This window comes from Pseudomonas sp. AU11447, from assembly GCF_001672555.2.
Classification (GTDB): Bacteria; Pseudomonadota; Gammaproteobacteria; order Pseudomonadales; family Pseudomonadaceae; genus Pseudomonas; species Pseudomonas nitroreducens.
This window is the reverse complement of record NZ_LZDG02000052.1, coordinates 1-57,671: the sequence shown is the minus strand read 5'-3', so window position 1 is coordinate 57,671 and position 57,671 is coordinate 1. Positions and strand designations below refer to the sequence as shown.

43 protein-coding genes and 2 tRNA genes (1 of these 45 running past the window's edge) are annotated in these 57,671 nt (G+C 64.6%); 19 read left to right on the top strand and 26 right to left on the bottom strand.

All coding sequences use genetic code 11. The annotated features are described in order from the left end of the window. Positions 1-1,300, top strand: partial view of a deoxyguanosinetriphosphate triphosphohydrolase gene (locus tag A6723_RS20450; protein ID WP_054910463.1) — the 3' portion only. It extends 32 nt beyond the left edge of the window; 1,300 of the gene's 1,332 nt are visible here — the last part of the coding sequence; its start codon lies beyond the left edge, outside the window; the stop codon is at positions 1,298-1,300. Positions 1,301-1,314: 14 nt separating this feature from the next. Here the strand turns inward: A6723_RS20450 and A6723_RS20445 are convergent, their stop codons facing one another. Together A6723_RS20445 and A6723_RS20440 are read right to left on the bottom strand one after the other, a co-directional pair. Continuing rightward, on the bottom strand, positions 1,315-4,875 hold the full coding sequence (locus A6723_RS20445) for a transporter substrate-binding domain-containing protein (RefSeq protein WP_256235254.1): 3,561 nt from the start codon (positions 4,873-4,875) through the stop codon (positions 1,315-1,317). Between the two features lie 92 nt (positions 4,876-4,967). After that, complete coding sequence (locus tag A6723_RS20440) at positions 4,968-5,594, bottom strand: response regulator transcription factor (protein ID WP_054910465.1); 627 nt, start codon at positions 5,592-5,594, stop codon at positions 4,968-4,970. An 827-nt stretch (positions 5,595-6,421) separates the two neighbouring features. On the opposite strand from A6723_RS20440, the gene A6723_RS20435 reads away from it, so the two are divergent. Next, on the top strand, positions 6,422-6,838 hold the full coding sequence (locus A6723_RS20435; protein ID WP_054909212.1) for a response regulator: 417 nt from the start codon (positions 6,422-6,424) through the stop codon (positions 6,836-6,838). Here the strand turns inward: A6723_RS20435 and A6723_RS20430 are convergent. Continuing rightward, complete coding sequence (locus A6723_RS20430; RefSeq protein ID WP_054909211.1) at positions 6,819-7,166, bottom strand: YggL family protein; 348 nt, start codon at positions 7,164-7,166, stop codon at positions 6,819-6,821. The two genes, A6723_RS20435 and A6723_RS20430, sit on opposite strands and share 20 nt — an antisense overlap. A gap of 254 nt (positions 7,167-7,420) precedes the next feature. On the opposite strand from A6723_RS20430, the gene dacB reads away from it, so the two are divergent. Continuing rightward, positions 7,421-8,857: a D-alanyl-D-alanine carboxypeptidase/D-alanyl-D-alanine-endopeptidase gene (gene dacB / locus A6723_RS20425; RefSeq protein ID WP_024765085.1), complete on the top strand. Its 1,437-nt coding sequence runs from the start codon at positions 7,421-7,423 to the stop codon at positions 8,855-8,857. Positions 8,858-8,896: 39 nt separating this feature from the next. Here the strand turns inward: dacB and A6723_RS20420 are convergent, their stop codons facing one another. Both A6723_RS20420 and rlmKL read right to left on the bottom strand, forming a co-directional pair. Further along, complete coding sequence (locus A6723_RS20420; RefSeq protein ID WP_054909208.1) at positions 8,897-11,308, bottom strand: diguanylate cyclase; 2,412 nt, start codon at positions 11,306-11,308, stop codon at positions 8,897-8,899. 101 nt (positions 11,309-11,409) lie between these two features. After that, positions 11,410-13,593 (bottom strand): bifunctional 23S rRNA (guanine(2069)-N(7))-methyltransferase RlmK/23S rRNA (guanine(2445)-N(2))-methyltransferase RlmL, encoded by a 2,184-nt coding sequence (rlmKL, locus tag A6723_RS20415; RefSeq protein WP_054909207.1) that lies wholly within the window; start codon positions 13,591-13,593, stop codon positions 11,410-11,412. Between the two features lie 474 nt (positions 13,594-14,067). Between rlmKL and rmf the strand changes: the two genes are divergently transcribed. Beyond that, positions 14,068-14,286, top strand: a complete 219-nt coding sequence (rmf, locus tag A6723_RS31415) for a ribosome modulation factor (RefSeq protein WP_081519407.1) — start codon at positions 14,068-14,070, stop codon at positions 14,284-14,286. 103 nt (positions 14,287-14,389) lie between these two features. On the opposite strand, the gene A6723_RS20410 is transcribed toward rmf, so the two are convergent. Next, positions 14,390-15,415, bottom strand: coding sequence for a quinone-dependent dihydroorotate dehydrogenase (locus A6723_RS20410; protein ID WP_054909206.1), 1,026 nt, complete (start codon positions 15,413-15,415; stop codon positions 14,390-14,392). Between the two features lie 53 nt (positions 15,416-15,468). Further along, on the bottom strand, positions 15,469-15,690 hold the full coding sequence (locus tag A6723_RS20405) for a DUF2835 domain-containing protein (RefSeq protein ID WP_024765089.1): 222 nt from the start codon (positions 15,688-15,690) through the stop codon (positions 15,469-15,471). 149 nt (positions 15,691-15,839) lie between these two features. Here A6723_RS20405 and A6723_RS20400 point away from each other — a divergent pair, with 149 nt between their 5' ends. Then, positions 15,840-16,721 carry a DUF6685 family protein gene (locus A6723_RS20400; RefSeq protein ID WP_054909205.1) on the top strand — a complete coding sequence of 294 codons (882 nt, stop codon included), beginning with the start codon at positions 15,840-15,842 and terminating at the stop codon, positions 16,719-16,721. Positions 16,722-16,730: 9 nt separating this feature from the next. Here A6723_RS20400 and A6723_RS20395 read toward each other — a convergent pair whose 3' ends face one another. Further along, complete coding sequence (locus tag A6723_RS20395; RefSeq protein WP_233299474.1) at positions 16,731-17,144, bottom strand: helix-turn-helix transcriptional regulator; 414 nt, start codon at positions 17,142-17,144, stop codon at positions 16,731-16,733. A 121-nt stretch (positions 17,145-17,265) separates the two neighbouring features. Here A6723_RS20395 and A6723_RS20390 point away from each other — a divergent pair, with 121 nt between their 5' ends. Beyond that, positions 17,266-17,478 (top strand): helix-turn-helix domain-containing protein, encoded by a 213-nt coding sequence (locus tag A6723_RS20390; protein ID WP_054909203.1) that lies wholly within the window; start codon positions 17,266-17,268, stop codon positions 17,476-17,478. Here the strand turns inward: A6723_RS20390 and A6723_RS20385 are convergent. After that, positions 17,469-17,999 (bottom strand): hypothetical protein, encoded by a 531-nt coding sequence (locus A6723_RS20385; protein ID WP_054909202.1) that lies wholly within the window; start codon positions 17,997-17,999, stop codon positions 17,469-17,471. The two genes, A6723_RS20390 and A6723_RS20385, sit on opposite strands and share 10 nt — an antisense overlap. Before the next feature lie 199 nt (positions 18,000-18,198). Here A6723_RS20385 and A6723_RS20380 point away from each other — a divergent pair, with 199 nt between their 5' ends. Continuing rightward, a complete protein-coding gene (locus tag A6723_RS20380) occupies positions 18,199-18,414 on the top strand; it encodes a hypothetical protein (protein ID WP_054909201.1) in 216 nt (71 codons plus the stop codon). Positions 18,415-18,780: 366 nt separating this feature from the next. On the opposite strand, the gene A6723_RS20375 is transcribed toward A6723_RS20380, so the two are convergent. Further along, complete coding sequence (locus A6723_RS20375) at positions 18,781-23,643, bottom strand: NAD-glutamate dehydrogenase (RefSeq protein ID WP_054909200.1); 4,863 nt, start codon at positions 23,641-23,643, stop codon at positions 18,781-18,783. A gap of 304 nt (positions 23,644-23,947) precedes the next feature. Between A6723_RS20375 and A6723_RS20370 the strand changes: the two genes are divergently transcribed. The 8 genes from A6723_RS20370 (at position 23,948) to A6723_RS20335 (ending at position 32,846) form a co-directional block, all read left to right on the top strand. Next, positions 23,948-24,820, top strand: a complete 873-nt coding sequence (locus A6723_RS20370) for a DUF1353 domain-containing protein (RefSeq protein ID WP_054909199.1) — start codon at positions 23,948-23,950, stop codon at positions 24,818-24,820. Positions 24,821-24,881: 61 nt separating this feature from the next. After that, the gene (locus A6723_RS20365; protein ID WP_038803712.1) at positions 24,882-25,841 is read left to right on the top strand and encodes a MoxR family ATPase; all 960 of its coding nucleotides are present in this window, start codon (positions 24,882-24,884) and stop codon (positions 25,839-25,841) included. Position 25,842: 1 nt separating this feature from the next. After that, a complete protein-coding gene (locus A6723_RS20360; RefSeq protein WP_054909198.1) occupies positions 25,843-26,787 on the top strand; it encodes a DUF58 domain-containing protein in 945 nt (314 codons plus the stop codon). Next, positions 26,784-27,281 carry a DUF4381 domain-containing protein gene (locus A6723_RS20355; RefSeq protein WP_054909197.1) on the top strand — a complete coding sequence of 166 codons (498 nt, stop codon included), beginning with the start codon at positions 26,784-26,786 and terminating at the stop codon, positions 27,279-27,281. The genes A6723_RS20360 and A6723_RS20355 overlap by 4 nt, the downstream gene beginning before the upstream one ends. Further along, positions 27,274-28,308 carry a VWA domain-containing protein gene (locus tag A6723_RS20350; protein ID WP_054909196.1) on the top strand — a complete coding sequence of 345 codons (1,035 nt, stop codon included), beginning with the start codon at positions 27,274-27,276 and terminating at the stop codon, positions 28,306-28,308. The genes A6723_RS20355 and A6723_RS20350 overlap by 8 nt, the downstream gene beginning before the upstream one ends. After that, a complete protein-coding gene (locus A6723_RS20345; RefSeq protein WP_054909195.1) occupies positions 28,305-30,065 on the top strand; it encodes a VWA domain-containing protein in 1,761 nt (586 codons plus the stop codon). Before A6723_RS20350 ends, A6723_RS20345 begins: the two co-directional genes overlap by 4 nt. Continuing rightward, on the top strand, positions 30,062-31,708 hold the full coding sequence (locus tag A6723_RS20340; RefSeq protein ID WP_054909194.1) for a BatD family protein: 1,647 nt from the start codon (positions 30,062-30,064) through the stop codon (positions 31,706-31,708). The genes A6723_RS20345 and A6723_RS20340 overlap by 4 nt, the downstream gene beginning before the upstream one ends. Positions 31,709-31,745: 37 nt before the next feature. Further along, positions 31,746-32,846: an alpha/beta hydrolase fold domain-containing protein gene (locus tag A6723_RS20335; RefSeq protein ID WP_054909193.1), complete on the top strand. Its 1,101-nt coding sequence runs from the start codon at positions 31,746-31,748 to the stop codon at positions 32,844-32,846. Positions 32,847-32,937: 91 nt separating this feature from the next. Here the strand turns inward: A6723_RS20335 and A6723_RS20330 are convergent, their stop codons facing one another. Beyond that, entirely contained in the window at positions 32,938-33,354 is a 417-nt protein-coding gene (locus A6723_RS20330) for a carboxymuconolactone decarboxylase family protein (RefSeq protein ID WP_054909192.1), read from the bottom strand. A 114-nt stretch (positions 33,355-33,468) separates the two neighbouring features. On the opposite strand from A6723_RS20330, the gene A6723_RS20325 reads away from it, so the two are divergent. Further along, positions 33,469-34,275, top strand: coding sequence for a cyclase family protein (locus A6723_RS20325; protein WP_054909191.1), 807 nt, complete (start codon positions 33,469-33,471; stop codon positions 34,273-34,275). A 135-nt stretch (positions 34,276-34,410) separates the two neighbouring features. Here A6723_RS20325 and A6723_RS20320 read toward each other — a convergent pair whose 3' ends face one another. From A6723_RS20320 to A6723_RS20275, 10 genes are all read right to left on the bottom strand, one after another. Then, on the bottom strand, positions 34,411-36,792 hold the full coding sequence (locus A6723_RS20320) for an RND family transporter (RefSeq protein ID WP_054909190.1): 2,382 nt from the start codon (positions 36,790-36,792) through the stop codon (positions 34,411-34,413). Between the two features lie 14 nt (positions 36,793-36,806). After that, the gene (locus tag A6723_RS20315; protein ID WP_054909189.1) at positions 36,807-37,889 is read right to left on the bottom strand and encodes a YCF48-related protein; all 1,083 of its coding nucleotides are present in this window, start codon (positions 37,887-37,889) and stop codon (positions 36,807-36,809) included. Positions 37,890-38,311: 422 nt separating this feature from the next. Further along, on the bottom strand, positions 38,312-39,679 hold the full coding sequence (locus A6723_RS20310; RefSeq protein ID WP_054909188.1) for a DUF1329 domain-containing protein: 1,368 nt from the start codon (positions 39,677-39,679) through the stop codon (positions 38,312-38,314). A gap of 56 nt (positions 39,680-39,735) precedes the next feature. Further along, positions 39,736-41,703 (bottom strand): DUF1302 domain-containing protein, encoded by a 1,968-nt coding sequence (locus tag A6723_RS20305; RefSeq protein ID WP_054909187.1) that lies wholly within the window; start codon positions 41,701-41,703, stop codon positions 39,736-39,738. Between the two features lie 485 nt (positions 41,704-42,188). Next, positions 42,189-44,861: an aminopeptidase N gene (gene pepN / locus A6723_RS20300; protein WP_054909186.1), complete on the bottom strand. Its 2,673-nt coding sequence runs from the start codon at positions 44,859-44,861 to the stop codon at positions 42,189-42,191. Between the two features lie 149 nt (positions 44,862-45,010). Beyond that, positions 45,011-45,838: a DUF2797 domain-containing protein gene (locus A6723_RS20295; RefSeq protein ID WP_054909185.1), complete on the bottom strand. Its 828-nt coding sequence runs from the start codon at positions 45,836-45,838 to the stop codon at positions 45,011-45,013. Beyond that, a complete protein-coding gene (locus A6723_RS20290) occupies positions 45,838-46,098 on the bottom strand; it encodes a YeaC family protein (protein ID WP_024765109.1) in 261 nt (86 codons plus the stop codon). The genes A6723_RS20295 and A6723_RS20290 overlap by 1 nt, the downstream gene beginning before the upstream one ends. A 184-nt stretch (positions 46,099-46,282) precedes the next feature. Next, positions 46,283-47,149, bottom strand: coding sequence for a rhomboid family intramembrane serine protease (locus A6723_RS20285; protein ID WP_054909184.1), 867 nt, complete (start codon positions 47,147-47,149; stop codon positions 46,283-46,285). After that, positions 47,146-48,126, bottom strand: a complete 981-nt coding sequence (locus A6723_RS20280; RefSeq protein WP_054909183.1) for a metallophosphoesterase — start codon at positions 48,124-48,126, stop codon at positions 47,146-47,148. The genes A6723_RS20285 and A6723_RS20280 overlap by 4 nt, the downstream gene beginning before the upstream one ends. Beyond that, complete coding sequence (locus A6723_RS20275) at positions 48,126-49,013, bottom strand: NAD(+) kinase (RefSeq protein ID WP_017519352.1); 888 nt, start codon at positions 49,011-49,013, stop codon at positions 48,126-48,128. Before A6723_RS20275 ends, A6723_RS20280 begins: the two co-directional genes overlap by 1 nt. Before the next feature lie 102 nt (positions 49,014-49,115). Here A6723_RS20275 and A6723_RS20270 point away from each other — a divergent pair, with 102 nt between their 5' ends. After that, positions 49,116-50,054, top strand: coding sequence for a DUF1853 family protein (locus A6723_RS20270; protein ID WP_054909182.1), 939 nt, complete (start codon positions 49,116-49,118; stop codon positions 50,052-50,054). Here A6723_RS20270 and A6723_RS20265 read toward each other — a convergent pair. The 3 genes from A6723_RS20265 to A6723_RS20255 all read right to left on the bottom strand — a co-directional run bounded on the left by A6723_RS20265 (position 50,042) and on the right by A6723_RS20255 (position 54,778). Continuing rightward, positions 50,042-50,986 (bottom strand): 1-aminocyclopropane-1-carboxylate deaminase/D-cysteine desulfhydrase, encoded by a 945-nt coding sequence (locus A6723_RS20265; RefSeq protein ID WP_139093026.1) that lies wholly within the window; start codon positions 50,984-50,986, stop codon positions 50,042-50,044. The two genes, A6723_RS20270 and A6723_RS20265, sit on opposite strands and share 13 nt — an antisense overlap. 10 nt (positions 50,987-50,996) lie before the next feature. Then, the gene (locus A6723_RS20260; RefSeq protein WP_054909181.1) at positions 50,997-52,457 is read right to left on the bottom strand and encodes a hypothetical protein; all 1,461 of its coding nucleotides are present in this window, start codon (positions 52,455-52,457) and stop codon (positions 50,997-50,999) included. 287 nt (positions 52,458-52,744) lie between these two features. Continuing rightward, on the bottom strand, positions 52,745-54,778 hold the full coding sequence (locus A6723_RS20255) for an NADPH-dependent 2,4-dienoyl-CoA reductase (protein WP_054909180.1): 2,034 nt from the start codon (positions 54,776-54,778) through the stop codon (positions 52,745-52,747). A 210-nt stretch (positions 54,779-54,988) separates the two neighbouring features. Between A6723_RS20255 and A6723_RS20250 the strand changes: the two genes are divergently transcribed. Both A6723_RS20250 and A6723_RS20245 read left to right on the top strand, forming a co-directional pair. After that, positions 54,989-56,107 carry a carbon-nitrogen hydrolase family protein gene (locus A6723_RS20250; protein ID WP_054909179.1) on the top strand — a complete coding sequence of 373 codons (1,119 nt, stop codon included), beginning with the start codon at positions 54,989-54,991 and terminating at the stop codon, positions 56,105-56,107. After that, the gene (locus A6723_RS20245) at positions 56,104-57,141 is read left to right on the top strand and encodes an AraC family transcriptional regulator (RefSeq protein ID WP_054909178.1); all 1,038 of its coding nucleotides are present in this window, start codon (positions 56,104-56,106) and stop codon (positions 57,139-57,141) included. The genes A6723_RS20250 and A6723_RS20245 overlap by 4 nt, the downstream gene beginning before the upstream one ends. A 252-nt stretch (positions 57,142-57,393) precedes the next feature. Here A6723_RS20245 and A6723_RS20240 read toward each other — a convergent pair. Both A6723_RS20240 and A6723_RS20235 read right to left on the bottom strand, forming a co-directional pair. Then, positions 57,394-57,470, bottom strand: a tRNA-Asp gene (locus tag A6723_RS20240). Between the two features lie 97 nt (positions 57,471-57,567). Then, positions 57,568-57,644, bottom strand: a tRNA-Asp gene (locus A6723_RS20235). Positions 57,645-57,671: the final 27 nt, after the last annotated feature.

The window sequence follows — 57,671 nt, the reverse complement described above, 5'->3', positions numbered from 1 at the left end:
CCTCGGCAAACCGGTGCATAGCAGCGCCGAACTCGGCCGCAGTGCCTTCCACAAGGACCACGACCGCATCATCTTCTCCGGCGCCTTCCGCCGCCTGGGGCGCAAGACCCAGGTACACCCGGTATCGAGCAATGACCACATCCACACCCGTCTGACCCACTCCCTGGAAGTGGCCTGCGTCGGCCGCTCGCTGGGCATGCGCGTCGGTGAAATCCTCCGCGATCGCCTGCCGGAATGGTGCGACCCGGGTGACATGGGCGTCATCGTGCAGTCCGCATGCCTAGCCCACGACATCGGCAACCCGCCCTTCGGCCATTCCGGCGAGGATGCCATCCGCCACTGGTTCCAGCAGGCCGCCGGGCGCGGCTGGCTGGATGGCATGAGCGAAGAGGAAAGCTCCGACTTCCTGAACTTCGAAGGCAACGCCCAGGGTTTCCGCGTCCTCACGCAACTCGAATACCACCAGTTCGACGGTGGAACTCGCCTGACTTACGCCACCCTCGGCACCTACCTGAAATACCCCTGGACGGCACGCCATGCCGACTCCCTCGGCTACAAGAAGCACAAGTTCGGTTGCTACCGCAGCGAACTGCCGCTGCTGGAGCAGATCACCCAAAAGCTCGGCATGCCGCAATTGGAGGACGAACGCTGGGCGCGCCACCCGCTGGTCTACCTGATGGAGGCGGCCGACGACATCTGCTATGGCCTGATTGACCTGGAAGACGGCCTGGAAATGGAGTTGCTCGATTACGCGGAAGTCGAATCGCTGCTGCTCGACCTGGTGGGAGATGACCTGCCGGAAACCTACCGCCAGCTCGGTCCGAAGGACTCACGCCGGCGCAAGCTCGCCATCCTGCGCGGCAAGGCTATCGAGCACCTGACCAACGCCGCCGCACGAGCCTTCGTCGAACAGGAACCGGCTCTGCTCGCCGGCACCCTGCAAGGCGACCTGGTGGAGCACATGCATGGCCCCGCCAAGCGCTGCGTGCAGCGGGCCAAGGGCATGGCGCGGGAAAAGATCTTCCAGGACAAGCGCAAGACGCTGCACGAGATCGGCGCCTACACCACCCTCGAAATCCTGCTGAATTCCTTCTGCGGTGCAGCGCTTGAGCAGTACGGCCGGAGTACGCCGTCATTCAAGAACCAGCGCATCCTTGATCTGCTCGGCAACAACGCGCCGGACCCGGACTGGACACTCTATCGCGCATTCCTTCGGGTCATCGACTTCATCGCCGGGATGACCGACAGCTACGCCACAGAGATGGCTCGCGAGATGACCGGCCGCTCCAGCCCGAGCTGAAGCGGCCGCACAGACTAGGCGGCCAGCGTACGCAACTGCGCCAGCAAATCGTCCTGCAGGGCCGCCATCGCTTGTTCCACGGCCAATGCCCGGTTGCGCAACTCGTCGCTGCCCAGACCATCCTTGCAGCCGCCCTCGAGCTGGCCGCACAACTCCTGGAGCGCGTTCGCATTGACCAGCCGAGCCGCGCCCTTCATGCGGTGGGCAAGGTCCGCCAGTTGCTTCCAGTCACCCGCCTCCCAAAGTGGCCGGACCTGGTCGATATCCAGCCGGTTACTGCTGTGCAACTCCTCCAGCAGGCGGCGAATCAGGCCGGGGTCACCGCCGGTCATTTCCCGCAGGGACTTCAGGTCAATCCCATCGGCTCGCTTGTCCTGATAGCCCCTTGACCGGTCATCGGCAGCGGTGATCTTCGGTACCGCTTCCAACCGTACCCGCAAGTTGTCCAGACCAATGGGCTTGAACAGGCAATCGTCCATCCCGGCGCGTCGACAGTTCTCGACCTCGTCGGGCTGGGCATTGGCGGTGAAACCGAAGATCACGCACGGCTCGGCCTCCATCTCCGCTTCCAGTTCGCGGATCTTGCGCGCCAGACCATAGCCATTGAGAACCGGCATGTTGCAGTCGGTAATCACCAGATCGAAATCGCCCGGATGCCATGCCTGAAGCGCCAGCGAGCCTTCGGACGCCACTTCGACCCGATGCCCCAGATGCTCCAGTTGCTGGGACAACAACATCCGATTGGCAGCGTGGTCGTCGACCACCAACACCTTCAGCGAATGAACAGACCTCAGCATGTCCGGAGCCGGGCGTAGCTCACCTTCGGGAAGGCTCTCGAGCGTCTGTAGCAACAGCCGCACGATGACCGTCGTCCCTTCGCCGGGGCGGCTCTCCATACGCACCGTCCCGCCCATCATTTCCGCCAACTTGCGGCAGATGGTCAGGCCCAGCCCGGTACCGCCACGACTTGAATGGCTGCTGCGGGCCACCTGGCTGAAGGGCTCGAACAACTGCCGCTGATCCTCGTCGGAAATCCCAATACCGCTGTCCTTCACGCTGACCTCGAGGGACAGGCGTTCGCCAGCGACCCGCTCCCCGGAGACGCGGATTCGCACCTGGCCAACATCGGTGAACTTGATGGCATTGCTGACCAGGTTCGACAGGATCTGCTTGAACCGCAGCGGATCGATCAACACATCGCAGGCGGAGTCCGCCTCGATCTCCAGCCTAAGCTCCAGCGCCTTCTGCCGGGCCAGCCCGTCGAACACGCGGGCCACGGACTCCACCAGTTCACGCAGGTGTGCTCGCTCCGGCAGCAAGGTCAGGCGACCGGACTCGATCTTGGCTACGTCGAGAATGTCGCCGATCAGCGTCAGCAACGAATGCGCAGAGTCATAAGCCACTTCCACCGGCTCGCGCTCCCAGTGCCCCTGATCGGCTCGAGTCAACGCCAACTCGAGCATTCCGATCACCGCATTCATCGGAGTACGGATCTCATGGCTCATGGTCGCCAGGAAAGTACTCTTCGCCCGGTTGGCTTCCTCGGCCTGCTCCTTGGCCGCCTCCAACTGGTGGTGCAGGCGCTCTCGCTCGGTAACATCGATCCAGCCGGTCACTACACCGGAAAGCTCGCCGCCGGGCCCATGGTATGGCGTGGCCCAGTAATAGATTTCACGAACATCGCCGCAAATCTGCAGCATCAGGTCGGAGGCCACCTTGCCATCCTGTTCCATGGCCTGCTGATGCATCAGCTGGAGCGTGGCTGCGTCCCGCACATCCAGCCACGAGCAATCGGCAACTCGGGTGCCGCCGGCCGTCTCGTGGGTCATACCGGTCTCCGTCAGGAATCCGATATTGCAGGTGACCAGACGCCCTTCGCGGTCCCTCACGGCCACCGGCTGCGGAATACCATCGATCAGGGCACGCTTGAATGCGAGCCGGTAATTGAGCTCGCGCTCGGAGTCCTGTCGGTGCCGGACCTTCAACCACAAGCGCCAATTCCACAGCAACAGCAGGAGCAGCAACAGTGCTGCGGCCCACGCGAGCTGGATGAATTGCGTGCGGTAGCCTTGCCAGATGCTGTCCGGCCTTTCCATGCTGGCAGACCAGCGGGTAACGATGTTGCTCATGTCCTCGGGGGATATGGCGAGGACCGCCTTGTTCAGAATACCGAGGAGCTCCGGGTCAGTCTGGGAAACAGCCAGGGAGAACTGCCCCGGCTCCCGGTCGAGGGCAAGCGCTACACGCAACTCTGGGTAATAGCGAGAGATCAGGTAGTTGGCGGAAGACAGCAGATGAATTCCCGCATCGACCTTGCCTTCGCTGATCATCGACAGGTCATCGACGTTGTTCTCGACCTCGACCACTTTGGCCTGCGGATGATGCATACGCAGAAAATCGGCGATGACCGAGCCCTTTGGAACTGCGACTCGACGCCCATCCAGATCACCCAGCGAATGCAGCCAGTCGCCCTTTCCGGACACCACGACCACGAAGGAGGCGGTCATGTAGGGACGAGTGAAGCCGAGCCACTCTTCGCGCTGGTTGGTCGGTGTCAATGCTGCGATGATTTCTGCCTTGCCCGTTTTCACCTGCTCCAGCATCGCCGTGACGCTGGGCAGGGGGCGAACCTCGAAGTCGAGGCCCGTGCGGCTCTGGACGAGATCCAGCACGTCTGCGGCAATGCCGCGAAACTGCCCCTGGGCATCAAAGAATGAGACGGGAGCCAGAGCCTGATCCACGACCACCACCGGGCGAGGATGACGATCAAGCCAGCGCTGTTCCCGGGGGGTGAGGATGAGGCGCTGATTGACGATCGAGAATGCCCCGCCAGGACTCCAGCGCCGCTGGATCGAGATCTTGGTCTGGCGTGGAATAGCAGCCAGGGTCTGGTTGAGAATGTCCAGTAGCTCATCCGCGGAGGCGGTGACTGCAAAACTGAACCCCAGGCCATCGAAACCGGCGAAATTCAGTGGTTTGAGGTTCGCTAGGTATCCCTGGCTGATCAGATACTGGGCACTGAAGGCATCGCCGACGTAGAAGTCCGCCTGACCGAAGGCAACGGCCTCCAGGGCCCGACGCACTGACTGGTAGCTCTGGATAGTGGTCCCGGAAAGGTATTTGTCGCGCTCATCCGCGGAGAAATAGTCGCTGACCACGGCAATGCGCTTTCCCACCAACTGCGCGGCATTCTCCAGGCGCACGCCCTCTGGGCCGATAACCACAGGCTGATTGGAAAAATAGGGTTGCGTAAGGGCTACATCGGGACGCATGGCCTCGTAACGGGTGGAACGACTGAGCATGTCGATGTCCCCCCGCTCCAGAGCCAGCAGGGCCGTGGTGCGATCCGCATAACGGCGTACCTCGACGCGAACATTGAGCGCGTCGGCAATGACTCCGGCGAAATCTGCCGTGATGCCCTCGAGATCGGTGCCGCTGGCCATGATGTCGAAGGGGGCATAGTCCGGTGCAGTCACGCCGAGACGCAGCGTGCGCTTGTCCCTGAGCCATTGCCAGTCGGCATCGTTCAACTTCACCTTGACCGGCTCGTCCGTCGAACGAGCCAGCAGGTTCATTGCAGTCCAATCGTGCGGCTCCGCGACTACCCATCCACAACAGATGAATAACAACACACTGACGAGCAATCGGAAGCGGTACATCACACACCTCAGACCAGAGCATTCCGCTTGGCGAACTCGATCAGATCGACCAGGGAATGAGCATTGAGCTTCAGCAGCAGTCGAGTCTTGTAGGTGCTGACCGTCTTGTTGCTGATGAACATCTGCTCGGAGATTTCCTTGTTCGAATATCCGTTGGCCAGGTACTGGAGGACAGCCATCTCACGGTCGGAAAGGCGCTGGATGAGTTCCTGGTCATCCATCTGCCCGCTGTTGCGGCGGGTCTGGCGAACGGCGGTACTGGGGAAGTAGTTGTAGCCGGCGACCACGGCGTTGACCGCACTGATCAACTCAGCAAGGCCACCCTGCTTGCAGACGAAGCCAGAAGCTCCGGCCTGCATGCAACGCATGGCGAACAATGAAGCGCTCTGTCCAGTCAGCACCAGGACCTTGAGCGGAAGCTCGAAAGCGGAAATCCGACTGATGACCTCCAGGCCATCCAGTCGCGGAATGCCGATATCCAGAACGACGAGGTCCGGAATCAGATCCTTGACGAGCGAAAGCGCATCCACACCATTATCGGTTTCCCCAACGATGGTATGGCCTTCCTTTTCCAGCAGCACGCGCATTGCCATACGAATGACCGGGTGATCATCGACAATAAGAACTTTGCTCATCAAGCTTCCTCCCACAGACCCATCGAATTAGTATTTGCCCGTAAGATATATGCGAAGCTTGTTCTGTCGAGATTACCCACCCTCATTATTCATAATTAGAGGACTTTCCTACGCAACATCTAAATAATTCCTACAAAAATCTCTCTTCCCTCCACCATCCGCCCCTCTCTCGCGAGATTATTCTTACAGAACACACAAGAAAATTCGGCCTAGAGCGCTGACAAACCTCGACACCATCTCCGCATACTCCATCTGTCTGGCTGTTGATATGCACTCATCCTTAACTCACAGGCAACAATGGATAGCCATCTCCACTGTGTCGAACTGCAGGACGAAAAAAATGGACATAAGACCTATGCTTCGGCCTTTCCGGACGCAGAGAGCCAGTCGACTCCGAGACTTGGGCAGCAGCAGGCGCCAGACTTCAACCCTATCCATGAAGGGTGCCTGCACGGCAAAGCCTGATGGCATCGCTGTCGCCCGCCAAGCAGCGCGCGCGGAATAAAACCTGACACTTCCTACGAGAATTGAAACCTACCCAGCACCGTGCAACAGATAATATTCAAGGGTAATTTAAAATCGCCAAAACTGAGCAACAGGCGACGCCACCCAATACCGCAGATATACAAAGCCAGAAGAATAAATCCAACTTCCTGAACACAATAGTGACTAGAAACAAAATCAAGAAAAATCCTCAATTCTGAATATGTATACGCAATTGCATACTCAGAGTTCGGACAGCATGCCACTCCGGTCTTTATGCCTGCCCTTGGAGAACCTTCGGCGAACGTTCATCAACTGCATCCAGCATTTTCAAGGAGCGCATAGTGCAGGACAACAAACTCAGCATCCTGGTCGTCGAAGATCATCCCTTCCAGTTAATCGCCACCCAAATGCAATTGAACCGCTTGGGATTCTTCAGGCTGACTCCTGCACTGGACGCCACGGAAGCGCGCGAAGCGTGCGCACGTCGCAGAGAACCATTCGACTTGCTGCTCTGCGACATAAATCTGCCGGACGTCAATGGAATCGAATTGGCCTGCGAGCTGGCCGACGCAGGCAGGGTTCTCCACGCAGTCCTGTTCAGTGGCCGCGAAGAAGATGAGTTGCAGGCCGAGCTAAAAACGCTCAAAGCACGAGGGCTGCCCATCCTGGCCTGCCTGCCGAAACCTCTCGACCCATGGAAACTGATGCAGGTCCTGAGAGCGGAGGAGAGCCTCAAGCTCAACGAGCAGGCGGATTGACCGGCTGGTCCGGGTACCAGGCATCAATCAACGGGCTGACGGTGAACTCCGCCAGCTCGGGCTGCTGCCTCAACCAGCCCTCGACCAACTCGCGCTGCTCGTTGCTCACCGAGCCACGCCGGGCCAGGCAGATGAAGCCGTACTCATCGCACCCACTGTAGACAAGGTCATTGGGCTCGACAGCATCAGCGGCGAAGCGCTTCAAGAAGTCGCCGATGGAGTCTTCGTCCTTACCCTCGCGGTACTTGAAGCTCAACTCGAAACCGAGCTCCTGGAACTCATCGACACACAACTTCTTGCGTAAACGACGGGAACGATGGGTGGCCATCTGAATCTCTCCTCATGAGGGCTTCGCCACTCGACGAACAAGTGTGCCCGAGCCAAATACACAACTTGCGCCAGCACAGTCACGCAGTATCTCGTCGAGACGACCGGCGCTCGAAGGCCTGCGCATACTGGAACGGCTTGCGGCATAATGTGCCGCGTCTCCCAGTCCAACAGGGAGTACTTCAACTGTAGTGTTGCGCTTCATCTTTTCATTTTTTCAAGTCAATGCCCGACCACTGGGATGTCATCTTTTCTATGTTCAAGTCTCTGCGCGTCCTCGCTCTCGCCACATTACTGCCCTTTGCCTTACCGGCCGTTGCCCAGATCAACACCACCCTGCCCGAGCGCGTACAGAAGGCGCTGAGAGCCAGCAAGCTCACCGATGACGCTCTCTCGCTGGTGATGATTCCGCTCGAAGGCCCCGGTAACGCCACTTATTTCAACTCCGACGTCTCGGTGAACCCGGCGTCGACCATGAAGCTGTTCACCACCTATGCCGCCCTGGAGATGCTCGGCCCGACCTATCAGTGGCAGACCGAGTTCTACACCGACGGCCAGCTCAAGGACGGCGTCCTGAACGGCAACCTGTATCTGAAGGGCGGCGGCGACCCGAAGCTGAACCTGGAGAAACTCTGGTTGATGATGCGCGACCTGCGCGCCAACGGCGTGCTCAAGGTCACCGGCGACCTGGTGCTGGACCGCAGCTACTTCAATATTCCGCAGTTGCCGGTATTCAATGACGACGGCGGCGACGACAACAAGCCGTTCCTGGTCGGCCCCGACTCGCTGATGGTCAACCTGAAGAGCGTGCGTCTGGTAATCCGCACCGAGGGCAGCAAAGCCACTGTCCTGATGGACCCGCCGCTGGCGAACGTGCGCATCGACAACCAGATCCAAGTGAGCAAGGCCGCCGCCTGCCCGGCCTGGCCGAAGCTGCGTTTCAACCCCGTGACCCAGTTCGACGGTACCTCGCTGGTCGCCACCGGGCAGATTCCGCAAGGCTGTAGCGCACAGACCTACATGTCCCTTCTCGAACACCCCGCCTACACCGCCGGTGCCGTGCGCGGCATCTGGCAGGAACTGGGCGGCAGCATCCTCGGCAAGGACCGTGAAGGCGCCGTACCGAAGAACGCCACCCTGGTGGCCCGCGCCATGTCGCCGGACGTCGTGGAAATCATCCGCGACATCAACAAGTTCAGTAACAACACCATGGCCCGCCAGCTGTTCCTCTCGGTCGGCCGCCAGTACCGCAACGGCGCCGACGCAGACGACGCCCAGGCCGCGCAGCGGGTGATCCGCCAGTGGCTGGCGCGCAAGGGCATTACCGCCAGCCACCTGGTGATGGAGAACGGTTCCGGCCTGTCCCGCGACGAGCGCGTCAGCGCTCGCGAGATGGCTGCCATGCTGCAAGCCGCGTGGCACAGCCCCTATGCTGCCGAGTACATTTCCTCGCTGCCGATCGTGGCGAAGGACGGCACCATGCGCAAACGCCTGCGCGGCACGCCCATGGCCGGCGAAGCCCACGTGAAGACCGGCACCCTGAACACCGTACGCGCACTTGCCGGCTTCAGCCGTGATGCCAATGGCCGCACCTGGGTCGTGGTGGCAATCCTCAACAGCAACCGCCCCTGGGGCGCCTCGTCGATCCTCGACCAGGTACTGCTGGATCTCTACAGCAGCACCAAGCACTGACCCAACGCGAGCCCCGGCCAACAGGCCGGGGTTTTCGAATCAGGCTTCGACCTTTTCCAGACGGTCGCGCCCCAGGCGCTTGGCGCGATAGACCGCTCGGTCCACCTTGCGCATCAGATCATCGGCGCTTTCCCCAGGGGACCAGGAGGCGACTCCGAAGCTCGCCGTGACCACGCCCACTCCCTCCATCGGCTGACCACGCAGTGCCTGCCACAACGCCTCGGCCAACTGCCAGGCCTGCTCCGTGGTACTGCCCGGGCAGAGCACCACCAGCTCCTCGCCTCCCAGGCGACAGAACACATCCACCTTGCGCAGGCGCTGGGAAATGCGCTGGCACAAGGTCACCAGCACGATATCCCCCGCCTCGTGGCCAAAGCGGTCGTTGATATTCTTGAAGTGGTCGATGTCGAACATCACCAGCGACAGCGGCTCGCCGCTGCGCGAGCAGCGCGCCATGGCCTGGTCCAATTGCTCCTTGAAATAACGGCGGTTGTGGATGCCGGTGAGCGCATCGGTGACCGAAAGGCGCCGCAGCTCCAGCTCCGCTTCCTTGCGCCGGGTGATGTCGGTGGCGATGCCCAGGTAACCGGTGGTGCTGCCAGACGAATCGCGCACGCCGGTGATGATCAGATTGATCTTCAGTTGCCGGCCATCTCGACGCACACAGGTCCACTCGTGCTCCTCGTGCCCCTCGCCGACCAATGCTCCGACCACTTCGAAGCCGCGAATCTCACGGCCGAGGATGCTCGACAGATCCTGCGCACGACGGCGGATTTCGTCCTTGACGAAGACGTTCTCCGGCACCGGCCTCCCGATCACCTCCTGGGCGCTGTAGCCAAACATGCGTTCGGCCCCCACATTGAAGCTGCGCACGAACCCGCGCAGGTCGGTCGACACGATGGCAACCTGGGTCGCCGCATCGAGCAGGCCGTGCAGACGGCTATTCACCTCGCCCAGCTCCAGTTCGGCGGCCTTGCGCGAACTGATGTCGGTCTGAGTACCGATCATGCGCCGCGCCGCGCCGTCGTTGTCGCGCTCCACCACCTGCCCGCGATCGAGTACCCAGAGCCAGCGCCCACTCTTGCAGCGCAACCGATGTTCGCTCTGGTAGAGCGAAGTCTCGCCACGCAGATGCCGGCGCAACGCTTCGCAACGTGCGACCTTGTCGTCTGGATGGACACGACTCAGGCTTTCGTCGGTCGTGGTGCCCACCTCGCTGTCGCGGTAGCCAAGCATCGCTTTCCAGGCGTGGGAGTAGAAGACGCTGCCGCTATCCAGGCTCCAGTCCCATACGCCATGACCGGCGCTGTCCATGGCGAAGTGCAGGCGCGCCTGGTTCTCCTGCAGCTCCAATTGGTTGGCGCGCAGTTCGGCCGTGCGCTCTCCTACCAGTTGCAGCGCCCGCTGACGCTGGCCCAGCAGGATCAGGACATAACCGGCGAGCAACAGGGAGGTCAGCCCGCCCGCGAAGATCACCCACAGCTGAGGATGCCCCTGGTTGCGCCGCAGAAAGTCGCTGGATGGCTCGACGCGCACCAGATAGTCGCGACCAGCGAATGCCAGGTAGCGCTCGGCCACCAACCCTGCCGTCTGGTCGGGGGACACCGGGCTTCGATACAGGGGGACATCCGGGCGCAGGTCGCCGGAATCGCGCAATGTCAGGGCCAGTTGCTCCTCGCGCCCCTCCACGCCCTGCTCGATGAGCAGCCGGTAACTGATGGCCGCCAGCAGGATGCCCTGGATCCCGACGCGGGTTTCCGCCGTTGGGCTGGGCGTCACGCTGGTCCGGTAGAAGGGCGCCGCCAGAAGTACCCCGGTGGAGTCGGCCGGCGGTGCGCCGGGCAGGACTACCGGGATAGAGGCCGCAACAGCGCGCGTCTTCACTACGCGCCGGGTCAGCTCGCGCCCCGGCAACGTCGAGTTGAGATCCAGCCCCAGCGGCATTTCCTCCAGATACTCGGAGGCACCATAAAGGACAGGGAAGTAGTTGTCCCGGACCTGCGCGGGAATCGGCTGCCCTTGCAGGTTGAGCTCGAACAGCATGTAGTCGAGCATCCCGGCAGCATGAGCGCGGGCTTCGAAAGCCTCCCGGTCGTGCTGCGCCACATGGGGCAGCCAGGCATAGCCCAGGGTGTCGCCCAGCAGGGGGCTGACGAAATGCTCGAACTCCTCTCTGGAGACCGACCTGGAATTCTCGAAGAAGCGCTGGATCGACTCCAGTTCACTCTGCTGTATCGTGAACCGCTCGCGGACCCGGTCGATCCGCTCATTGGCGGCCAGGGAGAACTGCTGCTCGAGGGCTACACGGGCGTTACGCCAGACATTCCAGCCCAACAGAGCGGTCAGCAGCAGACCTGCCGCCAGCACCAGGCCGGCGGCGCGCAGAGCCTTCTTCTGGCTGACGACTCCCTGAGCAACGGGCAACTGCTCGTAGGCCGGCAACTGAGTCATGTGGAATCCCGATCTCAGGGTTACTCAGTTTTTATAGCAGCCGATGGCCATTTGCCCAGCGCCCGCGCGACGCACGGCCCCTGCCGCGCGCCGCTGGGACTTCAACGAACGGTGATGCGCCAGGCGCGGTGGATCTTGCTGTTGCGGGCAAAATCCTGGTCCAGCGTCTGGGCGCTGATATCCTCGACCTGATAGCGCGCCGACAGCCCTTCATCCAACTCGAACTTGCGGAAGTTGTTGGAGAAGTACAGCACCCCGCCCTTGGCCAGCCGCGCCATGGCCAGGTCGATCAGCTCGACATGGTCACGCTGCACGTCGAACACCCCTTCCATGCGCTTGGAGTTGGAGAAGGTCGGCGGGTCTATGAAGACCAGGTCGTACTCGCCGCGGTCTTCGCGCAGCCATTCCATCACGTCGCTCTGCACCAGGCGCTGCTTGTCGGAGAAGCCATTGAGCGACAGGTTGCGCCGCGCCCAGTCCAGGTAGGTCTTGGACAGGTCAACACTGGTGGTGCTGCGCGCATCGCCCTTGGCCGCATGCACGGTCGCCGTGGCGGTGTAGCAGAACAGGTTGAGGAAGCGCTTGCCGGCAGCCTCGCGCTGGATGCGCAGACGGATCGGGCGGTGATCGAGGAACAGACCGGTGTCGAGGTAGTCAGTCAGGTTGACCAGCAGCTTCACGCCGCCCTCTTCCACTTCCATGAAACGGCCTTCGGCATTCTGCCGCTCGTACTGCTTCTTGCCGGCCTGGCGCTCGCGACGCTTGATCACGATGCGCTCGGTGGGAATACCCAGGGCTTGCGGCAGCGCCGCCAGTGCATCGAGCAGGCGGGTCTGGGCCTTCTCCGGGTCGATGGACTTGGGTGCCGCGTACTCCTGCACGTGCGCCCAGTCACGGTAGAGATCCACAGCCAGGGCGTACTCGGGCATATCGGCGTCATACACCCGGTAGCACTCGATCTTTTCCTTGCGCGCCCACTTGCCCAGCGCCTTGACGTTTTTCTGCAGGCGATTGGCGAACATCTGCCCACCCTCGCTCAGGCGAGCCTGCTCGATCACCGCGGCGCCCTGAACCGGTGACGCTTCGCTACGCTCACCGCGCTCGCCGGTCACGAACTGGCGCGGCTCCACGTCGAGCATGATCAGCTTGCACGGCAATGCGCCGTTGAAGAACGCGTACTGCTTGTGGCTGCGGATACCCATGCGCTTGCCCAGCTCCGGCGCGCCGGTGAACACCCCGGCGCTCCAGCCCAGGCAGCTCTGGCGAAGCCGTTCGCCCAGATGCTGGTAGAGGTACAGCAGGCTGGCCTCATCCCCCAGGCGCTCGCCGTAGGGTGGGTTGCAGATGATCAGGCCCTTCTGGCCCTTGTCCGGACGCGGCTCGAACGTCGCCAGCTCGCCCTGGTAGATCTTCACCCACTCAGCCAGCCCCGAGCGCTCGATGTTGTTGCGCGCCGGCTGGATCAGGCGAGGATCGGCTTCATAGCCACGAATCCACAGCGGGGTCTTCGCCAGGCCGACGTCGGCGCGCTGCTGAGCCTCGTCGATCAGCTTCTTCCAGATTGCCGGCACATGGCCCAGCCAGTTGCTGAAACCCCAGCGCTCGCGCTTGAGGTTCGGCGCCACATCAGCGGCAATCAGGCCGGCCTCGATGAGGAAGGTACCGACGCCGCACATCGGGTCGGACAGTGCGCCGCCTTCAGCGGCGATCTTCGGCCAACCGGCGCGGATCAGCACCGCTGCGGCGAGGTTTTCCTTCAGCGGCGCGGCGCCTTGCTGCAGGCGATAGCCGCGCTGGTGCAGGCTGTGGCCGGAGAGGTCCAGCGACAGTACCGCCTGGCCACGATCCAGGTGCAGGTGCACGCGGATATCCGGATTGACCTTGTCCACCGTCGGACGCTTGCCGAACTCGGCGCGCAGGTTATCGACGATGGCGTCCTTGACCTTCAGCGCACCGAAGTGGGTGTTGTCGATGCCCGAGCCCTTGCCGCTGAACTCCACCGCCAGGCTGCCGTCGGCCTCGAGGTGATCGCTCCAGGGTACGGCGTTGACGCCCAGGTAGAGGTCTTCGGCATTGCTCACCGGGAAGCGCGACAGCACCAGCAGCACACGGTTGGCCAGGCGCGACCAGAGACACAGACGGTAGGCCGTCTCCAGGTCGCCCTTGCCACGAATGGCCGAAACCTGGGCACGCGCCTCGGTCAGCCCGAGCGCCTGGGCTTCCTCCAGCAACAGGCCATCGAGCCCTTTCGGGCAGGTGAGGAAGAGATCGTGCAAATCCGCCATGCAAATAATTCCCGGGCCGCAGCCCTTTCAGCAAAGCCGCTTACGGCCTTGTCGGCCACCTTTTTATTCGACCAAGGCGACCCGTGTATTCATTTTCAGGGATGGACCGGCGAACCGACCTGCGGCCTCGCGTCGCAGAAAGTCATCCCACTCGTCGGAACGAGAGATGGTCTCAATTAGACACACATTCCTCTTGATCCTCGGCAAGCTCCCGCCCCTGGCGGGTTATGCCGTACTGGCATTTTGCAAACCGGGCGAACCTTATGGCTTGAACCCATAAGAGTTACGTCCTTATGACAAATTGGTCATTCACAGCCCCGGAACCTTTCGATAGAACTCGGGGTAATCCTTCACCGCAATGGTGTCGGGCGGGGCGCGTCACGCCGGCAATGCGCCCCATTTGGCGGAACATTCCGCCCGGCCTCCCTGGGGGGCCAACGGGACATAACAGTCAACAAGTGAGGGCTACACCCTATGAGAAGACTTAAGCGTGATCCGTTGGAAAGAGCCTTTTTGCGCGGTTATCAGCACGGCATTACTGGAAAATCTCGCGACCTCTGTCCGTTTACCCATCCCACTACCCGGCAATCCTGGCTCAACGGCTGGCGTGAGGGCCGCGGTGACAACTGGGATGGTTTGACCGGCGCCGCCGGTATTCAACGAGTGAACCAATTGCAGCACGCAACAGGCTGAATCCAGGGTCACCCACGACTTCCCCAAGCCGCCCCATCCGGGCGGAAAAGGGCGCAAGCCCAAGGGCTCCGAAAGGAGCCCTACTTATTTCTGCTACCTGTCCTTACGCCCGCTTGGCCGCAGCAATAGCGTCCACTGCCTCGCGAATCAGCGCCGGGCCCTTGTAGATGAAGCCGGAATAGATCTGCACCAGGCTCGCCCCCGCAGCGATCTTATCCGCTGCATGCGCGCCTTCGGTAATACCGCCGGCCGCGATGATCGGCAGGCGGCCACCCAGTTCGCCGGCCAGTACCTTGACGATGTGCGTACTCTTCTCGCGCACCGGAGCGCCCGACAAGCCGCCCGCCTCGTTGCCGAACGGCAGGTGCTCGACACCTTCGCGGCCCAGGGTGGTGTTGGTGGCGATCACCGCATCCATGCCCGACTCGATCAGCGCAGCGGCAACCATCGCGGTTTCCTCATCGCTCATGTCCGGGGCGATCTTGATCGCCAGGGGCACGCGACGGCCATGCTGCACGGCCAGGTCTTCCTGGCGCTGGCGCAATGCCTCGAGCAGCTGCTTGAGCGAATCGCCGAACTGCAGGCTGCGCAGGCCGGGGGTGTTCGGCGAGCTGACGTTGACCGTGACATAGCTGGCGTGGGCGTAGACCTTGTCCAGGCAGATCAGGTAGTCGTCCACCGCACGCTCGACCGGGGTATCGAAGTTCTTGCCGATGTTGATGCCCAGCACGCCCTTGTACTTCGCCGCCTTGACCCGCTCGATCAGATGATCGACGCCATGGTTGTTGAAGCCCATGCGGTTGATGATCGCGGTGGCTTGCGGCAGGCGGAAGATGCGCGGCTTGGGGTTGCCCGGCTGCGGACGCGGGGTGACGGTGCCGATCTCGACGAAACCAAAGCCCAGCTGGGCGAAGCCATCGATGGCATCGCCGTTCTTGTCCAGGCCGGCAGCCAGCCCCACGGGGTTGGCGAACTCCAGGCCCATCACCTTCACCGGCAGGCTGCTGGGCGCCTGCGTCAGCAGGCCATTGAGGCCCAGGCGGCCACCGGCACCGATCAGGTCGATGGACAATTCATGGGAGGTTTCCGGGGAGAGCTTGAACAGGAGCTCGCGGGCCAGGCTGTACATGGTCGGGCATCGGTCGGCAAAATGGGGCGCTATTATAGCCAGCCTGCCCTCGCTCAGGCGAGGCGACGCAGCGCCAGCAGCCGCCCGGAATCATCGAATTCCAGCTCGAAGCTGCCGTGCACTCCGGAGTGAGTGACGAATGGACGCAGGTGATGAGCAGGCAGGTTGACCTGCCGGCCATCGCGGCTACGTACCTGTACCCGGTTGGCATGCCCGCGATAGAGCGCCTGCAGCCGATCCGCCGACAGAGAAATATCCAGCACAACGCAAGCCATGGAGGCCTCCCGGAAGTGAAGGAAAGAATTTTGCCACAACGCATGCGCCCAACGGCGCCAGGGTTTTCTATGCTTAGGGCAATACGCCGCGCATCCGGCCCGGCGCTTCCTGCACTGACCAATCGGCCATCGGGAGTCTTGCGTCGTCCATGAGTCAACCACCTCGCCCCCGCAGCGTGACCAGTCGGCTGGCTGCCCTTGCCCAACGCCTGGGCATCGGCAACGCCGATGGACGGAACATCGTCGAACGCAGCCGGAGCCTGTCCCTGCCCTTCGAACCGCTACCCAACTGGCCCGCCGGCCTCGGCTGGCAGTCCGGGCCGCCACTGTACCGGCTGATCGACCTGCCGCGCGGAGCGCTCTCCGGCCCCGTTCAGGAGGACAAGGCGCGCATCCATGCCGTACTCAAGCGCCTGGTAAGCAGCCGCCAAGAGGAACGTCCCGCAGTCGACATGCGCAGCATCGACGGCCTGTGCTGCCGTGGCCTCGTCGACAGCCCGCTTGCAGGGCTGGAGGAGCTTTCCAACTGCGAGCAGTGCCGCAAGGTGCGCATCATCAGCTACAACGATTTCACCAAGGTACTGGGCGTCGCCCTGCCCGGTTTCGAGCGCAAGGCGCAACTGCAGTTACGCAGCGCCGGATGGCACGGCGAGCGTCTGTTCTGGGACGACGACAATCACCCCTGCGAACTGGCCAACGCAGTGGTCTATGCCCGCCGCCGCGGGCTGGAGATCGTCCTGCCCGCGCGAATCCAGCGTTTCGCGTTACAGGCTGCTGTCCTGGATGAACTGCAGCGCGACTTCCACATGCTGGCCATGCCGTCGAGGGCCTGGAGCGACGCAGCCTTCATGGAGTTGCTGCTGGAAACCGGCATGCCCTACGCGCGCTTCGGCCTGTTCAACTCGGAAACCCCGGAGAGCCTCCTGCTGCCCAGGGACAATCCGGCGTCGGATGCCTTCGGCCAAGGACTGCAAGAGGCCGGGGCACCGGATGTGATCACGTACCTGCGCAACGTCGGCAACAAAAGCTGACCCTCGGCATCACACCTCAGGTGCGTCCTCGCGGAGCTGGCGCTCTTCTTCGTCCAGGCTTTCCAGCATTGCGTGATGCCTGGCCTGCCACTCTTCCAGACTGAGACCCGCCGTCGCCAACAGCTGAGGGTTGCGCTTCACCAGGTAGACCGCTGCCCGCTGGGCGGAGTCTTCCACCTTCCAGCTCACCTCGGCCGGATCGATCGGTCCTTCATAGGTGATCCAGCGGCTGAAATCCGGGTACACGCTGCAGACCTTCTGGAAGTCCAGGTCCCGCATGCGCTGGTTGCCGTACTCGATGTTCTCCACATCCTTGGCCTTCATGCCGACTGTCTCAGCGAAGGCGCGGCGCGACAGCCCCGTCAGTGAGCGCAGCGCCCGTAGTCTCTCTCCTGCGGTGAACAGGAAACGTTTCTTAATCATGTGTCGTCCATCTCCGAGACTGCGAAGGCCTCGAAAAACACCCCAACTACTAGGATAAATTGGCTATCCAGACCGAGGCGCAAGCCCGTGGATCAAGGGGCATGATGGTGCGGGACACTATATGAAGCAGGGAAGAGGATTCACCCCGGACTTGCACGCGGGTGGCTATTACGTGACGCCGCAGCGCTTTGCACAGCTGATCGGCCTGGGCGACCGCCAAGCCATTGTGCAACGCTGGATCGAGCAAGGAGACCTCCCCTCGCGCTGTATCGGCGGCCAAACCCTGGTGGACCTGGCCGCCCTGCTCCTGATGACCGAGCCGGATCAGTCCTGATCGGCTTCCTGGGCGGCCTGCAACGCCGGCATGGCGGGAATGCCGACTTCCACGCAGAGTGCCATGACGCGCTCCAGATCGTTTCGATACACCAGCACACACTGCAGTTCGGTATCCAGCGGCTCGCTGAAGTCCACCAGCACGTACCCGCCCTTTTCCGGGTACAGCGCACCGAGCTGGGTCTGGATGCGATTCAGCGCCGCCAGCGGCTCGGCCTTGCGCAATTGCTTGGCCTGCAGCACGAAGTTGACGCTGGGGTCGAAGGAGGCGCGGATCTCGCCGAACAGCTCCTCGTAGCTGTCACCCATGAACAGCACGATTTCCGGCAGGCTGCCGACCACGACCCATTCACCCAGGGGGATGGGGAAGCTGTCGTCGTAGTTGATGTCGGCATTGGCTGCGAGGAAGGCGGCAGGATCGGCATAGGCCTGCGAGGCCTCGTCGGCGATCTGCTGGATCTCTTCCTCCGCCAGGCAGCCGGAGCTGATCAGCGTGAGGAGTTCGACGAGTTGCGCTTTCATGAGGGAGTCCTGAAGAGAGATGAACAGCCGGAAAGCATATCTGCATTCGCCCTAAAACACCGCAGGTAGGGAACTTTCCGTCAGACGAAAGCGTCCGAAGTTGCCAGAAACGATACCCACTATCGAACGGGATGATTTCTGCTCACCTCGAGCGGTTGATAGCCTGACAACCATCCCGAACCAGCCTGCGTGTGAAACCATGAACCGTGCCCTCGCCCTTCTCTCCCTGACCCTGCCCCTGTGGCTGGTGGGTTGCGCCAGTCAGCCCGCGCCGCAGCAGGAGCCCTACAGCAACGAACAGGTGAAGTCCTTCGCGCTGAAGATGCTGGGGACCAGCAACATGTCCGATGAGCTGTACGCCAAGTACCGCCGGGCTCTGACCGAGCCGCACGAGGATGGGCGGAGCGGCAGCTGATTTCACGTCGCCCCCTTTTTCTGATTGCCTCTGCGAGGCGCTCCTGGAGGCCAGCCCTGTCGGCCTTGCTTTCTGCTCTTCTGATTGGGAGTGTCTGCGCTGCCTTGGCGTGCGCGCAGGGCCGGTCTCTCCCCTTCGGGTGGCCTGCTTTGCCAAGCCCCGCAACGTAGGCGAAGGCCTCGCCACTCCGTCTGAACTGTTCGCGAGCAAGCTCGCTCCTACAATCCAGCTGAGCAGCGCTCCTGGCAGGAGCAAGCTTGCTCGCGAACATGCCCCGTCTCCGTGCAGGCTGGCCTGTCGATCACGGTAAAAAAAGCCCCGCACTTGGCGGGGCTGGAGCATCAAAAGGTCAATCAGGCTTGAGCATCACACAGGGCACACGCCCTGCTGGTTGCTCTGCGCCAGGTCGAGCAGCTCGCGGTTGGCCACGGCGTACATGGCGTAGTCCGTGCTGGTGGAAGCACGCAGCTCGACGAGCATGGCGCGCCAGCGGGCGACCATCGGGGCGTGCTGTTCCAGCCAGAGTGCCACGCGCGCGTCGATTTCCGCCGGGCCGTCCTGCATCTGCAACACGGAGACGGTGATCGCCCGTTGCTGCCAGTCCAGGTCGTCGCGGAAGGCCTCGCGGGCCAGCGCCTGCCAGTTGTTCTCCACCGGCAGGGAGCTGAGCTGCTGCAGGTACCAGGTCAGTTCCAGCTCGCTGCCCAGGGCGAAGTAGGCGCGCGCCACGTCGGCCGGGTCGCGGCCGGTGACGTCGGCTGCTTCGACGATCGGCAGCAGGGTGTAGAGGTGACTGGTGCCGGCGACCATGCGTGCCAGCAGCTCCGGCACACCGGCGTCGACATAGGCCTGGTAACGCGCCTGCCACAGCTCGCGGGTCGGTCCTTCGAGCAGTTCGTTGAGCTTCAGGCCAAGGGCGGCGATGCGCGGACCGAAATGCGCCACGTCACGGGCAGCATCCTGCTCGTTGCGGCGGCTGCGCAGGAACCAGCGCGTCGCGCGACGGCCCAGGCGCATCAGCTCGTCCATCAGGGTCAGCTGCACTTCGGCCGGCACCTGGTAGTCCAGCGCCTCGATCTGGCGGAACCAGTGCGGCAGGTGGAAGACATCGCGCACGATCACATAGGCACCTGCCACGTTCGCCGGCGTCATGCCGGTGGACTCCTTCAGGCGCTGCACGAAGGTAATGCCCATGTGGTTGATCAGGTCGTTGGCGATCTGCGTGCTGACGATCTCGCGCTTCAGGCGGTGCCTGCGCATGGCCGGGCCGAAGGTGTCGACCAGGGTCTGCGGGAAGGCCGTTTCCATGTCGCGGGTCAGGTAGTCGTCATCCGGCACCAGCGAGCCCAGCAGCTGCTCCTTCAGATCGATCTTGCTGTAGGAAATCAGCACGGACAGTTCCGCGCGAGTCAGGCCCTGGCCGGCGGCGATGCGTTCGGCGAGCCCCTCGTCGGTAGGCAGGAATTCCAGCGCGCGGTCGAGCTTGCCACGGCCTTCCAGGTCGCTCATCAGGCGCTTGTACTCGGCGATGCGCTCGCGGGCACGGCGCTCGGCCAGGGACAACGCCTGGGTCTGCTTGTAGTTGTTGCCCAGCACCAGGTCGGACACCTGGTCGGTCATTTCCGCCAGCAGCTTGTTGCGCTGCTTGCTGGTCATGTCCCCGGCGGTCACCACCTCGTTGAGCAGGATCTTGATGTTCACCTCGTGGTCGGAGCAATCCACACCACCGGCGTTGTCAATGAAGTCGGTGTTGCACGCGCCTCCATTGAGGCCGAATTCGACCCGCGCCAGTTGCGTCATGCCGAGGTTGCCGCCCTCGCCCACCACTTTCACCCGCAGGTCGCAGCCGTCCACGCGCAGGCCATCGTTGGCCTTGTCGCCGACGTCGGCATGGGTTTCATCGCTGGATTTCACGTAGGTGCCGATGCCGCCGTTCCACAGCAGGTCCACCGGCGCCTTGAGCAGCGCGTGGATCAGTTCGGTGGGGGTCAGGCGCTCGGCATCGATGTCGAAGCGCGCGCGCACTTCCGGCGTCAGGGTGATGCTCTTGGCGCTGCGCAGGAAGATGCCGCCGCCGGCGGAGATCAGCGAGGCGTCGTAGTCGGCCCAGCTGGAGCGCGGCAGGTTGAACAGCCGCTGGCGCTCGGCGAAGCTCGCCGCCGGGTCCGGATTGGGGTCAAGGAAGATGTGCATATGGTTGAAGGCCGCGACCATCTGCAGCTTGTCCGACATCAGCAAACCGTTGCCGAACACGTCGCCAGCCATGTCGCCGATGCCGATGACGGTGACGCTGTCCTTCTGCACATCGATGCCGCGTTCGCGGAAGTGGCGCTGCACCGAAACCCAGCCGCCACGGGCGGTGATGCCCATGCCCTTGTGGTCGTAGCCGGCGGAGCCGCCGGAGGCGAAGGCGTCGCCGAGCCAGAAGTTGTAGTCGGCGGAGATGCCGTTGGCGATGTCGGAGAAGGTCGCGGTGCCCTTGTCCGCCGCCACCACCAGGTAGGGATCGTCCGGGTCGTGGCGGACCACGTTGGCCGGCGGCACGACGTTGCCTTCCTTCAGGTTGTCAGTGATGTCCAGCAGGCCGGAGATGAAGATGCGGTAGCAGGCGATGGCCTCGGCCTGGATCTCATCGCGCGAACCACCCAGCGGCAGGCGGCGCGGGATGAAGCCGCCCTTGGCGCCGGTGGGCACGATCACCGCGTTCTTCACCTGCTGCGCCTTCACCAGGCCCAGCACTTCGGTGCGGTAGTCCTCCTCGCGGTCGGACCAGCGCAGGCCGCCACGGGCTACGTCGCCGAAGCGCAGGTGCACACCTTCCACGCGCGGGCAGTAGACGAAGATTTCGAACTTGGGCGTGGGGCGCGGGATTTCCGGGATGGCCTTGGGGTTGAACTTGAAGCTGAAGTAGCTCTTGTTCTGCCCGGCGGCGTCGGGCTGGTAGAAGTTGGTGCGCAGGGTCGCCTTGATCAGGTCGAGGTAGCGACGCAGGATTCGGTCCTCGTTGAGCACCTGGACGTTGTCCAAGGCCGCGAGAATCGCCTGTTCCAGCTTCTGCTGCTTGTCTTCAAGGTCCTCGGCGGTGAGCTTGCGGGCCAGGTAGAAACGGGTCTTGAACAGGCGCACCAGTTCGCGGGCGATGTCCACGTGGGCGTTCAGCGCGCTGGCGATGTAGCCCAGGTCGAAGCCCAGGCGAATCTGCTTGAGATAGCGCGCGTAGGCGCGCAGCAGGGCCACGTCGCGCCACGGCAGGCCGGCGGTCAGCACCAGACGGTTGAAGGCGTCGTTCTCCGCATCGCCGTTGACGATGTGGACGAAGGCGTCCTGCAGGGTCTCGTTGAGTTCCTGGATGTTGACGTCCAGGCCCTCGGCGTAAGTGAAGGCGAAGTCGTGGATCCAGTACTCGCGGCCGTTGGTGTGGCGCAGGCGGTAGGGGAATTCGCCGAGCACGCGCAGGCCGAGGTTCTCCAGGATCGGCAGGACGTCCGACAGCGCCAGCGGCGTGTCGGCGTGGTAGAGCTTGCAATGCAGCTGCTGCTCACCCTGGGCCAGCGGCTGGTAGAAGCTCATCACCAGCGGGCGGCTGTCGCCCAGGCTGGACAGGTGCTGCAGGTCCACCACGGCGAAGTGCGGGGCGAAGCGCTCGCGGTAGCCGGCCGGGAAGCCTTTGGGGAAGTCCTCCAGCAGGTTGTTGCCCTGCCCTTCGCCGAAGTTCTCCAGTACCAGCGCGGCGTAGTCGTCCTGCCAGGAGCGGCAGGCCTGGATGGCTTCCTGCTCCAGCTGGGCGGCATCGACGTCGATGCGCACCTTCGGGTCGACGCGCAGGATGAACTGCACGCGGGCCAGGGTGGATTCGGAGAAGAAGGTCCAGAACTCGCAGTCGCTGGCCTTCAGGCGCTCCATCAGCACCTGCTGGATCTTCATCCGCGTTTCGGTGGAATAGATGTCGCGCGGCACGTAGGCCAGGCAGTAGGCGAAACGGCCGTACGGGTCCTTGCGCAGGAACAGGCGGATCTTGTTGCGTTCCTGGATCTGCACGATGGACATGGCGGTGTTGTACAGCTCGTCCACCGGGGTCTGGAACAGGTCGTCACGGGGCAGCACTTCAAGAATCTGCGCCAGTTCCTTGCCCAGGTGCGCCTTGCTGTCGAAGCCGGAGTTCTTCAGGACGGCAGCGACCTTGCCACGGATGAACGGGATGTCGAACACGCTCTCGGCGTAGACAGCCGAGGTGTACAGGCCGAGGAAGCGGAACTCGCGGACGACCTTGCCCTTGGCATCGATCTCGCGGATCGATACGTAGTCCGGGTAGGCTGGGCGGTGCACGCGGCTGGGCTGGGAGGCCTTGGCGAAGGACAGCAGCACCGGCTCGCGCAGGTAGGCCACCGCGTAGTCCTCGATGTGCAGGTCTTCCTTGTTAAGGCCGGCGCGCAGCAGCTTGGTCAGGCCGAGGAAAGCCTTGTCGTCGTACACCAGGTGGCCGCCATCGGCCTCCTCCTGCACGGTGAATTCTTCATAGCCGAGGAAGGTGAAGTGGTTGTCCAGCAGCCATTCGAGGAAGGCACGCACTTCGGCGGTCTCTTCCGCGCGGGCCTTGACCTTGGACTTGCCCAGCCAGGCCAGCAGCTCCTCGGCCTTGCTGCGCATGGCCGGGAAGTCGGCGACCGCCAGGCGGACTTCGCCGAGCACTTCCAGCAGGGCCTTCTCCAGGGTGCGCAGTTCGCCGGTCTGGGAGACGCGGTCGATTTCCAGGTACATCAGCGATTCCTGGTGCACGTCCTTGCCGGTGCTGTTCTTGGGCAGGATCTCCAGCAACTCGCCCTTGGCATTGCGGCGCACGCTGAGCACGTTGGTCTGCAGGGTGTGGATGCTGTAGCCGCGGCGGTTCAGCTCCATGCGCACCGAGTCGACCAGGAACGGCTGGTCCGGGTGCAGTACCTGCACGGCGGTGTGGGTCGACTGCCAGCCGTGCTTTTCATAGTCGGGGTTGTACACCGCCACTTCCGGCTGGGCGGGGTTGAAGCGTTCCAACAGGCGCCAGGAAGACAAGGTGCAGCCGACCAGATCGGACAGCCTGCGCTGGGTCAATTCGTCGAGGGAGATGAAGCCGAAGAACTGCTCGGCGAACAGGGCCACTTGTGGCAGACCCTTGTCGTCAACGTGCTGCGCCAGGGCCGCTTTCAGTTGTTGCTGGAAGTCGGCTTTGCTGGCTGCGGTGAAGAACGCCATGTTGTTACTCCGCTGGGCTCGAATTATTGGATTGAGCGTAGAACGCATATCGTCTTGTGTCGGGCCACAGGTATAGCCGGGCAGTGTGACCCTCGATTGACAGCCCCGACCGGGCGGTCACCGATCCCACCGAGCTTATCGGGACTGGGCCGCCGCTGGCTTACGGGGCTGCGACATATTCGTTCAACGGCATGCAGCCACCACGCTCTGGGGAAACGACAGAATTTGCGGCACGATCGTTCCGCAACTGCCCGAGGAAATATCAAAGCGCTATCATGGCGGTCCCTCGCCTGGAACGGACGCCATGCAACGCCACCCTCCCCTGCGCCGCCCGCTGCTGCGCCATCTGGACAACCTGCTGGTCACCCTGCTGGGCGCGGCGCTGCTCGTGCTGGCCTGGCTGTTCCTCGATGAAGCCGTGCGGCCGCTGCTGATCGGCGCGGTCCCGGTCTATCTCGGCGTGCTGCTGCCGCGCATCGTTGGCCGGGACGAACGCCTGCGCCGGGTGCAGGCTGCGCGGGAACGCTCGGTGGACGAGTGGGGTTTCTGCAGCCGCGACCGCAACGGCCCGTGGATCAACTACATCGATTTCCCGCTGGTCCGCGAAGATCCGCTGTTCAGAGGCCGCTACTTCTATAGCGAATGGCTGGTGGTGCACGACGGGCGCATCGTCATCAATCCCGGCCCCGCCCATGTCGATCTGAACGCCGGCACCGTGAGCTACGACTTCGGCTGCACCCGTACCTATGCCTGGGACGGCTGCTCGCCGAAAGTGCCGTTCTTCTGGATGGCGACCCTTGGCACGCCGGACTGGTGGGAGCACCTGGAAAGCGTGCAGTGCCTGCGCCACGGCCAGCAGCAGGAGCGCGTGATGTTCTGGCCGGTGGCGCACCACGCCAGCCTGGTACATGACGCGCTCTATCAGTTCCTCAATGTCGCCCCGGTGACCAAGGCCGAGGCGGACGAGCTGTTCCACCGCATGCTGCTGGACGCCGGCATGCCGCGCCTGGTCGCCTGGGTCTACCGCTTCGCAGTGGTCCACGGCGGCGCACGCGACATGCGCCGCCAGCTCAACCCCAATACTTCCCTGCGCCTGCTGACCCCGCTGCCCGGCGGCCGGGCAACTCAGGAACCACTAGCGCCGCACAAGGCTCGAAGCGCAGCGCTGCAAGAGTGACGGCCGATGCAGTAAAGTAGGCGGCCCGACAGCCCCACCCTTCGTCCAGGAAATCCACGCGATGGAACATCGTGAGTCGCTCCTTGCACTGCGCCAGTATCTCTCCAGCCAGATCCTCGGCCAGGAAAAGCTCATCGAGCGGCTGCTCATCGCCCTGATCGCCGACGGCCACCTGCTGGTGGAAGGCGCGCCGGGCCTGGCCAAGACCAAGGCGATCAAGGACCTGGCCGAAGGCCTGGAGGCCGAGTTCCACCGCATCCAGTTCACCCCCGACCTGCTCCCGGCGGACATCACCGGCACCGAGATCTATCGGCCGGAGAACGGCAGCTTCGTGTTCCAGCAGGGGCCGATCTTCCACCACCTGGTGCTGGCCGACGAAATCAACCGCGCGCCGGCCAAGGTGCAGTCCGCGCTGCTCGAAGCCATGGCCGAGCGCCAGGTCAGCGTGGGCCGCAGCACCTACGACCTGCCACCGCTGTTCCTGGTGATGGCTACGCAGAACCCCATCGAGCAGGAAGGCACCTACCCGCTGCCCGAGGCCCAGCTCGACCGCTTCCTGATGCACGTGAAGATCGGCTATCCGGAAGCCTCCGTGGAGCGCCGCATCCTCCAGCAGGCCCGAGGCGAAGCGCTGAATGGCGAAACCAAGCCCGAGCGCCGGGTCACCCAGGAAGCCATCTTCGCCGCGCGCCATGAAATCCTTGGCCTGTACATGGCCGACGCCGTGGAGGAATACCTGGTCCAGCTGATCATGGCCACGCGCACCCCAGCCAAGTACGACGCCGAGCTGGCCGAATGGCTGTCCTACGGCGCCAGCCCGCGGGGCTCCATCGCGCTGGACCGTTGCGCGCGTGCCCACGCCTGGCTGGCCGGCCGCGACTTCGTCAGCCCCGAGGACATCCAGGCGATGCTCTTCGATGTGCTACGCCACCGCCTGATCCTCACCTTCGAGGCGGAAGCTGCCGGGATCGACCAGGACCGCGTGGTCCAGCGCATCCTCGACGTAGTCGCCGTCGCCTGACATGCACAATGTCCTGGCGCCTGGCGTCGCGATTTCCCTTGGCGAGCTGATCGAGATCCGTCACCGCCTGCACGAAGTCCAGCTGTTTTCCACGCCCTCGCGGCGCAGCCCGTTGATCGGCCTGCACCACTCGCGCCTGCGCGGCCGTGGCGTGGACTTCGACCAGGTGCGCGTGTACCAGGCCGGCGACGACGTGCGCACCATCGACTGGCGCGTCACCGCGCGCACCCAGGAGCCGCACACCAAGCTGTTCCATGAAGAGCGCGAGCGCCCGGTGTACGTCCTGGTGGAACAGAGCGCGCGGATGTTCTTCGGCTCCGGGCAGTCGTTCAAGTCCGTGCTCGCCGCCCGTGCCGCGGCCTTCGTCGGCTGGGCCGCGCTGGCACACAACGACCGCATCGGCGGGCTGGTGTTCACCGACAGCGAATGCCACGAGATCAAGCCGCGGCGCAGCAAACAGAGCCTGCTGCAGTTGTTCAACCTGATCGTGCGCGCCAACAACGCCCTGCTCGCCGGCTCCAACCTCAGCCACACTGGCGACGGTTTCGGCATGGCCCTGCGCCGCGCCCGCGAGGTGCTGCGTCCCGGCAGCCTGATCATGGTGATGTGCGACGAGCGCGCGCTCAGCGACGTGGCCGAGCAACAATTGTCCCTGCTGGCGCGGCACACCGACCTGGTGATGCTGCCGGTATCCGACCCGCTCGACCACGCCCTGCCCGCTGCCGGATTGCTGAGGTTCGCCGAGGGCCAGGCACAACTGGAACTGGACACCCATATCGACGAGCAGCGCCTGGCCTACCGCGCCCTCGGCGAGGCCCGCCGCGAGCGCTGGCAGCGCCTTGCGTTGCGCCTTGGTGTGCCGCTGCTGCCGCTGACCACCCAGGAAGAACTGGTGGAGCAGCTGCGCAACCTGCTGGAACAGCATCAGCCGGGTTATGCCAAATGAATCCCCTCGACCAACTGCAACCGCTGATCGAACCGGCGCCAGTGCCCTGGTGGCCCCCGGCACCGGGCTGGTGGCTGCTCGCCGCGCTGCTGCCGCTATTGCTCTGGCTGCTGTGGCGCAATCGCCAGCGCTGGCTGCCCAGGCGCAAGGCCAAGGTGGTCACGGAAGCCCCGCTGGACCCGCTGCGCGAAGCCGCCCTGGAAGAACTCAAGCGCCTGCCGCGCCCCTATGACCGCGCGCCGGCCGGGCCCTGGCTGCAATCGCTCAATGGCCTGCTCAAACGCCTGTCGCGCGCCCGCTGGCCGGACAGCCACAGCCATACCCTGAGCGGCCGTGCCTGGCTGGCCTTCCTCGACACCCGTTGCCCGGCCGCCGGCCTGACCCGCTGGATGATCCTGGTGGAAGGGGGCTACCGCGCCGAGTGCAAGCTGGACGACAAGGCCATCGACGGCCTTGCCGCCGCCGTGGAAACCTGGGTGCGCAAGCATGTTTGAGCTCGCCTGGCCGTGGGTATTCCTGCTCGCCCCGCTGCCCTGGGTGATGCGCTTCATCCTGCCGCCGGCCGACAATGGCGAGGCGGCGCTCAAGGTCAGCTTCCTCAAGGAACTCGAAGGGCTCGCCGGCCGCCGTGCCCGCGCGCGCTTGCCGGCCTGGCGCCAGCAGGCGCCCTTCGCCCTGCTCTGGCTCTGCCTGCTGCTGGCCGCGGCGCGCCCGCAGTGGGTCGGCGAGCCACTGCCGATCCCCGCCACCGGCCGCGACCTGCTGGTAGCGGTGGATGTCTCCGGCTCCATGGACTACGCCGACATGACCTGGGACGGCGCGGAAGTCAGCCGCCTGCACGCCGTGCAGAAACTGTTCGGTGATTTCATCGAAGGTCGCCGGGGTGACCGCGTCGGGCTGATCCTGTTCGGCACTCGCGCCTACCTGCAGGCGCCGCTGACCTTCGACCGCCACACCGTGCGCATCTGGCTGGACGAAGCGCTGATCGGCATCGCCGGCAAGGACACCGCCCTGGGCGATGCCATCGGCCTGGCGGTCAAGCGCCTGCGCCAGCGCCCGGCCGAAAGCCGCGTGCTGGTGCTGATCACCGATGGCGCCAACACCGCCGGCGAGATATCCCCGCAGACCGCCGCACGCCTGGCCGCCGAGGAGCACGTGAAGGTCTACACCATCGGCATCGGCGCCGATCCCAAGCAGGGCGGCGTCGCCGGACTGTTCGGTCTCAACCCGGGGTTGGACCTGGACGAGCCGGCGCTCAAGGCCATCGCCGAAAGCACCGGCGGCGAGTACTTCCGCGCACGCAATGGCGAAGAGTTGCAGCGTATCTCCGACAGCCTCGACCGGCTCGAGCCGGTGGAACAGAAGCCAACCCAGGCGCGCCCGGCCATTGCGCTGTACCGCTGGCCGCTGCTACTGGCACTGCTGATCAGCGCAGCGCTGGTGGTGGGCACGCTGTGGCCGCCCGAGGACTGGCGCTGGCCGGCCTGGATGGCGCGCCTGCAGAAGGAGCGCCGGCCATGAGCAACCTTTGGCCGCACCTGCTGCACCCGCTGTGGCTGATCCTGCTGCTGCCGCTCGGCTGGCTGCTGTGGAAACTCTGGCACCGTGAGCGCCGCGCCGGCCGCTGGCAGCTGCTGCTGCCCCAGGCCTTCCACCCCTGGCTGCTGGTCGGCGGCAACGGCCGTCATGAACGCCGCCCGTGGATCTACCTGGGCATCGCCTGGCTGCTGGCGGTGCTTGCCCTGCTCGGCCCGAGCTGGCAGCAGGTGGAGCAACCGACCATGGAGCGCAGCGACCCGCTGGTGGTGGTGCTGGAACTCACACCGCAGATGCTCGCCACCGACCTCAAGCCGACGCGCCTGGAACAGGCCCGGCGCAAGCTGCTCGACCTCCTGCAGGCACGCAGCGACGCGCAGACCGCCATCGTCGTCTACGCCGGCAGCGCCCACACGCTGGTGCCGCTGTCCAATGACCTGGGCACCGCACGCAACCTGCTCGACGCCCTCAAACCCTCGATCATGCCCGAGCCCGGCCAGCGCGCCGACCTTGCCGTCGCCCAGGCGCGACGCCTGCTCGACAACGGCGCCGAGGGCAACGGCCGTATCCTGCTGCTCACCAGTGCACTGGACGCCCGCGAACGCCAGGGCATTCGCCAGGCGCTCAAGGGCAAGGGCAAGGACCTGCTACTGCTCGCCGTAGGCACGCCCGGCGGCGCACCCATCGCCCAGGAAGACGGCACCTTCCTCAAGGACGACCAGGGCAACATCCTGGTGCCACGCCTGGACGAGAATGGGCTGCGCGTCTTCGCCACCGACATGGGCGGCCGCTTCCAGCGTCTGCGCGCCAGCAGCGGCGACCTGCGCTCCCTCGGCCTGCTGGATAACACCCAGGGCCTGCAGGTCAGCGAGGAAGATGCACTGCTACGCCTGCAGCGCTGGGCCGACCAGGGCTACTGGCTGCTGTTGCCACTGCTCCTGCTCGCCGCCTGTGCCGGGCGGCGCGGCTGGCTGTTCAGCCTGCCGCTGTTGCTGCCGCTGCTCTGGGCGCCGCCGCAGGACGCCAACGCCTTCGAGTTGAACGATCTCTGGTTGCGCCCCGACCAGCAGGGCCAGCGCCTGCTCGACGCCGGCAAGCCGGCCGAGGCGGCCGAGCGCTTCGCTGACTTCCGCTGGAAGGGGCTCGCCCTGTATCGAGCCGGCGATTATGTCGACGCCGCCCAGGCCTTCGCCCAGGGTGACGAGGCCGCCGACCACTACAACCGCGGCAACGCCCTGGCGAAACAGAACGAGCTGGAAGCCGCGATCGACGCCTACGACCAGGCACTTGAACGCAACCCCGACCTGGAGGCCGCCAAGCGCAACAAAGCCCTCCTCGAAGACCTCTTGCGCCAACGCAAGGACAATCCGCCCGGCGACGGCACCGACCAGCCTCCCGAAGAAAACCACGACGCCGGGCAGAGCAGCGATCCCCAGGCCGCCCAGCCTCAGGATCAGCAGCACGAGGAAGACAACGCCAGCGAGCGTGACTCGCAACCGGCACCCGCGGCGAAGAACCCATCGCAGGAAGCCGACAAACCCACTGCCAGCCAGGCCGACAAGCCCGACGGCGACGTTCGCGAAGATCAGGAAACCAACCCGGAAGATGCCGGTCCACTGGGAGACGAGCGCCGTCAGGCCCTGGAACAGTGGCTGCGGCAGATTCCCGACGATCCGTCCGAACTGTTGCGTCGCAAGTTCTGGTACCAGCAACAGCAGCAGCGCCAGGAACCCAACCCATGAAAAGGCTGATCTGCCTGACCCTGCTCTGCCTCGCCGCCTTCCGCGCCGAGGCCAGCTTCACCGCCAGCGTCGACCGTGCGCGCCTGAACCAGGGCGAGAGCGTCGAGCTGACGCTGGAGTCCGATGACCCGACGCTGTTCGGCAAGCCCGACCTGAAACCGCTGGATGAGCACTTCGTGGTCCTGGGCACCCGCCAGGTCAACCGCCTCACCACGCTCAACGGCAAGGCCCAGGCCACCACGCGCTGGATCATCACCCTGCAGCCACGCAGCGAAGGCAAGGTGGAAATCCCGCCGATCCACCTGGGCGGCAACGCCAGCGAGCCGATCAGCCTCGATGTGCTCAAGGCCGAAGACAGCGCCGAGGGACAGAAGCTCGCGCCGGTGTTCATCGACGCCAGCGTCGACCGCGAGGAAAGCTGGGTGCAGGCCCAGGTCATCCTCACCCTGCGCATCTACCACTCGGTGTCGTTGTACGACGACAGCAGCCTCAGCCCGCTGCGCATGAACGACGCCCGCGTCGAGCAACTGGGCGAGCCGCGCACCTACGAGAAGGACATCAACGGCGTTCGCCATGGCGTGATCGAAGTGCGCTACGCGATCTTCCCGCAGAAGAGCGGCACCCTGGAGATCCCCGGCCAGACCTTCAAGGCCACTCAGGTTGCCCAGCGCCGCAACGACGATGACTACAACCCGTTCGGCCCGCAGCCGGGCAAGCAGGTGCTGGTCACCTCGCCGAGCATCCCGTTGCAGATCGACCCCAAGCCCGCGGACTACCCGAAGGACGCACCCTGGCTGCCGGCACGCTCGCTCAGCCTGAGCGAGACCTGGAGCCCGCAGCCCGAGGAAGCCAAGGCCGGCGAATCGCTGACCCGCAACATCATGCTGCGCGTGGAAGGCCTGTCCGGCGCCCAGTTGCCGCCGCTGCCGGTCACCCTGCCCGAAGGCCTGCGCCATTACCCGGACCAGCCGCAGCTGGCCAACGAAAGCAGTGACCAGGGCATGATCGGCAGCCGCGAGGAACGCGAAGCGCTGATCGCCGACAAGGCCGGCCCGGTCGAGCTGCCGCCGGTGGAGGTGGTCTGGTGGAATACCCAGGAGCGCCGGGTCGAGCGCACCAGCCTGCCGGCGCGCACGCTGCAAGTCGCCGCCAATGCGCAACTGGAAGAACACACCGAGGTCCCCGCAGCCCCCAGCGAAGCAGCAGTCAGCGACACGCTGCTCTGGCCCTGGCAGCTCGCCTGCGCGCTGCTCAGCCTGACCACCCTGCTCGGTTTCGCCTTGTGGTGGCGCGCCCGCAGCCAGCCGGCGGTCATTCGCGTGGCGCAGGCCGGCCCGAGCACCCGCACCCTGCTGGATGAATTGCGCCGCGCCTGCCAGGCCAACGACTCGCATGCCACCCGCCAGGCGCTGGACGCCTGGGCCCGGCAACAACCGGAAACCCTGGCCGACATGGCAGCGCGCTTCGTGCCGTTGTCCGATGCGCTGGATGGCCTCAACGGTGCGCTCTACAGCGACAGCGAAGGCGGACGCAACTGGCAGGGCGAAGACCTCTGGCGCGCCATCCGCACCCTTCCCGGTGCCGACCCGGACGCACCGCCGGCGCCGGAGGCCAGCAGCCTGCCGCCGCTCTATCCGCGCTGACGGCTATGCTGGTGGCATCCCCGCCAGAGGTGCGTCCATGCCCGCCCACCGGCTGATTCCGGCGCTGGCCGCCGGCCTGCTGCTGATCTGTAACCTCCTGGTGGCCGGCCCGCTGCAGGCAGCCGAGGCCCTGCCACCGACCCAGCCGTTGCAGGGCCCCGGCGGTTCGAATTACGCCCATGCCGACGTGCATCAGTGGCACTTCTCGGCCGAGGGCAACGAATACTGGGTGTTCACTCCGGAGCGGCCCGCCCCCGCCAGCGCGCCTGTGGTGGTCTTCACCCACGGCTGGAGCGTCATGCAGCCGGACCTCTATCGCGCCTGGATCGAGCACATCGTCCGGCGTGGCGCCATCCTCATCTACCCGCGCTACCAGGCGACGCTGAAGACGCCAGCGGCGGAGTTCCTGCCCAACGCAGCCGACTCCGTGCGCCGCGCCATCGCCGATCTGCAGGCAGGCAAGCTGGGAGTGAAGCCGGAGCTGGAGCACGTCGCCTACGTCGGCCATTCGGCGGGTGGCCTGATCGCCAGCGGACTCGCCGCCTCCTGGCAACGGCTGGGCATACCGGAGCCGCGTGCGCTGATGGCGGTGGAGCCGGGCAAGAGCAGTGGCCCACGCTGGCGCCAGGTGCCACTGGAACCGCTGGCCAATATCCCCGCCGGCACCTTGCTGCTGGCGCTTTGCGGTGATGAGGACGAGCGCGTTGCCTGCGATGACGCTCAGCGCATCTACTCGGAAAGCACCCAGGTCGCGCCGCGCAACAAGGACCTGCTCCTGCTGCGCAGCGACCGCCACGGCAGCCCGCCCCTGCTGGCCAACCATGCGGCGCCGACTGCACCGCGCTTCGATCCGCGCTACCCACCCAGCGACTCTTCCAGCTGGTTGCTCAACCGCGTGCAGGAGCGCGTGAAGCAGCGTCTGAAACAAGGGCAACCCTCAGCCCACAACGCCCTGGCGACCGATGCGATGGACTGGTTCGGGCCGTGGAAGCTGTTCGATGCATTGTGCGATGCGGCCTTCTACGGCCAGGACCGCGATTACGCGCTGGGCGGTGGGCCGGCGCAGCTGTCCATGGGGCGCTGGAGCGATGGCACACCGGTGAAGGCGATGCAGCGGTTGTCGGCACCAGTACCCTGAGCATCCATCGCCGGCCTGGGTTCGCGAGCAAGCTCGCTCCTACAGGCACGCGCCGGTGCGCTTTTGGTAGGAGCGAGCTTCGCGAACAATCTCAACTGCCGCTGTGCTCCATCACCGCCCCCTTGAACACATCGTCCAGCGGCACCTGATAGCCAATGGCAAGGCGGTTGGTCTCGTTGGCCATGGCCACCACGGCCATCAGCTCGCCGAGCATGGCGTCGTCCATCCCGGCCTTGCGCGCCGCCGCGCCGTGGGAGCCGATGCAGTAGTTGCAGTTGTTGGTGACGCTGACGGCAACGTAGATCAACTCCTTCACCAGCGGATCGAGCTGACCCGGCCCCATCACCTCCTTGAGACTTTCCCAGGTGCGCTTGAGCGTCTGCGGGTGATTGGCCAGGGCCTTCCAGAAGTTGTTCACCCAGTCGACCCTGCGGGTCGCCATGATGTCGTCGTAGACGGCGCGGACGTCAGGGCTGGCGTCGGCGTACTCGATCAATTGAAAGGACATGATGGCTCCTTATAAGTTTTGGAATAAGAACAGCAGAATTCAGAATTGGATGATTGGACAAGCGATGGAGAAAGATAAGGCGTTCTCTCCCATCCCCGTCAAGGAATCAGACCCATGCAACGCCGCCCCGCCCTGTTCTTCGCCGTCGCCCTGCTACCGCTTCTCGTCCAGTCGGCCCAGGCCGCCCAGGCGGGCCTGTGGGACACCTACGCCAGCCTCAGGCAGCACGACTGGGTCGACCTGACCCACTCGTTCGACAGCAATACACCGCACTGGAAAGGCTTCGAGCCCATGGGCCGCACGACGCTCTACACCGTGGACAAGGACGGTTTCCAGGTGGAGCTGTACAGCCACGTTGGCCAGTGGGGCACCCACGTCGATCCGCCGGTGCACTTCCACAAGGGCCTGCGCAGCGTCGATCAACTCGACGTGAAGGAGCAGTTCCTGCCGCTGGTGGTGTTCGATATCCACGAGCAGGTGGCGAAGAACCCCGACTACGTGCTGACCCTGGCCGATGTGAAGGCCTGGGAAGCCAAGCATGGCCCGGTACCGCAAGGCTCCTTCGCGGCGCTGCGCACCGACTGGTCCCAGCGCTGGCCGGACCAGGCGAAGATGCAGAACCAGGACGCCAAGGGTGTCGCGCACTATCCGGGCTGGAGCAAGGAGGCGCTGGTGTACCTCTACGAGACGCGCAAGATCACTGCGTCCGGCCACGAGACCACGGATACCGATCCCGGCGTCGCCACCAGCAAGGACGACTATTCGCTGGAGTCGTACATCCTGGGCACCAACCACTACCAGATCGAATTGCTCGCCAACCTCGACAAGGTGCCCGAGGCCGGCGCGCTGGCGGTGGTGAGCTTCCCGAAGATCGCCCAAGGCACAGGCTTCCCGGCGCGGGTCTTCGCCATCCTGCCGTGATCCGCCCTGTCTGTAGGAGCGAGCTTGCTCGCGAACAGCCCCCTCGCGGACGTTGATTCGCAAGCAAACTCGCTCCTACGAAGAGCATAAAAAAACGCGGCCCGAGGGCCGCGTTTTTTATTGCTCGAGCGTCGATCAGTGAACCAGGATCGAAGCCTTCTTCTGACGCACCTTCTCCGGGTTGATCAGGAAGCGCGCCAGCGCCGGCAGCAGCCAGAGGGCGCCGAACATGTTCCAGAGGAGCATGAAGGTCAGCATCAGGCCCATGTCGGCCTGGAACTTGATCGCCGAGAAGATCCAGGTAGCCACGCCGATGGCCAGGCACAGGCCGGTGAACAGCACGGCTTTACCCGTGGACTTCAGCGTCTCGTAGTAGGCCTCCTGCAGGGACAGGCCCTGGCGCAGGAAGGACTCCAGGCGGGTGTAGATGTAGATGCCGTAGTCCACGCCGATACCCACGCCCAGCGCGATCACCGGCAGGGTCGCTACCTTCACGCCGATGCCCAGGGTAGCCATCAGCGCGTTGCCCAGCACCGAGGTGAGGATCAGCGGCAGCACGATGCACAGGGTCGCGGCGAAGGAGCGGAAGGTGATCAGGCACATCACCGCCACGCAGATGTACACCAGGATCAGGATGGTCAGTTCCGAGTGCTTGATCACGTCGTTGGTGGCGGCCTCGATACCGGCGTTACCGGCGGCGAGCTTGAACTTCAGGTCGTCCTTCTCGTTGGCCTTGGCGAAGTCCTGCACGACGGCCACGGCGCGATCGAGAGTCTCGGCCTTGTGGTCGTTGAGGAACACCAGCAGGGGCGCCAGCGAGCAGTTGCTGTTGAACAGGCCTTCGGCGCGGCTGATGGAGTTGTTCAGCACGTCCTGGTTGCGCGACAGCGACTCCCACTTCAGGTTGCCTTCGTTCATGCCCTTGATCATCTGCTTGGAGACGGTGACCAGGGAGATGGCCGACTGCACGCCCTGGGTGTTCTCCAGGCGCCAGGCCAGCTCATCGATGGCGGACAGGGTCTTGTGGGTGGAGCAGCCTTCGGCCTCGGACGCCACCATCACCACCAGCACGTCGGAGCTGGTCGAGTAGTTGCGGATGATGAAGTCGTTGTCCAGGTTGTAGCGCGAGTCCGGACGCAGCTCCGGCGCGCCCTGGTCAAGGTCACCGATCTTCAGGTGATGGCCCTGCCACATGCCGCCGGCGAACATCGCCAGTGCGATGACCACGGAGATCGGCGCCACGGACGGGCTGGCGAAGTTGGACAGCGCGCGCCAGAAGGGATGGTCGCGCACGGCGTCTTCCTTGCTGCGCTGCACCGCCTTCTTGCTGATGCCGATGTAGGAGATGGCGACCGGCAGCAGGATCAGGTTGGTGAACACGATCACCGCCACGCCGATGGACGCGCCGATGGCCAGTTCGCGGATCACGCCGATGTCGATCACCAGCAAGGTGATGAAGCCGACGGCGTCCGCGAGGATGGCGATCATGCCCGGCAGGAACAGTTGGCGGAAGGTGCGGCGAGCGGCCAGCAGCGGGGTTTCCGCGTCACTGGACTGCAGGGCGATACCGTTGATCTTCTGCACGCCGTGGGAAATACCGATGGCGAAGATCAGGAACGGCACCAGCATCGAATACGGGTCCAGCCCGAAGCCGATGATATGCAGCAGGCCCAACTGCCAGATCACCGCCACCAGGGTGGTGGACAGCACGGCGATGGTGGAGCGCACGCACTTGGTGAACCACAGCAGCAGCACCAGGGTGATGACGAAGCAGATGCCGAAGAAGCCGACCACCATCAGCAGGCCGTCGATCAGGTCACCGACCTTCTTGGCGAAGCCGGTGATGTGGATCTTCACGTTGGGGTTCTGCAGCTGGTACTTGTCGCGGATCTTCTCTTCCAGCTCATGGGAGAACTGGCGGTAGTCCAGCTTCATCAGCTTGCCCTGGTCCTTCGGGTCCGGGTAGACCTCCAGCAGCGGCACGTCGACGATGCTCGACTTGAAGTTGTTGGCCACCAGGCGGCCGATCTGGCCGGACTTGAGCACGTTGTTGCGCAGCAGGTCCAGAGCCTTGGCGGAACCGTCGTAGGTCTGCGGGATAACCTCGCCGCCGGCGAAGCCTTCCTCGGTCACTTCGGTCCAGCGTACGCTCGGGCTCCACAGCGACTTCATGCCGGAGCGGTCGACGCCGGGGATGTAGAAGACCTCGTCATGGATCTGCCGCAGCGTCTCCATGTATTCCTTGGTGAAGATGTCGCCGTTCACCGCTTCCACCGAGATGCGCACGGTGTTGCCGAGGTTGGCCAGGTCGTTGCGGTGCTCCAGCATGTTCTGGATGAACGGGTGCTGCAGCGGGATCATCTTCTCGAAGCTGGTGGACGGGCGCACTTGCGTGGCCGACCAGGCGAGGAAGACGGTCACCAGCAGGCACGCGATGATCACGAACGGCCGGTGGGTGAAGATGATGCGTTCCAGGAAAGTCGCCTTGTCCTGTTGATGCTTGTTCAGAGCGTTCATTGCGGCTCCCCGGCTTATTGTTGTTCTGTCAGCTCGGCGCCGGTCGCCGAAGCCAGGTGGATACCGCCCTGGCCGACCAGCACCAGGTTGCCATTGCCGGCAGCGCTCACGCCCGCGAGGGACAGGCGATCCGGACGGTTGACGACGCTGAAGCTGACGCCGTCGTCCTTGCTCTCCAGCACGCTGCCGCCGTGGCCGACGACGACGATGGTGCCGTCATCCAGCAGGCTGCCTTCGGAGAGGCCGAACTCCAGCTCGCCGCCATTGGCGGTGGGCAGGCTGACCTGCTGCCAGGTGCTGCCGAAATCGGTGGAACGGAACAGGTGGCCGCGCAGGCCGTAGGCCAGGACGGTGCCGGCCTGGGTGGTGCCGGTGGCGCCGAACAGCGAGCCCTCGTAGGGGCCCTGGAGTTTTTCCCAGGTCTGGCCCCAGTCCTTGGAGCGGAACATGCTGCCCGCCTCGCCGACCACGAACAGGCCAGAATCCTTCACCGCCGTGATGGCGTTGAGGTGGTACTGGTCTTCGTTGTCCAGGCGATCACTGACGTCTTCCCAGCTCTTGCCGCCATCGGTGGTTTCCAGCAGCGCGCCATAGGCGCCCACGGCCACACCGTGGTTCTCGTCCTGGAACCAGATGTCCAGCAGCGGCGCTTCGCGCTTGAGGTCCTCGAACTGGCGCACCCAGGTGGTGCCGCCATCGGTGGTGGCCAGGACCTGGGCGTCGTGGCCGACGGCCCAGCCCTTCTTGTCGTTGACGAAGAATACCGAGGTCAGCAGCTGGCGGGTCGGCACGGTGGCCTGGGTCCAGCTCTTGCCTGCGTCGTCGGAATAGAGGATGTGCCCGTGGTCTCCCACCGCGACCAGCCGCTTGCCGGCATGGGCGATGCTCAGCAGCAAGCTGCTGGAGGCCTTGGCGGACATGATCGAGTTGGAATCACTGGCGGCGTCCGTTGCGGCAACAGCATGCAGCGGAGCCAGGGACATCATCAGGAAGGAAAACGCGCCGAGCAGGGAAATCGACTTGCGCGACATCGGGAAGGAGCTTCGCACTCCCGATACGGGCTGCTCGCTCGAAGTGCGCCACAGGGGCTCACGCATATGCCTTTACCTCTTTTTCTTATGCAGGCGGTATGTAGTTTGGAGCTATATAGCCAGCCTTTTCCGGGGCTGACAATTAACGGCACGTTATCTTTTGTTAAGCCCCGGGCGCCTCACTCGAAAGGATGAGTGCATTTTGCCATCTCGCCCGAAAGGCGCGCGGGTGGCGGCTTCCCGCGGGTGGAGCGGTAACACTTTCAGGCCCTCACGCTTTCGCGCAGGCATAAAAAAGCCCCGCCAAGGCGGAGCTCTGTCTGTAGGAGCGAGCTTGCTCGTGAACCCGCCCATCTCCAGCGCTGGCGGTTGATGCGTTCGCGAGCAAGGACTGGAGGTCCCCCCTCGGTCCTATAAGTCCTGGCGACTTTTCCTCCGCACATGAAAAAGCCCGCCATGGGGCGGGCTCTTTCACGCACGAAGCGAACTCAGCGGGTGCCGCGGCGACGCAGTGCGGACGGGCTGAAGTAGGAGTCGTCCGGTACGGCCTGGCTGAAGTCGATGGTGGTCGGCTCTTCGTTGTCCAGGTTCTGTACGTGGTAGCGACGCGCCTGCAGGTCGTGGAAGGTATCCAGAGCAGTCCAGGTGGTGGGCAGCTCGTAGTAGTTCTTCAGGTACGCCAGCGATACGCGCCACAGTTCGCCGCGACCGTCGTACTGGTCGACTTCGGCGGCGCCCCAGCTGTCCTCGTCGAGGAACAGTACGCGCTTGGAATAGATGTGGCGTGCGCCCGGCTTCAGGGTGCCTTCCACGATCCACACGCGGTGCAGTTCATAGCGGGTGTATTTCGGGTTCAGGTGGTTGGGGGTCAGCAGATCCTTGTACTTAACCTCAGGGCTGGAAACCTTGTAGTTGTTGTACGGGATGTACATTTCCTTCTTGCCGATCAGCTTCCAGTCGTAGCGGTCCGGCGAGCCGTTGAACATGTCGGTGTCGTCGGCGGTACGCAGGCCGTCGGCGGCGGCGATCGGGGTGTCGTAGGCCAGGTTCGGCGCACGGCGCACGCGGCGCTGGCCGGCGTTGTAGCCCCAGGCCTGACGCGGCTCCTTCACCTGATCGAGGGTCTCGTGGACCAGTGCGGCACCACCGGCCAGGCGAGCCGGGCTCTTGGTGAACGACAGGTAGTAGAACAGCAGGTTGTTCAGGTCGGCGAAGCTCTTGCCCTGGATGTAGTACTTGAACAGTGCTTCCTGCTGCGAGGTCACCAGCGAGTAGTCGCCGTTGCGCTGCACAGCCACTTCGGACGCGCGACGCACGACGTAGGTGCCGCGGTAGCGAGCGATGTGGTTCCACACCGCTTCCACGCCGCTCTGCGGGATCGGGAACGGGATGCCGCCGAAGGCATCGACGAAGCCGTTGCCGCCTTCGGCCAGCTTGGCGCTGGTGGCGTTCTTCAGGGTGTTGTCATACACCCACTGCGGCGCCGAACCGCTGCGGCGGCTCGGGTACACCGGCATCTGGAAGGTGTCCGGGTAGGTGGCGAACAGCGCCAGGGTGCCCGGAGTCAGGTTGGCCTTGTACTGGTCAAGGTTGGCCTTGGTGATGGTGTACAGCGGCTTGTCGGCGGCGAACGGGTCGATGTGGTGCTGGCCCGGCTTGTAGCCGGCCGGTGCCTGGGTGATGCCACCGGTCCAGGCCGGAATGGTGCCGGCGGCGTTGCCGGCCTTTTCCGCGCCCAGCGGGGTCAGGCTCGACTGCAGCTTGGCCGCGTCCTGCGGGGAAACCGCCGCCAGGGCGCTGCCGGCGGACAGGGCCAGGGCCACTGCGGCGCCGACCAGGGTACGCATGTTGCGCATGGTGATTCTCCGTGAAGTTCACGCGCCGGCCCATGTGGGCCGACGCGAGCTTGTCGTTAGAAGGAGTACTTGACGTTGAAGCCGACGTTGTCGCGGTCGCGGCTGGCGTTGTTCTGCCCGGCGCCGTAGAACTCGGTGTACTGCAGTTCGGCTTCCAGGGCGTTCAGGTAGGTAGCCTTGACGCCCAGGGTGTAGGCCTTGCGGCCTTCGATGAAGTTGCCGGTCTGGTAGGAGTTGCCTTCGAAGTCGTCCTTGTAGACGGCGTAGGGCGAGATGTTCACGCCGGCGAAGACGTCGTTCCAGGTACCCGACAGCAGCAGGGTGTAGCCGTAGGCGTTCTTGTTCACCTGATCGTCGCGGTCGTAGCCGGAGATGTAGGCGCCGTTGCCACGGCCGGAGTAGTAACGGGTGCTGCCGTCGTAGGCGGTGTACTTCAGGTCGCTGCCGCGCAGGTGCTCGGAGGCCAGTTCCGCCACGCCCATCAGCGAGTCGAAGGACAGCGACGGGCCGAAGTTGTAGATGGTACCCAGCGAGGTGTTGAAGGCCTCGACGCGCTCGTAGTTGTGGATCTGGTCGCGAATCGAGACATCACCGCCGCCGATGTTCACGGTCTTGCCGCTGGCCAGCGCCGGGGCCTGGACCAGCAGGTCGCCGAGCAGGTCGTTGGTGGTGGCGATGCCGATCGGCAGGTTCGGGCGGTAGGCCAGCTCACCGAACACCGAGGCGTCGCCCACGGTGGTGTTGAAGCTGAAGCCGTACATGCGGATGTTTTCCACATATTCACGGCGGGCGTTGACCTGGTTGGCGACGTCCACGGAGGTCGCACCGTTGACCAGGCTCAACACCTGGCCGGCCATGGCATTGCCGCTGCCTGCGGCGCTTACCAACTGGTCGTAGGAGGTGAAGCCACCAACGCCGGCGAGCTGGTCGAGATCCACGCCAGCGTAGTCGCTGTTCAGGTCGGCGTAGATGGTCGGCTCTTTGGAGTGGTAGTTGACGAAGTAGAAGCCGAACTCGGTGGAGTTCAGTTCTTCAGCCACGTAGTGGAAGGCCACACCGAACTGACCATCGTTCTTGGCGTTGATGTCCTTGCCGACATTGGCGACCTTGAACACACCGTTGGAGTCCAGGTACTGAGTACCCTGCAGGCCGCCCACATGGGCTGCGGAAAGCTGCGGGTAGAGGCTCTGGAACAGCGGGTTGGAAAGCGCGCCCACGGTGGTGTAGGCAGTGTTGCCGCCATCGGCGAACAGGTCGGTCTCGGAGAAGAAGGTGCCGACCGGGTCGATGCGGGTCTCTTTCCAGTTCCACTGGTAGAAGGCGTCCATCGACAGGTTGTCGGTCAGGCCGATGTTGAAGCTCGCGGCCTCCACCGGCATCAGCACTTCCTTCAGCTCCGAGCCCGGCAGGCGGAACTTGGCGGCGTCCACCGGGTTGGTGGTGTTCACGCCACCGCGGTAGAAGATGCCTTCGCCCCAGTTGAATACCTGACGACCCAGGCGCGCGGTCAGCGGGTGATCGGCCACGTCCCAGTTGCCATAGACGTAGGCATCGAGGATCTCGGCGCGGTTGCCGGCGGCGTCGCGGGTCTCGCTGGTGAAGCGATCGCTGTTCGGATAGGTCTGGCTCGGTTGCGCCGGGTGGTTGTTGTCGTAGTAGTCGTTGCGCTTGTCCATGATCTGGGTGTCATAGAAAGCCGAGCCACGCACGAACAGGCCGTAGTTCTTGTAGGTCGCTTCCAGGTCGGAAGTGATCTTGTACACCTCGGAAACCAGGCCAGTGTCGAAGTTGCGGTTGCCGTCGTTGCCGTTGATGTCGTTGTTGGTCTTGTCCTGGCCTTGCACGCGCCACAGGGCGCCGTAGGACACGGTGCTGTCCAGCGAGCCGGTGACTTCGTTATCGAGGAAGCTGAACTCGACCGCCGTTGCCTGGGCAGACATCAGCAGGGGCAGGATGCCGGCCAGGGCGAAACCGGCACGAGCAGGCGCATAACGCAAGACAGGCTTGCGAACTGGGATTTCCATTAGGACTCACTCCATGGACTGATCATTCTTTAGCGGCGCCGCCAGTGCGCGGTACGCCTTGTCAGCCGTTATTCCACGGCCTTGTTGTCGTCGATCTGAAGGAAACTCCCCCAAGGTGCTCGACACGCCTCCCGACCCAATGGACGGGCAAAGGCTAAGCGGGGTCCGCCGGTGCAACCCCAATGCCAAGAGCACGTTTGTATCCCGTTCTGCTTACAAAAAATAAAGAATCAGCCCGCTACTTTTTGTGACTGGTCATTCACTGATCAAATTCACGGACCGATTGCGCCATTTGCTCCCACCCCTGGCGCAATCCGCCCCTGAAGGCGCGACGCAGACACTTCGGACATTTCTGCCCAATACCGCACAGCGATAAGAACGATATCGATTAATTTCGATAGGTAACAAAAAGGTGTTACCAACAAAAGTTGGTAACACCTTTTCGACTGCGGCATGCACCCCTGGAACGGGGCGCGGCGGGTGTATTACGCGAGGCTCTTGCTCACCACTTCGTAGACATCGCTGGACAGCTCGCCCGACGCCAGGATGCGTTCCAGCTCGGCCTTCATCAGCGCCTGGCGCTCGGGCGCGTACTTGCGCCAGCGGGTCAGCGGCGTGAGCAGGCGCGAGGCGATCTGCGGGTTGAGTGCGTTGAGGGTGATGATCTGGTCCGCGAGGAAGCGGTAGCCGGCGCCATCCGCGCGGTGGAAGTTGATCGCGTTCTGGTTGGCGAAGGCGCCGATCAGGGCGCGGATCTTGTTCGGATTCTTCAGGGTGAACGCCGGATGGCTCATCAGCGCCTGCACGCGCTCCAGCCCGCCCGGCAGGGTGCAGCCGGCCTGGACGCTGAACCACTGGTCCATCACCAGCGGGTCATCCTTGAAGTAGTCGGCGAACATCGCCAGCGCCTCGGCCTTCTCCTTCTCGAAGGAAGAATTGACCAGCACCGCCAGCGCGGTCAGGCGCTCAGTCATGTTGTCGCAATCCTTGTACTGCTCCTGGCAGGCGGCGAGCACTTCGGCCTTGCCGCTCTGGATCAGGTAGGACAGCGCGATGTTCTGCAGGCTGCGGCGGGCAATGTGCGAGGCCTCGGCAACGTAGGCGGTCTCGCGGGACTGCGTGCGGTTGGCCTGGTAACGCTCCCACAACTGTTCGTGCAGCGCCGCGCCGATCTGCTGGCGGGCGAACTCACGGGCCGCGTGGATCGCCTCGACATCAGCCACTTCGCTGATCTCGGTGAGGTAGGCCTCGCTGGGCAGCGAGAGCATCTCGGCGACCATGGCCTGGTCCAGGCCGGTGTCCAGCAGCAAGGTGCGGAAGGCGGCGATCAGACGCTGGTCGAGTACCAGCTTCTCGCCACGCTGGTGCTGGCCGATCAATTCCTGCAGGACCTGCACGGACAACTGCTGGCCGGCTTCCCAGCGATTGAAGCCGTCCTCATCAAACTGCATGAGGAACATCAGTTGGTCGCGGTCGTAGGGGAAGCTCAGCTTCACCGGCGCGGAGAAACCACGCAGCAGCGACGGCAGCGGCTTCTCGGCGAGGCCGACGAAGGTGAAGGACTGCTCCGCCTCGGTCACCTGCAGCACACGGTCGCTGCCGTGGGCGTGCTCTTCGCCCTTGAGGCGCAGCGACAGGGCGTTGCCCAGCTTGTCGATCAGGCCCATCTGCACCGGGATGACGAAGGGCAGCTTCTCGCTCTGCCCTGGCGTCGCCGGGCAGCTCTGGCGGAAGGTCAGGGTGTAGCTCTGCGCGGCGGCGTCATAGCTCTCCTCCACCGCCAGGCGCGGAGTACCGGACTGGCTGTACCAGCGCTTGAACTGGGTCAGGTCGACGCCGTTGGCGTCTTCCATGGCCTTGACGAAATCGTCGCAGGTCACGGCCTGGCCGTCGTGGCGCTCGAAGTACAGGTCGGTACCCTTGCGGAAGCCATCGGCGCCCAGCAGGGTGTGGATCATGCGCACCACTTCCGAACCCTTCTCGTAGACGGTCAGGGTGTAGAAGTTGGAAATCTCGATGAAGGAATCCGGGCGCACCGGGTGCGCCATCGGGCCGGCGTCCTCGGCGAACTGATTGGTACGGAGGAAGGCCACGTCCTCGACGCGCTTGACGGTGCGCGAGTTCATGTCAGCGGAGAACTCGCTGTCGCGGAATACGGTGAAGCCTTCCTTGAGCGACAGCTGGAACCAGTCGCGGCAGGTCACGCGGTTACCCGACCAGTTGTGGAAGTATTCGTGGGCGACCACGCCTTCGACCCGCTGGTGCGCAGCGTCAGTGGCGGTCTCGGCCTTGGCCAGCACGCAGCTGGAGTTGAAGATGTTGAGGCCCTTGTTCTCCATGGCGCCCATGTTGAAGTCGTTGACCGCGACGATCATGAAGATATCCAGGTCGTACTCGCGCCCGTAGACCTTCTCGTCCCAGCGCATGGAGTTCTTCAGGCTGTCCATGGCGTGCTGGCACTTGTCGATGTTCTCCGGCTCGACATAGATGCGCAGGGTGACTTCGCGCTCGCTCATGGTGGTGAACTGGTCTTCCACACACCAGAGATCACCGGCGACCAGGGCGAACAGGTAGGCCGGCTTCTTGAACGGGTCCTGCCAGGTCGCCCAGTGGCGACCGCCCTCTTCCGAGCCGCTGGCGACCGGGTTGCCGTTGGAGAGGAGCACCGGGTACTGGTGCTGCTCGGCCGACAGCGTGGTGGTGAAGCTGCTCATCACGTCCGGGCGGTCGAGGTAGTAGGTGATCTTGCGGAAACCTTCGGCCTCGCACTGGGTGCAGAACATCTTGCCGGACTTGTACAGGCCTTCCAGCGCGGTGTTGCTTTCCGGGTGGATGCGCACGGTGCTGTCGACGGTGAAGGTCGTCGCCGTCGGCTGCAGGGTCAGGTGGTTCTCGTCGAGCTGGTACTGGCCGGCCTCAAGGGCCTGGTCATCCAGCGCCACCGACAGCAGCTCCAGCTGCTGGCCGTCGAGCACCAGGGGCGGCAGGCCGTCGCCCGGAGCGCCGGCCGCACGATCCGGGTTGCGGCGCATCACCAGCTGGGCGTGGACCAGAGTGTGGTCCTCGTACAGCTCGAAGGTCAGGTTGGTCTCGTCGATCAGGTACTCGGGCGCCTGATAATCCTTGAGGTAGATGACTTTCGGTTGCTCGGTACGCATGGCTTTTGGCCCCTTGGCAGGCGGCCGGCGCGGTGGGCCGGCCGGAGGAATCTGGTACTGACTCTAGCGAGCTAGAGCGAAGCGGGCGAGTCGCGCACGCATCTATCCCTAGATGCATGCCACGAGCCGGAAATTCAATACGGTGTCGATCAGGCGCTGATGGCCAACTGGTACGCGGTGAACTTGCGCACGTTGATCACGCCGGTATCGAAGATCAGGTACTGGCCCTTGATACCCTGCAGGGTACCCTCGACCACCGGCGTCTTGTCCAGATCGAAGCTGGTGATCTTGGCCAGGTAGGCCTCCACCGGATAGCGGATCTCGATGGGCTCCATGTCGATCACCGGCTGGATCGCCTGCAGGCCGAAGCGCTGCTGCAGCCCGACGATACCCTCGGCACAGGCGTCGAAGATCTGCTCGCGAATCGCCACCAGGTCCAGTGGCTCGGCCTCGCCCTTGAGCAGCGCGCGCCAGTTGGTGCGGTCGGCGACCTGGCTGCGCAGCAGGTCTTCGACGAAACCGGACTGCTGGCGGGTCGCCACGCGCATGATCGGCAGCGCCTGGCGCGCGCCCTGGTCGATCCAGCGGGTCGGCACCTGGGTGGCGCGGGTGATGCCCACCTTCACGCCCGAGGAGTTGGCCAGGTAGACCACGTGGTCGGTCATGCAGAAACGCTCGCCCCACTCCGGATCACGGCAGGAACCGTCCTCGAAGTGGCACTTCTCCGGGCTCATGATGCAGCTGTCGCATTGCGCCAGCTTGGTGAAGCACGGGTAGCAGTAGCCCTGTGCGAAGCTCTTCTTGGTCTTGCGGCCGCAATGGCTGCAGAAGATTTCGCCCAGGTACTCCAGGCGCACCGTCTTGCCGATCAGCGGGTTGACCGGGACCTGCGCCTCGCCGAGGCGGAAGGCATACTGCACGGGGCTTTCCAGGCGCGCCGACATCTTGTCCAGGGCGCCGCGTCCAATCTCTTGCATCAGTGCAGGGAGTTGGAGGAGAAGATCATGTTCGGGATCGGCTCAGCGTGGGAGGCGCATTCCTGCGGGCCCATGTAGCCGGTGCGCTGGTCCTCGGGCAGGTTGTCCATCTCCCAGGCGATCATGGCCTGCAGCGACAGCTCCTTCTGCTCCTGGGACAGTTTGCGGCCGTCCGGCCACTTGCCGATTTCCACGGCCAGCTTGAGGCTCTCGTAGATTTCGGGGGTGATGTTCTGGATCATTTCGGCGAAGGACGACATGGGCCGGCTCCTGCAGGGGAAAACGAAGCGGGCATTCTACCGGGCCGAGCGCCCGGGCGCACGAACAGAGGTCAGGCGGTAAGTGATTGCTCTTGTGTAGGAGCGAGCTTGCTCGCGAACGGGCCCCACGGGATGCTGCGGAGCTAAGCAGTTCGCGAGCAAGCTCGCTCCTACAGGTTCAGGGTCAGGCCACGCGACGACGCGCCAGCAGTCCACCGATCAAGCCGCTCAGGCAACCCGCCACCAACCCGCCCACATGCGCCCCATTGGCGATGGAGCCGAAGCCGAGCAGGTCGATCACGCCCGAGAGGCACACCAGCAGCCAGATCAGCATCATCGCCACCACGCCCTTGGGCAGGTTGTAGGCCGGCGTCGGCGCCATGCGCTGGAAGATCCAGCAGTGCCCCAGCAACCCGTAGAGCACGCCGGACAGCCCGCCGAACAGGCTCGGCCCACTGACGCCGTACTGCACGACGTTGGAGATCAGGCCAAAGCCCAGGCTCAGCCCCAGCAACAGCCACGGCCCCTGGCGGTACTCGATGCGCCGCCCCAGCTCCCAGTACCACATGGCGTTCATCGCCAGGTGCAGCCAGCCGAAGTGGATCAGCATGGGCGTGAACAGGCGCCACCATTGCCCCTGCGCCAGCGAGTCGGACAGCGGATAGAACAGCGCGCGATCCTCGCCGACCAGCTGGAAGTTCTGGAAGGTGAACCAGCGCAGCGTCTCCGGCGAGGTACCCAGCAGGGTGACAGCCGCAACCACGAAGGTCACCAGCAACACCGCCGCCGTCATCCGGCTCATCTTCAGTTGCTGCACGAACCCCGGCCCGCGGCGCTGGGGTTCGGCCTGCACGGTGAACTCCGGGTCGCCCTGCGGGTAGCGCTGGTAGAGGCTGCGAACCTGCTCGGCCAGCTGCGAATTGGGCACCCAGAGCACCTGTTCGCCGGCCTCCTCACTGACCCGGAACGGCACGTTCAGTCGGCGCAGCAGGCCAACGAACTCCCCCAGGTCGACTGCCGCCGGCAACCGCATCGCTTCAATGGCACTCACTCATCGCCCTCCGGACGCTTGACGTCCACCCACACGAACTTATTGCGGTCCAGCCGCGTTTCCTCGTCCAGCCGGTAGGCCGCGAGCTTGCCGTACATCACCGCGCTGTAGTCCAGGCAGGCGAGGTTCGGGCGGATCGGCGCCGGCGTGCCGCGCCGCCAGTAGTGGCCGACGAACAACAGCGGCTCGTCGGCACCGTAGGTCAGCAGGCGCGACTTCTGCTCCTCGCTGAGGCGTTCGCTGGCCACTTCGTCGGGCAGCGCGTCGGGCTGGAACACGATGTCGCCGTAGGTCTCCGGCGCACGGTCTTCTTCCCAGAACTTGGTACGGAAGGCCGAGCGGGTGAAGCCGTCGCTGCCGGTCAGGGTCATGCCGTTAGGCAGGCGCATGTCGGTGCCGCGCAGCAGGCGGTCACAGGCTTGCTGGGCGAAGCTGCCGGGCTCGGCGCTGGCCTTGAGGAAGGCCTCGTCGATGCGCCCGCTGGAGAACTGCTGGCGCAGCGTATCGATCACGTCGTGATCCCAGCAGGCGTGGACCATGCGGAAGCGCCCGGCATCGAGGAACAGCGGCATCTCCTGGAACCAGCCGAGGAAGTCACGCCAGTCCGCCGGGTGGCCTTCGAACTGCTCCAGGGTCTCCTTGATCAGCCGGGCATGGCGTGGCGTGTGTTCGCGCACGTACTGCCGGCCGCTACCGGGCGCAGCGGGAGTCGACCAGCCGAGAGCATTGAATTCGTGGTTGCCCATGATGCACAGCGCCTCGCCGGCGGCGACCATGTCGTGCACCCGGTGCAGCGCCTCGCGGATGCGCGGGCCGCGGTCGATGATGTCGCCGAGGAACAGCGCCTGCCGCCGCGCATGTCGCCAGACGCCACCCTGGGCGCGATAGCCGAGGCGCTCCAGCAGGTGATCGAGGGTGTGCGCGCAGCCGTGGATATCGCCGATCAGGTCATAGCCGCGTGCCGGGTCGAGCTCCATCACTCGCTGCTCCCCAGGCGGCTGCCCCAACCCAGCTTGGTCCGGCAAACCTCGTAGTAGTTGTGGTCGATGGGATGGATCAGGCGCAGCTTCTGCGGCTTCTTGCTCACCGTGACGGTGTCGCCCGGTGCGCAGGTGAAGTGGTTCTGCCCGTCACAGGAAACCTGCGGGTAGATCTGCATGTTCGGCGAGACGACGATCTTCAGCTCGCTGTTGCCGTCGACCACGATGGGCCGGCTCGACAGCATATGCGGGTACATCGGCACGACCACGATGGCATCCAGCTTGGGATGCATGATCGGCCCGCCGGCGGACAGCGCGTAGGCAGTGGAGCCGGTCGGCGTGGCGACGATCAGGCCGTCGGCCTTCTGGCTGCAGACGAACTGGCCATCGATGTACAGCTCGAATTCGATCATCCGCGTGGACTTGCCGGGGTGCAGCACCACGTCGTTCAGCGCGTCGCCCTGGCCGATGGACTCGCCATGCCGGCGCACCAGCGCATCGAGCAGGAAGCGGCTCTCGACTATGTACTGGCCGCCGAGCACTTCGGCGACCTTGGTCTCCAGCTCGTCGGGGCGGATATCCGTGAGGAAGCCCAGGCTCCCGCGGTTGATTCCCAGCACCGGCACCTTGTGCCGTGCCAGGGCGCGCGCGGCGCCGAGCATGCTGCCGTCGCCGCCGACCACTATCACCAGGTCGCAGATCTCGCCCATGATCTTCCGCGAGCAGGTCTGCAGGCCGTGGCCCGGCAAGACCTCGGCGATGGTGTCCTCGAGGATCACATGCAGGTGGCGCTCGGTGAGGAACTTCTTCAGCCGACGGATGGTTTCCAGGACCTGGGTGCTGCCCAGGCGGCCGATGATGCCGATATTGCGAAAGGGTTCCATGGGACTCCGGACGGCGTTGCGGGTACTCGAATGTCGGAATTATGGGCGAAAGGCTCAGGCAGCGGCAAACCGCAGCGCGGGCATAACGGCTAGGCTTGGGGCATGACCGACTTCACCGCCCTGCTCGACGAGCTGCTGATCGACCTGCGCCAGCCGCAGGTCCGCGACCTCGCCTGGACGCTGCTCTCCCCGCCCCTGCTGCAACCTGGCAGCCCCGCCCTGCGCCATCCGCTCAGCGCCAGTCGCTGGCACTCGCAGCCCCGGCTGCTGGCCGACTGGCTGCGCAGCCAGGAACACTCGCCGGGCGAGCTGCTGGCCCAGCTCGAAGCCGCGCCGCACCAGCGCCTGGGACGCTACTACGAACGCCTCTGGCAATTCGCCCTGGAGCGCGCACCGGATCTGCGCCTGCTCGCCGCCAACCTGCCGGTGCGCGACAACGGCCAGACCCTGGGCGAGCTCGACCTGCTGGTGGAAGACGACGCCGGGCTGCATCACCTGGAACTGGCCATCAAGCTCTACCTCGGCCCCAGCGACGACGGCCCCGACTCCTGGCTCGGGCCGGGGGCCGAGGACCATCTGCTGCGCAAGATCGAGCACTTCTACCAACACCAATTGCCGCTCTCGGCCACCGCGCAAGGGCTGGCCGTGGTCCGCGAGCACAGCGACGCCACGCCATCCCCCGGCCTCTGGCTGGGCGGCTATCTGTTCTACTCCTGGCCCACGCCCTGCCCGCCGCCCACCGGCGCCAGTGACAACCACCAACGTGGTCGCTGGCTGCACCGACGCGCCTGGCCGGCCTACCAGGCACAGCACCCGCAGGGTTGGCAGGCGTTGTCGCGCAAGGGCTGGCTCTCCCCGGCCGCCGAGGACGAATGCTGGAGCGCCGAGCGCTTCGCCGCCTGGCTGGAGGAGCTGCCGGAAGACGGCTTCCCGCAAATGCTGGTGCGCATGGAGTTCCGCGAAGGGCGCTGGCGGGAGCAGGAGCGCCTGTTCCTGGTGGGTGACCGCTGGCCGCGGGTGCACAGCGGTTATTCGCGCTGAGTGGCCAGCGCCGTCAGCTTATCGTCCAGCGCTCGGCGCCCCTGCAAGCCACCGCTGTGGACGGCGACGATACGAGCACCACGGTCAATGCGCCCCGCTGCAATCTCATCGTGCAGCGCCAACAGCAGCTTGCCGGTGTACAGCGGTTCCAACGGTACGCCGCACTCCGCCTCGGTAGCCAGAATGAAGCGCGCCAGCGTCGCGTCGACCCGCGCAAAGCCACCACGGCTGGCGTCGATCAGACGGTAGCCGGCATCGGGCACACCGCCCGCTCTCAGCAACTCAGGCACCTGCGTTTCAACGCCATGCCCCGGCGGCACCGCCAGGGCACCGACCACGCAATGCGCGCCCTGCTCGCCGAGCACAAGGCCGGCCAGGGTCGTGCCGGTACCACAGGCAACCCAGAGCTGCTGATAGTCCTTCCAGCCCAGGTCGCCGAGCTGCTGGCGAATCACCCCGACCAGGGGTGAGCAGCCCTGTGCGCCGGGGAGCCCGCCGCCGCCCTCGCCTACCGCGAGCAAATGAGGATAGCGCTCGCGCCAGGGCCTCCAGAAATCGGCTTCGTGGCGCCGGCGATAACCGCCGTAGCCGAGCCAGTGGAGCTGCATGCCGAGCCGGCGCAGGTCGGCCACCGTCGGGTTGTCCTGCTCTTCGCCGCGCAGCAATCCCACGGTTTGGAAACCGAATCGTGCACCGGCCGCCGCGACCGCGTGGAGGTGATTGGAATGGGCGCCGCCCAGGGTCATCACACCGTTCAGGCCGAGATCGGCGGCGTGCTGGAGGTAAGGCGCGAGCTTGAACCACTTGTTGCCGGAGACCAGCGAATCCACCAGATCCAGGCGCAACAACGCCAGCTCGACGCCAGCGCGATCCAGCCAATCCAGGTGAATACGTTGCAGCGGTGCTTCCGGGCGCCAATCGGGAAACAGCAAGGCGCCCTGATCAGCCGGTAGTGACGCTGCGCAGGCGGCCGGCGGTCTTGTGCCGGGAACAGCAGTTGCTGTCGCCTTCGACAAAGCGGCCGGGGGTTTCCACGCGGTCGATGGGCATGGCGCAGCGCTCGCCGTTGGACAGCCGTCCTTCACAGGCGGGTTGCTGGTAATGGGCAAGCCAGCTGCGGTACTGGTCTTCGGCGACGAAGCACTTGGCAGCGGCGTAAGCCATGGGGTTTTCCTGGTAACGGGCGACATCCTGCAGCGACAGGGTCAGATGACCGGCGCCCGGATGGTACACCACGAAGATCACCCCCAGGCCGGCCAGACGCTCCAGCACCGAGCCGTCTACCGCCTTGGCCGACAGTGCATCGAGCTCCAGGCGCAGACCTTCCGCGCCCTGCTGCAGCTGCGTGGCAACCTGGCGCAACTGGGCGGTTTCCTCGCGCAACCGCTCGGCTTCCTGGCGCAGTTGCTGATTCTCCTGCTGCAGCTGCTGGTCCAGCTCGTTGCGGTAGCCCAGCTCGACATCGCGGACGGAAATCTGCTCCTTGTAGCGAGCCTCCAGGCTGGCCATGCGGGTGCGGGACTCTTCCTCGATCTGCTGGCGCAGTTGCTCCAGCTCGTCGCGGCCGCTCTGCTCGATATGGCGCAGTTGCGCGGTCAGTTCCTCGCGGCCGCGCTGGAATCCATTGGCCTGGCCATCCAGCTCGCGGCGCAGGCCGGCGTTGATCTCTTCCTCGCGCTTGAGGCCTTCGCGCAGCGCAGCGAGTTCGGCCTGCAACACCTTGACCTGCTCCTGCGCACCGAGCTTCAGGCGGCTGAGCTCCTGCTCGTGCTGCTGGCCGATCTGGGAAAGGCGGGCCTCATGCTGGCCGAGCAGCTCAGCAGTCTTCTGCTGGTGCTCCTCGAGCATCGCGCGGGCCAGCTTCTCGGCCTCCTCGCGGGACTCTTCGGCGGGCGCATACCACTGGTGCTCGTCGGCCATCTGCAGGCGCGCCAGCTCTACGGCGGCGGGTTCTTCTTCCACCAGCACGCCAAGGTTGTTGCGCTTGATCGATTCTCGCAGTTGCACCAGATGATTCTGGCTGGCGTCCAGGTTCGGGTCCCACAGATGCATCTGATGCCAGGACACCGGGCACTGGCTGCGGCAGGCCAGGCGAATGGGACCGGCCCCCATGTCGGGGCCGCGGCCTGCGCGGTCGGCGAGATTGCGCAGCGGCAGGTTCCAGCCGCGGTCGGCCTCTCCCTTCTCGTCGAAGTCCAGGTAGAAGAACACCACCGCCTTGACCAGCAGGCGCGGGTTGATCAGCACATAGGCGAGCTGCATCTGCTGATCGGCGTACTCCGGCATCTGCACGACGTTGTCGAGCAGCGCCTCGAATTCGGGGTAGAGCATTTCCCTGCAGACGCCACGGTCATTGAAGAAGACCACGGCTTCCACCATTTGAGGCTTCTTCTGCATGCTCATCGATTGACCTCTGGGCTCGTGCGGGAGGAAGTCTGGAAAAAGGGTCTGTCAGAAATGCAGCACCCAGACAGCGGGAAAATCCCGACATCCGAGCAAGTCTAGGGGAATTAATGTCGCAGGCAATGTGACTCGGTTGGCACCCGACCCGGTGGTCTGGCCGGGCGGTTAACCGGTTGGATAATTCTGTGACGCGGTTGGATTTTCGAAAGGATATCCGGGCCCGGAAGGGAACTTTTCCGGGCCCGGTTTTGAGACCTGAATCTCAGCCGGCTCAGGTCTCAGGCGCTTCATATCTCGGCAGCGAGGCGCGAGCCCTGGTTGATGGCGCGCTTGGCGTCCAGCTCGGCAGCCACGTCGGCGCCGCCGATCAGGTGCACGCTCTGGCCGGCAGCGACCAGGCCGTCATGCAGCTCGCGCAGCGGGTCCTGGCCGGCGCAGACAACCACGGTGTCCACCGGCAGCACCTGCGGTTCGCCGCCGGCGATGCTGATGTGCAGGCCGTCGTTGTCGACCTTGAGGTACTCGACGCTGTTGAGCATCTGCACCTGCTTGTTCTTCAGCCCGGTACGGTGGATCCAGCCGGTGGTCTTGCCCAGGCCGTCACCGACCTTGGACTTCTTGCGCTGCAGCAGGAACACCTGGCGCGCCGCCGCATGCGGGTGCGCCTGGATACCTGCGATGCCGCCACGGGCTTCCAGCTTCTCGTCGATACCCCATTCCTGCCAGAAAGCGTGGCGGTCCAGGCTGGTGGATTCGCCGGCATGGGTGATGTATTCGGAGACGTCGAAGCCGATGCCGCCGGCGCCGATCACCGCGGCAGTCCTGCCCACCGGCTTGCGTTCGAGGATGGCATCCAGGTAGCTGATCACCTTGGCATTCTCGATGCCCGGAATCGCCGGGGTGCGCGGCACGATGCCGGTGGCCAGGATGATCTCGTCGAAGCCGCCCTTGACCAGGTCGTCGACGCTGACGCGGGTATTCAGGCGCAGGTCGACGCCGGTGGTTTCCACCTTGCGCTTGAAGTAGCGCAGGGTCTCGTAGAACTCTTCCTTGCCCGGTACGCGCTTGGCGACGTTGAACTGGCCACCGATCTCACCGGCGGCGTCGAACAGGGTCACTTCATGGCCACGCTCGGCCGCCACGGTAGCGGCGGACAGGCCCGCCGGGCCGGCGCCGACCACGGCGATCTTCTTCACGTGGGTGGTCGGGATGTAGTTCAGCTCGGTCTCGTGGCAGGCACGCGGGTTCACCAGGCAGCTGGTCAGCTTGCCGCCGAAGGTGTGGTCCAGGCACGCCTGGTTGCAGCCGATGCAGGTATTGATCTCGTCGGCGCGACCTTCGGCAGCCTTGTTGACGAAGTCCGGGTCGGCGAGGAACGGACGGGCCATGGAGACCATGTCGGCATCGCCTTCGGCCAGTACCTGCTCGGCGACTTCCGGGGTGTTGATGCGGTTGGTGGTGACCAGCGGGATACCGATCTCGCCGCGCAGCTTGGCGGTGACCTTGGTGAAGGCCGCGCGCGGCACCTTGGTGGCGATGGTCGGGATACGTGCTTCGTGCCAGCCGATGCCGGTGTTGATGATGGTCGCGCCAGCCTTCTCGATGGCCTTGGCCAGCAGGACGATCTCGTCCCAGGTGCTGCCGCCTTCCACCAGGTCGAGCATCGACAGGCGATAGATGATGATGAAGTTCGGGCCGACGGCCTCACGCACGCGGCGGACGATTTCCACCGGCAGGCGCATGCGGTTCTCGTAGCTGCCACCCCAACGGTCGGTGCGGTGGTTGGTGTGGGCGGCGAGGAACTGATTGATGAAGTAGCCTTCCGAACCCATGATCTCAACGCCGTCATAGCCGGCCACCTGGGCCAGGCTCGAGCAATTGACGAAGTCGGCGATCTGCTTCTCGATGCCCTCTTCATCCAGCTCGCGCGGCTTGAACGGGTTGATCGGCGCCTGGATGGCACTGGGCGCGACGGACTTGGGGCTGTAGGCGTAGCGGCCGGCGTGGAGGATCTGCATGCAGATCTTGCCGCCCGCCTCGTGCACGGCCTGGGTGACGATCTTGTGCTTCTCGGCTTCTTCCGGCGTGCTCAGCTTGGCTGCACCGGAATAGACGCCACCTTCTTCGTTCGGGCCGATGCCGCCGGTGACCATCAGGCCGACGCCGCCGCGGGCGCGCTCGGCGAAGTAGGCCGCCATGCGCTCGAAGCCCTGGGGCTTCTCTTCCAGGCCGGTGTGCATGGAGCCCATCAGGGTGCGGTTGCGCAGGGTTGTGAAACCCAGGTCCAGCGGCGCGAGCAGGTGCGGATAAGTGGCGGTCATGGTTCCTCCGGCATTCACGATGATGCCGCGCCCTCAGCCTGCGGAACGGCGAGGCATGGGGCGCGGTCGGTATGGGGCAGACTTTAGGCAGCGCGCACCCGCCGCTCAATGATCGAAAATGACAAGTTACTGACCAAAGATGACACGCCGTCTTGGCAATACCCGGCGCAGCCCCTACCCTGTGGGGCACCCCATGAGTACCCGTCCTTTATGCGCAAGCTGATCTTCCTCGTTCTGGTCATCCTCTTCGCCGGTTATGCCGGCTGGGCGGAGCGTCGCCCGGTGGGCCACTACCTGTCCGACCTGCGCAGCCAGGTGGTGCTCAACCAGGGCCAGCCGTCCGAGCGCGGCAACCTGCTGGGCGTACAGCCGGAGCTGTTCACCCAGGACTACCAGAGCGCCGAACGCCTGCGTCTGAAATTCCGTGCCTACCTGGCCAAGGCCCGCGACGAAGGGCTGATCAACCCGCGTACCGTCGTGGTGTTCCCCGAGCACATCGGCACCTGGCTGGTGGCCGCTGGCGAGAAGCCCGAGGTCTACCAGACCGAGCACCTGACCGAGGCCATGGAATGGATGGCCGCCAGCAACCCGCTCAAGCTCGCGCGCGGCTGGCTCGGCGCCAAGGGCGAGGACCGCATGGCGGACGCCCTGTTCCGCATGAAGGCGGTAGACATGGCACATGACTACCAGACACTGTTTGGCGGGCTGGCCAAGGAATTCGGCGTGACCATCGTCGCCGGCTCCATCGTGCTGCCCAACCCGCGCATCGTCGAAGGGCAGATCCGTACCGGCAACGGCCGCCTCTACAACGTCAGCCAGGTCTTCGGTAGCGACGGCCTGCCGCTGGGCAAGCCGCAGCGCAAACTCTTCCCCATCGACGACGAGAAAGGCTTCACCCGCGGCGGCGATCCCGACGACCTGCAGGTCCTGCAGACCCCGGCCGGACGCCTGGGCGTGCTGGTCTGCGCCGACAGCTGGTTCCCGGCGAGCTACGAGGCGTTGGCGACGAACAAGCCCGATATCGTCGCCGTGCCTGCTTTCCTCACCGGCAACGGCAACTGGAGCAAGCCCTGGAAGGGCTACAACGGCGCGCCGACACCGAGCGATGTGACGCTCAAGCCCGGCGAACTGACCGAAGGCCAAGCCTGGGAGCGCCTTGCCCTGGCCGGCCGCCTCGGCGAAAGCGGCGCCCATGCCGGCATCACCGTGTTCATGCGCGGCCACTTGTGGGACCTGGGCAGCGACGGCCGCAGCCTGGTGATCAGCGGCGACAGCCACACGCTGGCACCCGATGGGCCCGGCGCGCGCCTGATCAACCTCTGGCTATGAGCCGCCCGACCATGCGGCTGGGCGATCTGTCGGTGGGCTTTGTCCACAGCCTCGCCGACGCTCTCGCGGAAAGCGGTATCGCGCCGCAGCCACTGCTTCAACAATACGGGCTGGACGCCGCGCGCCTGGGCGAACCGGGCGCACGCCTGTCGATCCCACGCTACATGCGTCTGGGCCATGCAGCCATCCAGCAGAGCGGCAACCCCGCCCTCGGCCTGCGCATGGGCCAGCTGAGCCGACCGAGCCAGAGCGGCCTGGCCGGTGTCACCGCCGCGCAAGCGCCCAACCTGCGTGCGGCGGCACGCGCGCTGATCCGCTTCGAGCCGCTGTACGCACAGAACTACCGCGGCCAGAGCAGCTTCATCGAGGACGCCAGCGGCGCCTGGCTGCGCTTCTATTCCATCAGCCCGTACAACGCCTACAACCGCTTCGTGGTGGATTCGGTGCTCGCCGGCTGGGTGAGCATGCTCGGCAGCATCGGCGCGCTGGCTCTGCGCCCGGAGAAAATCGAGATCGAATATCCGGCACCCGCCTGGGCCCCGCGCTTCGAGGAGATGCTGGGTTGCCCGGTGGAGTTCGGTGCGACGCACAACCAGTTGCGCCTGGACCTGTCGACCCTGGCACGCGGCAACCCGGACCACTGCCCGAGCACCTGGCGGCAGCTGCTGGAAATCTGCGAGAAGGAGCTTGAACAACAGACTCGAACACGCAGCCTGCGCGAGCGCGTCGCCCAGTTGCTGGGGCCGATGCTTAACGGACGCGAGCCGGACCTGGAGGAAGTCGCCGCCCGCCTGAAGCTGCCGACCTGGACGCTACGCCGCAAGCTGGCAGAGGAAGGCACGCAGTTCCGCAGCATCCTCAACGACACCCGTCGCGACCTCGCGATGATCTACATCCGCGACACCGACCTGGCTTTCGGCGAAATCGCCTACCTGCTCGGCTTCGCCTCCGCAGAGGCCTTCCAGCGCGCCTTCAAGCGCTGGAGCGGGCAAACGCCGGGGGAGTTCCGCCGCGCCCAGCGCCACAGCGCCTGATCACATCTCCGTGGCGTCGTCGGCCGGCTCCGGCAGATCCTGTTCCACGGCATGCAGCTCCAGCAGTTCTTCCTGATAGTCGTCCATTGGCTTTTCTCCTGACCGTTCGATCCGGTTTTAGCAAAGACCACGGGAAAAAAGCTAGACGCCAAAGGTGAACGACCTGTGACAGCGTCTTACAGGACAACGTCAGGACTTTTCGAACGGAAACGAAAAAGCCCTCAGGTATCGCTACCTGAGGGCTTTCGAATATGGCGCAGCGGACGGGACTCGAACCCGCGACCCCCGGCGTGACAGGCCGGTATTCTAACCGACTGAACTACCGCTGCGTGTCGGTTGGACTTTCGTCCGGTACAGCAACCTCCTTGCGCCTGGAGTGAATAACTCGACAAGCTGGTTCGGGGTAGGAACCAAGGAGGGGGGAAATGGCGCAGCGGACGGGACTCGAACCCGCGACCCCCGGCGTGACAGGCCGGTATTCTAACCGACTGAACTACCGCTGCGCGTAACTGCGAGAGTGGTGGGTGATG

What these genes read in the sequence shown, in the direction of transcription:
- A6723_RS20315 (WP_054909189.1), bottom strand. Translation starts at nt 37,889, where the DNA reads ATGCGTGAGCCCCTGTGGCGCACTTCGAGCGAGCAGCCCGTATCGGGA.
- rlmKL (WP_054909207.1), bottom strand. Translation starts at nt 13,593, where the DNA reads ATGGCGGATTTGCACGATCTCTTCCTCACCTGCCCGAAAGGGCTCGAT.
- A6723_RS20430 (WP_054909211.1), bottom strand. Translation starts at nt 7,166, where the DNA reads ATGGCCACCCATCGTTCCCGTCGTTTACGCAAGAAGTTGTGTGTCGAT.
- A6723_RS20405 (WP_024765089.1), bottom strand. Translation starts at nt 15,690, where the DNA reads ATGGCTTGCGTTGTGCTGGATATTTCTCTGTCGGCGGATCGGCTGCAG.
- A6723_RS20340 (WP_054909194.1), top strand. Translation starts at nt 30,062, where the DNA reads ATGAAAAGGCTGATCTGCCTGACCCTGCTCTGCCTCGCCGCCTTCCGC.
- A6723_RS20335 (WP_054909193.1), top strand. Translation starts at nt 31,746, where the DNA reads ATGCCCGCCCACCGGCTGATTCCGGCGCTGGCCGCCGGCCTGCTGCTG.
- A6723_RS20395 (WP_233299474.1), bottom strand. Translation starts at nt 17,144, where the DNA reads ATGATTAAGAAACGTTTCCTGTTCACCGCAGGAGAGAGACTACGGGCG.
- A6723_RS20260 (WP_054909181.1), bottom strand. Translation starts at nt 52,457, where the DNA reads ATGAGCATGCAGAAGAAGCCTCAAATGGTGGAAGCCGTGGTCTTCTTC.
- A6723_RS20440 (WP_054910465.1), bottom strand. Translation starts at nt 5,594, where the DNA reads ATGAGCAAAGTTCTTATTGTCGATGATCACCCGGTCATTCGTATGGCA.
- dacB (WP_024765085.1), top strand. Translation starts at nt 7,421, where the DNA reads ATGTTCAAGTCTCTGCGCGTCCTCGCTCTCGCCACATTACTGCCCTTT.
- rmf (WP_081519407.1), top strand. Translation starts at nt 14,068, where the DNA reads ATGAGAAGACTTAAGCGTGATCCGTTGGAAAGAGCCTTTTTGCGCGGT.
- A6723_RS20380 (WP_054909201.1), top strand. Translation starts at nt 18,199, where the DNA reads ATGAACCGTGCCCTCGCCCTTCTCTCCCTGACCCTGCCCCTGTGGCTG.
- A6723_RS20385 (WP_054909202.1), bottom strand. Translation starts at nt 17,999, where the DNA reads ATGAAAGCGCAACTCGTCGAACTCCTCACGCTGATCAGCTCCGGCTGC.
- A6723_RS20255 (WP_054909180.1), bottom strand. Translation starts at nt 54,778, where the DNA reads ATGACCGCCACTTATCCGCACCTGCTCGCGCCGCTGGACCTGGGTTTC.
- A6723_RS20320 (WP_054909190.1), bottom strand. Translation starts at nt 36,792, where the DNA reads ATGAACGCTCTGAACAAGCATCAACAGGACAAGGCGACTTTCCTGGAA.
- A6723_RS20350 (WP_054909196.1), top strand. Translation starts at nt 27,274, where the DNA reads ATGTTTGAGCTCGCCTGGCCGTGGGTATTCCTGCTCGCCCCGCTGCCC.
- A6723_RS20275 (WP_017519352.1), bottom strand. Translation starts at nt 49,013, where the DNA reads ATGGAACCCTTTCGCAATATCGGCATCATCGGCCGCCTGGGCAGCACC.
- A6723_RS20355 (WP_054909197.1), top strand. Translation starts at nt 26,784, where the DNA reads ATGAATCCCCTCGACCAACTGCAACCGCTGATCGAACCGGCGCCAGTG.
- pepN (WP_054909186.1), bottom strand. Translation starts at nt 44,861, where the DNA reads ATGCGTACCGAGCAACCGAAAGTCATCTACCTCAAGGATTATCAGGCG.
- A6723_RS20400 (WP_054909205.1), top strand. Translation starts at nt 15,840, where the DNA reads ATGAGTCAACCACCTCGCCCCCGCAGCGTGACCAGTCGGCTGGCTGCC.
- A6723_RS20345 (WP_054909195.1), top strand. Translation starts at nt 28,305, where the DNA reads ATGAGCAACCTTTGGCCGCACCTGCTGCACCCGCTGTGGCTGATCCTG.
- A6723_RS20370 (WP_054909199.1), top strand. Translation starts at nt 23,948, where the DNA reads ATGCAACGCCACCCTCCCCTGCGCCGCCCGCTGCTGCGCCATCTGGAC.
- A6723_RS20295 (WP_054909185.1), bottom strand. Translation starts at nt 45,838, where the DNA reads ATGCAAGAGATTGGACGCGGCGCCCTGGACAAGATGTCGGCGCGCCTG.
- A6723_RS20305 (WP_054909187.1), bottom strand. Translation starts at nt 41,703, where the DNA reads ATGGAAATCCCAGTTCGCAAGCCTGTCTTGCGTTATGCGCCTGCTCGT.
- A6723_RS20330 (WP_054909192.1), bottom strand. Translation starts at nt 33,354, where the DNA reads ATGTCCTTTCAATTGATCGAGTACGCCGACGCCAGCCCTGACGTCCGC.
- A6723_RS20375 (WP_054909200.1), bottom strand. Translation starts at nt 23,643, where the DNA reads ATGGCGTTCTTCACCGCAGCCAGCAAAGCCGACTTCCAGCAACAACTG.
- A6723_RS20390 (WP_054909203.1), top strand. Translation starts at nt 17,266, where the DNA reads ATGAAGCAGGGAAGAGGATTCACCCCGGACTTGCACGCGGGTGGCTAT.
- A6723_RS20445 (WP_256235254.1), bottom strand. Translation starts at nt 4,875, where the DNA reads ATGAACCTGCTGGCTCGTTCGACGGACGAGCCGGTCAAGGTGAAGTTG.
- A6723_RS20325 (WP_054909191.1), top strand. Translation starts at nt 33,469, where the DNA reads ATGCAACGCCGCCCCGCCCTGTTCTTCGCCGTCGCCCTGCTACCGCTT.
- A6723_RS20410 (WP_054909206.1), bottom strand. Translation starts at nt 15,415, where the DNA reads ATGTACAGCCTGGCCCGCGAGCTCCTGTTCAAGCTCTCCCCGGAAACC.
- A6723_RS20420 (WP_054909208.1), bottom strand. Translation starts at nt 11,308, where the DNA reads ATGACTCAGTTGCCGGCCTACGAGCAGTTGCCCGTTGCTCAGGGAGTC.
- A6723_RS20250 (WP_054909179.1), top strand. Translation starts at nt 54,989, where the DNA reads ATGCGCAAGCTGATCTTCCTCGTTCTGGTCATCCTCTTCGCCGGTTAT.
- A6723_RS20280 (WP_054909183.1), bottom strand. Translation starts at nt 48,126, where the DNA reads ATGGAGCTCGACCCGGCACGCGGCTATGACCTGATCGGCGATATCCAC.
- A6723_RS20290 (WP_024765109.1), bottom strand. Translation starts at nt 46,098, where the DNA reads ATGTCGTCCTTCGCCGAAATGATCCAGAACATCACCCCCGAAATCTAC.
- A6723_RS20245 (WP_054909178.1), top strand. Translation starts at nt 56,104, where the DNA reads ATGAGCCGCCCGACCATGCGGCTGGGCGATCTGTCGGTGGGCTTTGTC.
- A6723_RS20310 (WP_054909188.1), bottom strand. Translation starts at nt 39,679, where the DNA reads ATGCGCAACATGCGTACCCTGGTCGGCGCCGCAGTGGCCCTGGCCCTG.
- A6723_RS20365 (WP_038803712.1), top strand. Translation starts at nt 24,882, where the DNA reads ATGGAACATCGTGAGTCGCTCCTTGCACTGCGCCAGTATCTCTCCAGC.
- A6723_RS20270 (WP_054909182.1), top strand. Translation starts at nt 49,116, where the DNA reads ATGACCGACTTCACCGCCCTGCTCGACGAGCTGCTGATCGACCTGCGC.
- A6723_RS20360 (WP_054909198.1), top strand. Translation starts at nt 25,843, where the DNA reads ATGCACAATGTCCTGGCGCCTGGCGTCGCGATTTCCCTTGGCGAGCTG.